Origin of the sequence: Knoellia tibetensis (assembly GCF_048606415.1) — a bacterium.
In the GTDB taxonomy this organism is placed as follows: Bacteria; Actinomycetota; Actinomycetes; order Actinomycetales; family Dermatophilaceae; genus Knoellia; species Knoellia tibetensis.
In genome coordinates, this window is sequence record NZ_JBMBWF010000003.1 from 280437 (window position 1) to 321902 (window position 41466).

Below are 41466 nucleotides of genomic sequence, written 5' to 3' on the forward strand. Positions count from 1 at the left end.
CTGCGCCATGAGGCCGAGCTCCTCGTGGAGCTCGCGGGTGTCGTCGGCGCCGCCGCGCCCCGGCTCCCACGTGACCTGGCGTGCGAGCAACCGTCCGCCGGCCCGGTCGGCCTTGAGGTCCACTCGCCCCACGAGGTCCTCGCCGAGAAGGAACGGCAGGACGTAGTAGCCGTGGACCCGCTTGGCCTCCGGCGTGTAGATCTCGAGCCGGTAGTCGAACCCGTAGAGGGCGCTCGTCCGGTCGCGCTGCCAGATGAGCGAGTCGAACGGCGAGAGGAGCGCTCGCGCCTCAATCCGTCGTGGTCGCCTCGCGGACGGGTCGAGGTATGCCGGCCGCCTCCACCCGTCGATCGTCACCGGGACGAGGTCGCCGGACTCGACGAGGGCCGCGATGGCGGGTCGGGCCTGCTCGGGCTTGAGCCGGAAGTAGTCGCGCAGGCACTGCTCGGTGCCGACGCCATGGGCCCGGACCGCGATCCGGACGAGCTCGACGAAGGCCGTCTCGTCGCTCGGGCGCAGCTCGGGGTGCTCGGCCACGTCGCGAAGGGTCGGCGGGAGGACGCGGGAGGGGACGGCATACCGGCGTTCGAACTGCGTGGTGCGTCCGGCCGAGCTCACCTGGCCGGACCAGAAGAGGTGCTCGAGGGCGGCCTTGACGAGCGACCAGTTCCAGCCCCACTGGTCGCGCTCGCGCGGGAGGTCGTGGGCCAGCGCCGCCTCGAGCTGCCGGCTCGTCATCGGTCCGCGCGCGACCACCTCGGCGAGGACGGCGTCGACGAGCTCGGGGTACTCGCGCTTGACACTCTGCATGCCGCCCCACGACTCGTCGTGGGCGCGGCGCATGCGGAAGTCGAGCAGCGGCCACGTCGACGGTGGGACCAGGGAGGCCTCGTGCGCCCAGTACTCGACGAGGCGGCGCGGTGCGCGGTCGCGGGCCCGGTCGACGAGCGCGCTGTCGTAGGGACCGAGCCGCGAGAAGAACGGCAGGTAGTGGCTGCGGGAGACGACGTTGACGCTGTCGATCTGGACGATGCCGACCGTGTCGATGACCCGTTGCACGTGCCGGTTCGTCGCCGACCACGGCTGCGGTCGGGGGACTCCGAACCCCTGTGCGGCGAGTGCGATGCGGCGGGCGGCGATCGTGCTCAGTCGCGTCGGCATGTCGCCATTCTGTCGGCGGTCACCGACATCCGCGCGACCGCCACACGCGGTGCCCCGTCAGGTGTAGCGGCTCAGGCCTCAGGTTCGATGAGGTTGCGGCGCATGGCGTAGAGGGCGGCTTCGACGCGGGAGTGGAGCTGGAGCTTCTCGAGGATGTTGCGCACGTGGTTCTTGACCGTGTTCTCGCTGATGAACAGCTGGGTCGCGATCTCCTTGTTGGCCTTGCCCTTGGCGACGAGCGAGAGGACCTCGAGCTCGCGCTCGGTGAGGCGTGGCCCGTTCGTGGCGTCCTTGGGCGGCTCGTTGCTCATGCGCGAGAACTCGGCGATGAGCTGGCTGGCCATGTGCGGAGGGATCATCGACTGGCCAGCGTGGGCCATGCGCACGGACTGGGCGATCTGCTCCGTCGGGAGGTCCTTGAGGAGGTAGCCGCTCGCCCCGGCCTTGATGGCCGAGAAGAGATCGGACTCGTCGTCGGACGCCGTGAGGATGAGGATCTTGGTCCGCGGCGCCTTCTCCTTGATGGCGGTGCAGGCCTCGATGCCGCTGTTGCCCGGCATGCGCACGTCGAGGAGGACGACGTCCGGGTCGAACTCGAAGACCTTCTCCACGGCTTCGACTCCGGACGCCGCCTCCGCGACGATCTCGAGGTCGGGCTCGAGGCCGATGACGGCCTGCATGCCACGACGGTAGAGGTCGTGGTCGTCGGCGATGACGATGCGGATTCGTTCGCTGGCCACCCCGTTCGTTGAGGCCAGCGAACCCGGCTCAAAGGGGGATACGCTCACGTGGTCATAGTGACACGGTGAGTAGGCCGTAGTGCGAACTTCGTCAACAAGCCCGGCCTCAGGGCCAGAGATCACGCACTGTGATCAGGATGCTGCAGCCCGTTCTGACTGGCCCGACGTAGCCACATCGGTGTCACTCGTGCTTGGCGCGCTCCCGTTGAGATCGAGGTGCAACACGCCGTACGACCAGCCCCGGCGGCGGTAGACGACGCTCGCCTTGTCGGTCTCGACGTCGTGGAAGAGGTAGAAGTCGTGGCCGACGAGCTCCATCTCCTGGAGGGCTTGGTCGAGCGTCATCGGCGCGGACGAGTGGACCTTCTCACGAACCTCGATCGGCGAGTCGCCGAACACGCCGTCGTCGTCCTGCGAGTCCGTCTCGCTCGCCGTCTCGGGCTCGGGCGGCACCACAGCGGCCGTGGCGAGCGACTCCTGGCTGTTGCGCCCTCGGCGGACCGACCTGTCGTGCTTGCGGCGCAGGCGCTCGAGCAGCTTCTCGAGGGCGCCGTCGAGCGCGGCGTAGCGGTCCTCCTGGCATGCCTCGGCTCGCACGACGGGTCCCTTGATGTGACAGGTGATCTCCACGCGGTCACAGGCCTTGGACTGTCGGCGGTTCGCTTCGTGACTGACGACCACCTCGATGCGGCGCGTTCGCGGGGCGAGCTGCTGGACCTTCTCGAGCTTGTCTGCGATGTGCTGCCGGAATCGGTCGGAAACGGTCGTGTGGCGTCCGGTGACGACGATGTCCACTTGTCCTCCTTGGGTCGGGGGGCGTGCCGGTGGTGCCTGTCGAGGGCTAGGGGCGGCGGCACCACCTCCGATGGAGGATCCGTCTCATGCACCGACGTTAGACCCCCGCCCAGACCCTTTCAAGGGCAGGGGTGGGGCAATGTCGGGCGGCCCCCGGAACGTCGCGTCGTCGCGCCGATCGCAGCTGCCAGGACGACACGCGCCCCTGCCTCCCGGAGCGCCCGGGCGGCCTCCGCGAGGGTCGCGCCGGTCGTCACGAGGTCGTCGACGACGACGCAGACGCCGTCCTCCACGGCCCGGCGATGACGCTCGCGGACCGCCGTCGCGCCGGCCTGGTTCGCCGCCCGCTCGGCCGCGTCGAGGGTGGACTGGTCGAGGGTCGTCCTCGTGGCCACGAGCACGTCGGCGACGCACGCGCGCCCCGCCAGCCCCTCCGCTGCGGCGGTAACGAGCGGCCGGAGCGGCACGTCACCGCGACGCCGCCTTGCACGCGGCGAGCCGGGCACCGGGACGACGAGCAGCCCTCTCCCGCGCAGGGATTCGCGCGCAGCACCGTCTGCGCCAACCGCTGCCCGAAGCGCTTGGCCAAACCAGGGAGCGAGCACCTCGGCGAGGTCGCGCCGCCCTTCGTCCTTGTATGCCGTGACGACCGCCCGGAGCGCACCGCTCGCCTCGCCGGAGACCCAGCAGGACGGCATACCGGGTGGTGGTGGCGAGGGGACGGTCGGGCGCGGGACGTCGTGGAGACACCGCTCGACCGCGTCCCGGCAGCCGGGGCACAGCGGCGCACCCGGCCGGTGGCAGAGGGCGCAGGTGGCAGGGAGGACGAGGTCGACGAGGTCGGCGAGCACCGTCCGAGCGTCGCCCCGCACCGCCTGCTCCTGCCAGCCGCGGGGCGCCGGTTGTGGACGAGGACGGCCGCCCCGACGACTTGTGGACGGAGCCGCTCGCGCGGGCTGTCAGCGTGCCGGGACGAGGACGTCCGTGCCCTGCCCGAGCGAGATCCACTGCTGGCCGGCGCGGCTGATGACGGTGCCGTCGGAGTTCGTCACGAGGATGTCGCGCTCGCCCCCGGCGGAGGTGATCGAGATGCCCTGGGGCGTCTCACCGAGCGCGCGCTCCTCGCCGTCGATGGAGAGGACGTAGGGACGTCGCTGCTCCTGCGCCCCGCCGCGCTGGCCGAGGGTCGCGACGGAGATGTTGGAGAGCCACACGAGCCCCGCCGGGTTGACGAGGGTCGCACCGAGGCGAAGGGGGCTGCCGAGGCCCACGGGCTGGCCGCCGGGACCGCGAACCACACCGGTGATGGTGATCTGCGGGTCGGAGCCGCTCTCGGTGGTGTGGAGCAGGGCCACCCGGTCGCCCGATGGCGAGGGCTTGGACTCGACGACGCGCCTACCCGCCAGCCAGTCGACCGGTAGGCCCACCGCCGGTGGCGGGTTCGCCGGGTCGCCCGCGACGGAGAAGGCCCACAGGTGCGTGCTCGAGTCCTCGTCGATGCCGAGGGCCCCTGCCCAGAGGAAGTTGCGGGTGTCGTAGGCAGGGTTGCCGACGCGCGTGCCGACGAACGACACCTCGTAGCGCGTCACTCCCCTGAACCGCGAGTGCCCGCCGTCCGGGTCGACGGTCGCGATCTCCGTGCCGTCGGCCGAGAGCGCGAGCGAGCGGTAGCCCTTCGGCACGTCGACGTTGCCCGACTTGCGCGGGTCACGGTCGACGAAGCTCGTGCTCGGCAGGAGATAGATCGTGTCACCGCGTCGGATGAGCGGACGCCCCAGCGGCACGACCGGCGGCGCCGGGAAGCCGACCTCCTCGATCGTCCGCACCGGCAGGTCGACGTCGGGCAGCTCGAGGGTGACGTCGCGGACCCGGATCGTCACGCCCTGCACGGTCGGGTCCTGCAGGAGGGTCGAGACGAGCTGGGCCCAGACGTTCTCGCGCTGGGTCTTGTCGGTCGGGACCGGTCCGGTGATGTCGACCCGCGCCACCCCGTCGGTGACCGAGACCGAGTCGGCGGTGAGCCGTGAACCCCGTGGGACGTCGTTGCGGACCGCGCCACCGAGGTATGCCGGTGGGTCGTCGAGCTGGGCCCGCGCGAGTCGCGTGGCGAGGTGGTCCGGCGGGAACCAGCGCCGGTCGGGCACGAGGGCGCGGCGGTCGGAGGCGAGGTAGTGGAGCGAGTAGGGCTGGAGCAGGCGGCCGAGGTCCGACGTAGTGATCCAGCGGCCGAAGTCCTTGGGGACGTTGCTGATCCGCCACTCGCCGTCGATCCGGGCGAACTGGAACTCGATGCGCCGCTTCGCGCCGACCGCCGCCTTCACGTAGCGACCGTCGACACCGATCGACGCCTCGACCGGGCCCGAGAGGACCGCGACGTCGGGCGTGCGGTTCGTGATCGAGAGCGGGGTCGTCGTCGAGTAGAGGACGACCTCTCCCTCGGGCACCCAGCCCTTGTCGGCGTCGGGCGTGAGGTAGCTGCGGGCCGTGTCGAAGTTGCCGTCGCTCGCTGCCCCCGCCCTGATGAAGCCGAGGACGATGTCGCGCTGGGTGGCGCCCTTGGCCGGCGGAGGGAAGAAGGCGCGGACCGGCTGGACCTCGGCGCCGCGGACCTCGAGCCCGGGGCTCACGGAGGTGTCCGCGCCGATGCCGCTGCACGACGAGGCCAGGGCGGCGACGACCGCGAGCACCACACCGGTCGCCAGGCGCCGAAGGCGTGGGCGGCGGCCGGAGCGGGAGCGGGGATGCCGGGCAGTCACCGCTGCTCCCCTGGCGAGAGCGCGAGCGGCGAGGACGTGAGCGAGGCACCCGAGCGCTGCGGCAGCGTGAGGCGGAACCGCGAGCCCTGACCGGGCTCGCCCCACGCCTGCAGCCAGCCGTTGTGCAGCCGGGCGTCCTCGAGCGCGATCGAGAGCCCCAGGCCGGTGCCGCCGGTGGTGCGCGCCCGGGCGGGGTCGGCGCGCCAGAAGCGGTTGAAGACCATGGAGGCCTCCCCCTGCCGCAGGCCGACACCGTGGTCCTCGACGACGACGGCGACGGCTCCATCGCCCTCGCGCAGGTGGATCGTCACCGGCTTGCCCTCACCGTGCTCGACCGCGTTGACGACGAGGTTGCGCAGGATCCGCTCGACCCGGCGGGCATCGACCTCGGCCTCGACCGGCCCGGACTCGACGACCTCGATCGTCGAGCCGCGCCGCTCGGCGAGCGGACCCGCGGCGTCGACGACCTCCTCGACGATGTCGCGCAGGTCGATGGGCTCCAGCTCGAGCGCCGCGGCACCCGCGTCGAAGCGGCTGATCTCGAGCAGGTCGGCGAGCAGCGACTCGAACCGGTCGAGCTCGCCCTGGAGCAGCTCGGCCGACCGTCCGACGACGGGGTCGAAGTCGGACCGGGAGTCGTAGAGCAGGTCCCCGGCCATGCGGATCGTCGTGAGCGGGGTACGCAGCTCGTGGGACACGTCGGAGACGAAGCGTTGCTGCACGCGGCTCAGGCCCTCGAGCTGGCGGATCTGGGACTGAAGGCTGTCGGCCATCGCGTTGAACGACGTGCCGAGGAGGGCGAGGTCGTCCTCGCCGCGGGACGGCATACGTTCGTTGAGCTTGCCCGAGGCGAGGCGCTCCGACACCTCGGCGGCGCGCCGGACCGGCGAGACGACCTGCTTGGTGACGACCCACGCGACCGCGCCGACGAGGGCGGTGAGGATGAGTCCGGCGATGCCGAAGGCCGTGGAGATCAGACTCATCGTCTGGAGCTCCTGGGTCATCGGATAGATGTAGAAGAGGTCGTATCGCCCAGCGCGCGGCACCTCGACGCCCGTCCCGACGAAGACCGCCGGCACCCGGCTGCCGTTGATGAGGACGTCGCTGACCATCGTGTGCTGACGGCTGGGGTCGTCGGCGACGGCCTGCCGGAGCGACTGCCTCACCGCCGAGAGCCTGACGCCACCGGACTCGAGCGAGTCGAGGACGATCGGGTTCGAGTTCTTGACCCCGCGGAGCATGATGACGTAGCGCGACGGCTCAGGTCCGACGGGCCTCAGGGTCGAGTTCATGATGTCGAGCGCGGCCTGGTTGAGGTCCTGCGCCGTGGTGCCGGTCGTGTTGTCCCACTGGGTCTGGACAGCCTGGGTCAGGGTGCGCGCCTCGTACTCGCTCGTCGCGACCCGGTCGTCGCGCAGCCCGCTCGCGATCTCGTTGTAGAGGTAGGAGCCGAGCAGCGAGACGACGACGATGCCGAGGACGACCGTCGTCGAGACGACGCGGAACTGGAGCGAGCGGCGCCACGTGCGCAGCAGCGCGGCGGCAAGCGCGACGATGCGCGCGCCGACGCCGCGCAGCACCGTCATGACGCGCCGGCCGATGGTGCGGACGTGCGCCGCCAGCGTGGGTGACGCCGTGCGATCCCCAGCCCCGGCGTCCGTGACTGGTGTGCCCGACATGGTCAGGCCGGCCCGGCCCGGTAGCCCACGCCACGCACGGTGACGACGATCTCGGGACGCTCCGGGTCCTTCTCGATCTTGGAGCGGAGGCGCTGGACGTGCACGTTGACGAGGCGGGTGTCACCGGCGTGGCGGTAGCCCCAGACCTGCTCGAGGAGCACCTCGCGGGTGAAGACCTGCCACGGCTTGCGGGCGAGCGCGACGAGGAGGTCGAACTCGAGCGGCGTGAGGCTCAACGACTCGCCGCCGCGCTTGACCGAGTGGCCGGCGACGTCGATCGTGAGGTCGCCGATGGTGAGGCGCTCGGGCTCGGCGTCGTTGTCGCGACGCAGCCGGGCGCGGACGCGCGCGATGAGCTCCTGCGGCTTGAACGGCTTGACGACGTAGTCGTCCGCGCCGGACTCGAGACCGACGACGACGTCGATCGTGTCGGTCCGCGCGGTGAGCATGACGATCGGGACACCGGACTCGGCGCGGATCCGCCGGCACACCTCGAGGCCGTCGATGCCGGGCAGCATGACGTCGAGGAGCACGAGGTCGGGCCGTGACTCGCGGAACGCGCCGAGCGCACCCGAGCCGTCGGCCACGTGGCTGACCTCGAGCCCTTCGTTGCGCAGCACGATGCCGAGCATCTCCGCGAGAGCGAGGTCGTCGTCGACGACGAGCACGCGACCCTTCACGGTCAGTCCTTCCGTCCCATGGCGCCACCTCGTGCCGGACACGACGTGGGCCGACGCGGTTCGGCGCGCCGGTGCTCCATGTTCGCACAGCGAACTGTGCTCGCCGGTCACCTTCGCGTCGTCGCGGCCGTTGTCTCGGGCGGGGTCGGGCGACGGGTCGCGTATGCCGTCCCACGGCCGTCGCTCACCCCGACCGCGTTTGGGGCGGGGCTCGGTGCCTGTCCATCGAGTCGAGGGCAGAGTCGTAGGAGCGGCGGGTGAGGTCCCAGGTGACGTGCTGTCGTCCGTGGTGGTCGGTGGTGACGTGTCCGTGGAGGCGTCTGCTGTGGACGATGGTGTGGTGGCGTGGGCAGAGCAGGGCTGCGTTGGCCAGGTCGGACGGTCCGCCGTCGGCCCAGTGGGTGAGGTGGTGGGCGTCGGTCCAGGCGGCGGGGGCGTCGCAGCCGGGGTAGGTGCAGTGTCGGTCGCGCAGCCAGAGCCGTTTGACCTGGGCGGGGGTGAACAGGCGTGTGGCGCGGCCGAGGTCGACGACCTCGCCGCACGTGTTCAGGACGGTGGGGATGATCGTGGCGTCGCAGGCCCACCGTCGGACGGTGTCGGGAGTGACGAGGTCGCCGCTGGTGAGCGCCCCGAGCAGTGTCCCGGCGCCGGGGACGCCGAGCCCACCGTCGGTGTGTTCTGATGCGGGGCGCGTCCGTCCCTGGCGCGTCTGCAGGTCGGCGAGGGCGATGCCGACGAAGACCTGCGTCTTGGTTGAGGACCAGGTGCTGTCGCCGGCGGTGAGGGCACGGCCGATCACGGCGATGAGGGCGTCAGCGCGGCGTTGCTCGACGGGTCGTTCGTCGGGTTCGCCGTCGGGGCCGGGCGTGGGCGCTGATTGTGGTCCGATGGCTGCTTCGAGCATGGCGCGGCCCTCGCGGGTGACGCGCAGGAGGTACTCGAACAGGCCGGGCGCGATCTCCTTACCCGCCGACAGGGACGCGCCGACGCGGGCCTTGTCCTCGGTGTCGTCGAACGCGTCGTCGACGCCATGGGCGGCCAGCAGCCGTTCGCGCAGCTGCCGCACGGTGCGGGCGTCGTGCCGCTCGCCCAATGTCATGAGCGCGTCCCAGACGGTGTCCACCGCGTCCGGGTTGAGATGAGGTGCGAGCAGGCGCATCTCCTTGAGGGCGACCTGCGCGGCATCGACGCTGACCCGACCGATGACCACGGCCTCGCGCAGAATGTGGTTCGAGGGCTGGCGGCAGGCCTGCGCGACGTCGACCAGGCGGGAGGCGCCGGCGACGGCATACCGGCGGTGGTGCGCGACCACCCACTCGCGCGGCGTCTGCGGCGGTGAGGAGCAGCCGGGTTCGCCGCGGTCGATCGCCTCGACGGTGACGGCGGCCTCGGCGCCCTCGCACGCGGCGGACAGCTCTCCGAGGGCCTCCAGCCCGGCGGCGAGGTCGGCGCCCGACGCCTGCCACAGCACCGACGACAGCGCGGCGGCTGCCTCGCGCGCGGCCTCGAACCGGCGCACGCACTCGGCGTACCCCAGGCTCGCTGCTGGTGTGGTCCCCTCCGTCATGACCCCAACCTAGAAGCGACCACCGACAGTCGCCGTCCGTCGAATACGGGTGCAGCGCAGGGTTATTCGCAGGTCTGCATGCTTCGAGCCACGCTCGTCACACACGTCGCGGGCGTTGCGCTTCAGGTGGGAAAGTCACGCCGAAAAATGGATGGTCATGCATCCGGGGCTCAGCCCTCCGCGGCCTCCGAGGCGACCACCGACCGGGCCGAGGGGGCCCCGGAACGGGAGTGGACGGCATACGGGGCAGGGGTGAGGACCGGTTTCTCGAGAAGGGTGAAGCTCAGCCACACGACCGGCCCCAGCGCCACCGTGGCGACGAGGACGCGAGCGCCCACGGACAGCCCGGGCAGCCCGTAGAACGCCGCCCACAGCAACGGCAGGTGCCAGAGGTAGAGGCTGTAGCTCGCCTGTCCGACGGCGACCATCGGCCGCGACTCGAGCAGCCGTCGGGCGACCCCGCCCGTCCCCGGCCGCTGGTCGATGAGCAGCAGCGCGACGACCACCGCGATGGGCACGTAGGTCACGCGGTAGAGCCAGGACCCGGACAGCCCCGTCGTCGGCACGAGCACGGCGACGACGAACCCGACGAAGGCGAGGTCGGCGATCCCCGCGTCACGCCCGGTCGTGCGCGCGGGCTCGCGGGCGTGAGCCAAAGCGAGGGCGGCGCCGACGAGCATCACCGCGAGGTTGCCGACGGGCAGGTAGTAGAAAGCATTGGGAGACAATGGCATCGACGCGAGATAGAGCCCGGCGGCCAGCGCCAGGGCCACCCGCATCGCGGCGCTCGTCGACAGCCCTCGGCGCCGCATCGCGACGACGACCAGCGGCCACAGGAGATAGAAGAGCCACTCGACCGTGAGGCTCCACGTCGGCAGCCACGCCTCGACGGGCATCGACCCGAGGACGTGCCAGAAGCCCGTGAGCTGCGCGAGCACGACGAGGCTCCCGGCCACGGCGTCACCCGCGTCGCCGGGACCGGCTACCGTGACGAGGACCCCCGACACGACGACGAGGCCGACGAGGGCCGGTGCGAGGCGGCGCACCCGCCGTTCGACGAACCTCCGGTATGTCGGCCCCTCACGACCGTCGGCTCGCCACAGCAGGCGGGTGATGAGGTAGCCGGAGAGGACGAAGAAGACGAGGACGCCGATGAGCCCGGCGCCGGGTTCGCCGTTGAGCCCCGAGAGGAGGAGGAAGTGGTAGTGGACGACGGCGATGGCAGCCACGCCGCGCAGCCCGTCGAGCATCCGGTCGCGCGCGTGCGAACCGTCGACGGACCGAGCCGCGCGACCGAGCACCGAGGTCATGTCAGCGGTTGATGAGCACGCGGTAGATGTTGATCGCGGCCGGGCCGAGGATGACGATGAAGATCACCGGGAAAATGCAGACGAGCACCGGGAAGATGACCTTGACCGCGACCTTCTGCGCCTTCTCCTCGGCGAGCTGGCGCCGGATGATGCGCATCTCCTTGGTCTGCTCGCGCAGCACGCCACCGATCGGCACACCGAGGCGGTCGGCCTGCACGAGGGCGGAGACGAAGTTCTTGACTTCGGGTGCCGTGTTGCGCTCCCCGAGTGCCTGGAACGCCTGGGCGCGGGTCTTGCCGATCTGGATCTCGGACAGGACGCGGGCGAACTCACCGCCGATCGGCCCGGTGACCGTGCGGGCCACCTGGGTGAGGGCGGAGTCGAAACCCTGACCTGCCTCGACACACACGGTGAGCATGTCGAGGGCGTCGGCGAAGCCCTTGCGCAGGCTTTCCTGGCGGCGCAGGCCGGTGTTGTAGACGAGGAGATCGGGCAGGAAGAAGAGGCCGGCCGCCGCGAAGGCGGAGACGAGGACCGCGGTGAGCGTGATCCCGTCGTAGAGCGGCCCGAGGATGCCTCCGACGACGAGGCCGATGCCCTTGACGGCGAAGATGCGCTCGACGGGCCACGCGGGTGGGTTGCCCGCCTTGTCGAGGTTGTTGGCCAGCCGCTCGGCCGTGCCCGAGGGCGAGAGCCGGCGGGCGACGCCCTTGAGCCCCTCCTCGAAGGGGACGACGAAGCGGTCCTTGGCGGCAAGCTCCGACTTGACCACGCTGCGGCTGTCGGGCCGGTAGTTGACGAGCTCGAGCGAGCGCGCGACACCGGTCGTCCCCACCCCCATCGTGCCGATGAGGACAGCGACGATGATGAGCGCCACCGCCACGAAACCCACTGCGACGAGAAGCATCAGACCTCGATCCTGACGACCTTGCGCATCCACAGCGCGCCCACGACCATGCCGAGGCAGCTTGCGACGAGCATGACGATGCCGGGGATGGTCGTCCACAGCAGCTGGATGTACTCGGGGTTGACCCAGAGCATGTAGAGGAAGATGCCGATCGGCAACGCGATGAGCACGTATGCCGTGAGCTTGCCCTCCGCGGACAGCGCGGCCACCTGACGCTTGAGCGACTCACGCTCGCGCAGCGTGTGGGCCGTGGTCCGCAGCGTCTCGGCGAGGTTGCCACCGACCTCGCGCTGGATCCGGATCGCCATCGTCGTCCAGGTGAGGCTGTCGCTGTCCATGCGGGTGGCGAGGTGGTCCAGCGCGTCGGAGATGTCGGTGCCGATGCGGTTCTCCGCCAGCGCTCGCGAGAACTCCTTGGAGGCGGGCTCGGCCGCGTCCCGGGCGACCGCGTCGAGCGCCTGCGAGAGGCTGAAGCCACTCGCCAGGGTCGTCGCGACGAGGAGCATGACGTCGGGGAGCTGCGCCTCGAACTTCTTGGCGCGCTTGCTCGCCATGGTTCGCAGCACGATGGCGGGCAGGAAGACCCCGAGGACGATGCCGAGGGGGACGGTGATCCACCAGACGAGCGGTACGAGGAACGGGACGACGAAGGCGCCGAGGACCACCGCGAGGAAGCGGAGGACGAACCACTCCCCTGCGCGCAGGGGCAGGTCGGCGCGCTGGATGAGCTGCATCGTCAGGCTCGTCGACTCGCGCTTGTCCATGACCTTCTCGCCGAAGCGGACGGCCGACTGGGCGACGGCAGACGGCGCCGCCGCGTCATCGTGGCGCGACGCCCGGGTGGCGCTGGCGAGGGTGTACATCTCCACCTCGGCCACGCGCTCGTGCCGCTTGGACTTGAACGGGTCGGCGACGGCGATGACGAGGGTGACGAGCCCCACGAAGATGGCGCCGAGGGCCGCGAGAAGGGGGCGGCTCACGCCCGTCTCGACCCGGACGAGCCTCGCCGGAGCGGCACCGAGGGCCGAGACCGGTTCCGTCGAGGCGGTGGGCGACGGTGCGGCCGCGGCGGGCGCGCCGAGGTCGATCGTCGAGCTGACCTGGAAGGGGCGCCCGGAAGCGGTGCCACGGAGGACGACGGGGACCTTGCCGGTCAGGCCGGCCGGCCTCGTGATGTCGAACTCGACCTGCGACTCGAGGACCTTGGCAGCGGCTTCGAACGCCTTGCGCACTGCTGCGGTGTCGGTCGCCTGGACGACCGACCCACCTCCTGCCTTCGCGAAGGCGGCGAGCGCCTCGGGGTCGTTCTCGCTCGTCGTGAAGCGGACGACCTCCACGCGCACCTGCGACGAGGTGAGCGCCTTGACCGACGACGCCAGACCGGGAGCGCGTTCGCCGACCGTGTTGGCGCCGTCGCTGAGCAGGACGATGCTGCGGTCTCCCGCTGCTCCGAGCATCTTGACGGCCTCGGTCATGCCGCTGAAGAGCGCGGTGTTCCCATCGGCGCGCAGCGCGTCGACGACACGCTGGACCGCGGCACGGTCGGTCGTCGGGGCGATCTCGGGTCCGGCCGTGTTGCCGAAGGACACGACGCCCACCTTGACGTCCTTGGGCGCCGAGGCGAGGAAGGTCTTGACGGCACTGCGGACGGTCACCATGCCGGACCGACCCATGGACCCGCTCGTGTCGATGAGCAGCACGGTGGAGCGCTTGGCCTGTGCGGCCGGCTCCACCGAGACCGACGCGGACTGGTTGCCGAGGGTCGCGGTGAGACCGGGGTCGATCGACACGGCCGCATCACCCGGGCGCAGGCTGAGCACGCCGGTGACATGGTCAGCGGTCACGCGGACCGTGCCCACCGTGGCGGGGATGGGGTCGGCGGCCGTCGCGGCGGACGACGGCCCGAGCACTGCGGCTCCCGTGACGAGGGCGAGGAGTGCGAGACGGACCCGTGCGGAGAGACTCATCGGAACGATGGCATGAAGAGGTGGAGCGGGAGCTCGATCCCGAGGTCGCTGAGGTCCTCGGTGAACTTCGGGCGGATACCGGTGCTCCGCAGCTCGCCGAGGAAGCGGCCCTCGGAGTCGCGACCGGCCGAGTAGTCGAAGGTGAAGAGGTCCTGGAGGGTGATGATGTCGCCCTCCATGCCGATCACCTCGGTGATCTGGGTGATGCGACGCGTGCCGTCCTTGAGCCTGGCCTGCTGGATGATGAGGTCGACGGCGCCCGCGACCTGCTCGCGGATGGCGCGGACCGGCAGCTCGACACCGGCCATGAGGACCATCGTCTCGAGTCGGGCGAGCGAGTCGCGCGCGCTGTTGGCGTGCACGGTCGTGATCGACCCGTCGTGACCGGTGTTCATGGCCTGCAGCATGTCGAGCGCCGCACCGTCACGGACCTCGCCGACGACGATGCGGTCGGGGCGCATCCGCAGCGAGTTGCGGACGAGGTCGCGGATCGTGATCGCGCCCGAACCCTCGATGTTGGGAGGGCGCGACTCCAGGCGCAGAACGTGCTTCTGGTGGAGCTGGAGCTCGGCGGCGTCCTCGATGGTGACGATGCGCTCGTCCTCCGGCAGGTAGGACGAGACGACGTTGAGCGTCGTCGTCTTCCCGGAGCCGGTGCCGCCCGAGATGATGATGTTGCGGCGGCCACGCACGCACGACCAGAGGAAGTCCCGCACCGGCTGCGTGAACGTGCCGAAGGAGATGAGGTCCTTGTCGGTGAAGGGGTCCGCGGAGAACTTGCGGATGGTGAGCATCGCGCCGTCGAGGGCGATCGGCGCGACGACCGCGTTGACACGGGAGCCGTCGGGGAGGCGGGCGTCGACGAGGGGGCTCGCCTCGTCGACGCGGCGCCCGATGCGTCCCACGATCCTGTCGATGATGCGGCGCAGGTGGGTCTCGTCGGTGAAGCGGGCGTCGGTCGGATAGATCTTGCCGGAGCGCTCGACGAAGATGCTGTCGGCCCCGTTGACCATGATCTCGCTGATGTCGGGGTCGCGCAGCAGCGGCTCGAGGGGCCCGTGGCCGAGGATCTCGTCGGAGACCTCCTGCGCGAGCCGGGTGCGGTCGGCCAGCGACAGCGGCTTCTGCTCCGCGTCGATGACCTCCTGGAGGGTCTGCCGCACCTGGTTGGCGAGCTCGGACTCCTTGAGGTGCGGGTCGTAGAGGCGCGGGCCGAGTGAGTCGATGAGGCCCTGGTGGACCCGGCTCTTGACCTCGGTGAACGGGTCGACCCGGCGCACGTCGGTCGCGGGAGCCCCCATCGGGCCACGGGCCGGGACGACGGGCTCCTGGGCCCGGCGAGCGGTGTCGAGGCGGTCGGCGAGGCTGCTCATCGTGATCTCCTGCTGAAGAGGCTGCGGCGCTGGGGCTCGTCCACCGGTCCACCGAACCGAGCACGGATGTGGGTGTCGCCGAGCTCGCGAAGGGCCACGCTCACCGGGTCGCGGGGCGACTCCAGGACGAGCGGGACTCCACGGTTGACCGAGGCCGGCACGCTCGTGCTCGCCGGCACGCTGACGGCGATGGGCACGCCGAGGGCCTGGACGACGTCCTCGGAGCGCAGGCCGACCTTGACGTCGGCCCGGTTGAGGACGATGACCCGGGAGTCCCGGGGGCTGCCGAGCGCGTCGAGCGTCTCGAGGGCGAGCTTGAGGTTCTTGACCGCGGGTATGTCGAGGGTCGCGATGAGGACGAGCAGGCTGCTCACGTCGCAGGCGGCAAGGACGTGCTCGGTGAAGGCCGGCGGCGTGTCGACGATGACGTAGTCGTAGTTCGCCGCGGCGACGCGCAGCAGCTCGGTGACGACCTGGGCGCTGACCCGGTCGGCGAGTGATGGGTCGGTGGGCGCTGCGATGACGTCGAGCCCACTCGCGCCGTGGTGGGTGATGAGCTGGGCGAGGCCCTCGCTGTCGAGGTGTCCGCTCATCCCGACCGCGTCGTGGACCGAGCTCGTCGGCAGGAGCTGCATGCTGATGCCGACGTCGCCGAAGGACAGGTCGAGGTCGACGAGCACCGTCCGGAGCCCGCTCATCGCGAGGTGCGTCGCAATATTTGTCGACAGGGTCGTCTTGCCGACACCCCCCTTGGCCGAGAAGACGGTGACGATCCGGCCCTGGGGAGCGGCGGCTCCGCCGTGGTGGCCTGCGATCTTGGCGGTGAGGTCGCGGCTCCGGCGAACGGCGTCGGACAGCGCGGTGGCGTCGTCGGCGCCGACGACCTCACGGAAGCCGCTGCGCAGCGCCTGGCCCATCGTCGTGACGTCGAGCCGGTGGCGCAGGAGGATGAAGCCGATCTCGGGCCGGTCCGCCCGGACCGACTCGACGAGCAGCGAGGCCTCGTCGATGTTGACGAGCGGACCGATGACGACGAGGTCGGCCTGCGGGTCGTCGTCGAGCGCGCGGTGCACGAGCGCCGCGGCGCCCAGCAGCTGGACGTTGCCGAGGGCGAAGTGGTACCTCTCGGCAGCACCTGGCTCGTTGTCCCAGAGGATGGTCATCACTGGGTCCCGTGGTAGCGGAAGTCGTCGGTCGTCAGGGTCGGGGGCACCGTGGTGTCGGAGCCCTCGAGGCCGAAGTAGATGTGCTTCGCCGGGTTGTTCTGGAGGTTCGCCGAGTGCTGGATCGCGTGGACGAGCTTGACGGAGTCGGCCGGCGACACCTCGACCGTGACGAGGAAGCTCTGGACGGGGGTCTCCGTGGTCGGAGCGACGGCGTCACCCTTCTTCTCCTCGTCGGAGGCCGGGCTGATCGAGGAGCCGGTGAGGCTCGTCGTGCCGACGCCGATGACGGGGACCTTGGTGAGCAGCACGCCCGTGCCCTTGACCCCCAGCTCGTTGTACTGCTGGGTCGCCTCGTCGGTGCCGAGCTTCTTGACGTCGTAGGTGTCGTAGATCGTGATGAGGCTGCCGGGCGTGACGAAGGCGCCCACGCGGTTGGGGTCCTCGAGGGTCACCGAGATGGCGACCTTGCCGGGCGAGACGCCGATGGCCTTCTGCCCCAGGCGTTCCGTGCCGAAGGCGGCGTTGAGGACGACCTGGCCGGGCGCGATGTCGGCGAGGGCCACGAGGCCGCTGTTCTCACCGTCGACGGCCTTGAGCGACCCCGCCGGGACGGCCTTGGCGGCCAGCTGGGTGCGCTTGATGAGACCACCGCGCTCGGCGTCCTTGAGGGACGTGCCGGAGCCGACGAGCTTCTCGGTGACGTAGACCGTGGTGGGTTGCTGACCCTCGAGGGCCCGGACGTCGGCGCTGCGGGCATAGAGAAGCACGAGGACCGCACCGACGAGGGCGAGGGCGACGGCGGCGACGAGGGCGATGATGCGACGACCCATGGTGGAGAGGCCTTTCGAGAGGGCGTGCGGCTCAGCCGGCCGGGAGGACGGCGGTGATGCCGAACCCGTTGCCGGGGGCGGGAGGGACGATGTTGGTCGTGGGGGCGTTGAGGACGCCCTGGACGAACCAGCCGGAGATGCATCGACGTGGGTTGCCGCACGGCACGACGCCCGAGACGCGGCTGGGCTTGGTGACGCTGCCACCGAGGCGGTAGCCGCTGAGGTAGAACTTCGCGATGCCCCTGACGTGGTAGTACGTGTTGGCACCGCCGGCATCGCCCGGGTCGCAGTCGACCGGCGGCGAGCCGACGGGGGTTCCGGTCGTGGACTTGACCATGCAGTCGAAGACCGGGAGGTCGATGACGGGTCCGCTGGTCCAGATGTTCGACATGGCCGTCTGGCAGCTGGTCGTGGCAGAGGAGCCGGTGTCGATGTTGGCCCAGATGTCGGTGCCGTTGACCGTCGTCAGGGTCGTGCTGCACGATCCGGTCGTGTCGAGGTAGCCGAAGCCACCCGCGGTGTCCTTGCCCTGGTAGGAGCAGCCCGGCTTGGCCGGGTCGTGGAGGTCGACGATGACCTCACGCCCCGCGGTGTTGGGGGTCGTCGCCGCCGGGGGGTAGGTCGGCTGTCCGGCCCCCCCGTAGCCCGGCCACGGGGCGACCGGCGGCTGGGCGACGTAGCTGAGACCGCCGTTGGTGTAGGTCTGCCACTCGCACACCGAGATCGTGATCGGCGAGGTGAAGGTCCCGCCACCGGGAACCCCCCAGGCCGCGCGGGAACACGAGATGACGCTGCTGTCGTCGGGGCCGGTGTTGTTGGCCCGGGTGAATGGGTTGGGGATGAGGCCGGGTGATGCCCCATTGGAACGCACCCGGACCTCGACGTAGGGGAGGCTCGACGACATGGTCGTCGGCACCGGCGGGCACTCACGCAGGTTGCCCACGCTCGGCGTCGAGGAGCACACGGGGAGGGTCCCAGCGGTGGTGTTCTTCTTGCACTGCCGCTCGATCGTGTGGGTGCGCGAAGCGTTGTTGACCGTGTTGGCGTTGACGAGAGCGGGCAGGCCGTCGGCGTCGACGACGCAGTTGTTCTTGGCGCAGCTCTGGGCGAGCGCCATGGCTGCGGCGTCGGCCGCGTTCTGGGTCTGGCGACGCTCCCAGAAGACCTGTCCGGCATCGGCCGACCAGGCGAGGAGCCCGGTGACGACGAAACCGCCGAAGAGGATGGCGACGAGCATCGTCGTCGCGCCCTTCTCGTTGCGGGCTCTGCGTGAAGGTGAGGGTCGGCGCGTCATCCCAGGCACCTCATCTCGGACGTCGCGGCCGGGGACGGGACGGGGATGCCCCCACCGGGAAAGAGGCCGGCGATGCCCCCCAGCGCGAGCCACTTGAAGCCCGTGACCGAGACGGTGACCCTGCCTCCCTGAGCCGGCGTGGGGGCAGCCGGGCACGCTGCCACGGTGTTCACCGAGTGCGTGCCGGTGGACAGGGCGTCGAGACCCGGCATGGAGGCGTTGGCGCGGGCCGTGACGTCGGCCGCCGGCTGGCGCAGCGCGACCATGCGGGCACCCTCACGGGCGCCGTTGGTGACCATGGCCTGGACGAGGAAGAGCCGCCCGAGGTCGATCATCCCGAAGATGCAGAGGAGCAGGAGGGGGGTGATGAGAGCGAACTCGATCATCGAGGCTCCGCGTTCGTTGCGACGCTTCAAGGCCCTACCCCCTCGTCCTGCGACTGGAGCTCCCCCGCTGTCCGGGGAGCGGCGGCGTGCAGCCGCGACTGGTGGTGCTGGTGGTGGTGCTGTGGCACCGGGTGATGCAGTGGGGCCGGCGGCCCGTCGAGCCGCCGGCCCCGCTGCGTCGTGGCTCAGATGGAGCCGGCGATACCCGCGAACATCGTCGAGATGGCGGTGCCGAGCGGGCCGACCGCGAGGACGACGACGACGGCGATGAGGGCGACCATGAGGCCGTACTCGACCATGGTCGCGCCCTTCTCGGAGGCGATGCGGTTGCGGAGGCGGAGGAGCGAAGAGGTCATGACTTTTCCTTTTGTGTGGTGGTGGTGTTGAGAGTCAGAGGGAGCTGGGCACGCCGGTGAAGAACGACGAGACCGCCTGGCCGAGAGGGCCGACAGCGGCCACGACGACCGTGGCGATGAGCATGACCATGAGGCCGTACTCGACCATCGTTGCGCCCCGGTCTTGGAGGAGCAGGCGATGGAGCTTGTTGAAAGCCTGGATCATCTGGCTTTCCCCCTGTTCGGTTGGAGCAGGTGCCGGTCTGCCCGGCCCGCGCCGAGTCTTCAGCAAACGTGAAGATTTCGGACATGGCCCGAACTAGTCAAAACTAGTTGATGTGGATGACTAGAAGAAATGGGTCAGATGACTCCGCCGATTGCGTGCATGGGGGTCGTTGGTGTGCTAGAGCTGCCCGGTGAGGGGGTTTGTGAGCACGAAATCGCCTGATCCAAGCGCAGTCCTACACTATCGACGCGCATTTTGTCCATAGCCACCGGTGACCATCCATGCAGGTTGGCTCTTCCCAGGGGTGACCAGAGCCTCTAGCCCTTTTCCGGCCGGAACCCGCAGCGAAGTTCCATCACGAACGACATACTCGGCTGCATGCAGCCACGTGACCGCCGGCCCGACGTGGGCCGACTCCTGCTCGTGCCGGTCTTCCTCGGGCTCGTGGTCTTCAACGTCTCGCACCTGCTCGACCGGGACGCCGACCGCAGCGCCCTCGAGGTCGGGGGCACGGTCGCGGCGCTGGCGTTCTACACCGTGCTCGTCGTGATGTACCTGCGACGCGGCGCCGCCTCGGGCACCGACCGCCGGCCGGCCGTCTGGCTCGCAGCCGGCGCGGCGACCTTCTCGCCCTTCCTCATCCCGCTCCTGGGCGCCGGTGGTGCCAGCACGACGGCAGCCGGTCTGGGTTCTGCTCTCGTCCTCGTGGGCGTGGCCCTGTCCACCTGGTCGCTGCTCAGCCTCCGGACCAACATCAGCGTCGTCCCTCAGGCGCGCGAGCTGTCGACGAGCGGGCCCTACCGCTGGTTCCGCCACCCCCTCTACGTCTTCGAGTACGTCGCCGCGATCGGGCTCGTCCTGCTCAGCGGCGGCGGCCTCGCGTGGCTCGTCCTGCTCGGCCTCGGCGTGCTCCAGGTGCTCCGCGCCCGCTGGGAGGAGAAGCTGCTGCGCGAGGAGCTGCCCGGCTACGCCGACTACGCAGCCCGCACTCGCGGCTTCTCGTGAGGTCCCGCTGGGACTGGGTGGTCCTCGGTGCTTGGGTCACCGCGCTCGTCACCTTCCGCGCAGCGCGGATGACCGAGCGCGACCCCTACTGGCAGGCGCGTGACGGCATCGAACGGCTCTCCGGGACCCCGCTGGTCCGTGCCGACTCGTGGAGCTGGGGCCCGAGCGAGGGCACCTTCCGCCCGACCTCCCCGCTGTGGAACACCCTGCTCGGGCTCGGCGACAGGGGCCTCGGTCTCGCCGGGATCGCGCTGGTGGGTGCCCTCGGCATGCTCGCCTACTTCGTCGCCGCGGCGGTCACAGCCCGACGGCTCGGCGCCCGCCCCCTCCCGATCCTCGCCGCCACGGTGCTCGTCTCGGTGCTGGCGCTGCCGATGGTCTCGCCACGCGCGACGATCGTCGTCCAGGCCTTCATGCTCGCGACCCTCGCACTCGGGCACTCCCTGGTCACCCGCGCGATCCCCCGTCGGGGGTCGACGTATGCCGGTGTGGCCCTCGCCGCTGCCGCGCTCGGCTGGCTCGGTGCCTGGCTCCACGTCTCGTGGGCGGTCACCGCGCTCGGTCTCGCCGGTGCGCTGCCGCTGCTCGCCGTGCTGTCCGGCGCAGCCCGGTGGCGGGCCGCCCTCGCAGCCGTCGCCGGCGCCGGGCTCGCGGTCGGCAGCCTGCTCGGACCCTACGGCTGGTCGGTGTGGCGCCTCCTCCTGGACGTCAGCGCAGCCTCCGGTGGCCAGATCATCGAGTGGCTGCCGCCCTTCACTGCCGGGCTCCGCGTCCGCTGGGTCCCGGTCGCCGTCGTCCTCCTCGTCCTCGCCGTCCTCTGCGCCAGCCGGCTCACCCGCCACCGCCCAGGCGCCCCCGGGTCCCGCGAGCGCTCGCGGTGGGCCCTCGAGGTCGTGCTCACCCTCATCGGGCTCCTCGCCGCCGTGGCCGGGCTCATGGCCATCCGCTTCCTCGGTGTGGCAGCCCTGACCCTTCTGCCCGTCCTCGCCTCGCGGCTGTCCGCCGCTACCCCGCGTTGGCGGGCGGACCCGGCGCGCAGCGAGGCCCTGCGCACGCGGCTCCGCGCGGCCTACTGGCGACCGATCGTCACGGCCGTCGCCGTCCTGCTGCTCCCCCTGGCCGTCGCACGCTCGGTCGACCCGGGCACCCCCACCGTCGAGGCCGACATCGCCCCGTCGCTCCCGCGAGACTGCCGCCTCTTCACCGACCCCGACACCGCCGGAGCCGTCCTTCTCCTGCGTCCCGACGTCGAGGTCTGGGTCGACATGCGCACGGAGGTGCACGGCGCGCAGGCCTTTGCCGACACCCGCCGCCGGCTGCAGTCACCCGGCGGCGTCGTGCTCCCGGCCGGCGCGACGTGCGCCCTGCTCCCGGCCTCGGTCCGGTCGGTCACCGAGGACGGGACGGACCGTCGCTGGGGGCTCCTGCGCTCGGGCTCGACCCTCAAGCTCTGGGTCCCGGCCTGAGCCCTCCGCTCAGCCCCTGGCCACGAGCCACGCCAAGGCCCCGCAGTTGAGCACCACCGTGAGCCAGAAGACCGAGCGGAAGGGCTGCTTGGTCGTCTTGTGCCGCAGGACGTGGCGGGCCACGAGGGCGCCGGGCCAGCCGCCGACGAGGGCGACCGCGTGGAGGGAGGCCTCGGGCGTCCGCCAGCTCCGGCGTCGCGCGGCGGCCTTGTCACCGCGGTACCTGAGGAACGCCAGCGCGCTGGTGAAGGCATAGATGCCGAGCACCCACCGCTCCACCCGACCGGTGAGGACGAGCCCGGCCACGATGGCGAGGAAGACCCCCGCCACGACCCAGGCCCGCACGACGTCGGGGCGCGGACCCCGCCCCGACCGACCTGCTGTTCCGTGGCGCACGCGCGGAGCCTATGCGAGCGCACCCAGGCGCCCGCCGTGGACGCACCCCGAGAACGCGGTGTGCCGCCCGCTCGGGTGAGCGGACGGCATACCGGGTCGTTCGTGGTGTCTGGGAAGCCTCAGTAGCGGTAGTGGTCCGCCTTGTAGGGGCCGGCCACGTCGACGCCGATGTACTCGGCCTGCTCCTTGGTGAGCTCGGTGAGCTCGACGCCGATGGCGGCGAGGTGGAGGCGGGCCACCTTCTCGTCGAGGTGCTTCGGGAGGACGTAGACCTGCTTGTCGTACTCGGACGTCTTCGTGAAGAGCTCGATCTGGGCGATCGTCTGGTTCGTGAACGAGTTCGACATGACGAACGACGGGTGACCGGTCGCGTTGCCGAGGTTGAAGAGGCGTCCCTCGGACAGCACGATGATGCTGTTGCCGCCCTCGAAGACCCACTCGTGGACCTGCGGCTTGATCTCGGTCTTCGTGACGCCGGCGACCTTGGCGAGGCCGGCGATGTCGATCTCGTTGTCGAAGTGACCGATGTTGGCGACGATCGCCTTGTTCTTCATCTTGGTCATGTGCTCGGCCGTGATGATGTTGAAGTTGCCGGTCGTCGTGATGTAGATGTCCGCGACGTCGAGGACGTCCTCGAGGCGGGCGACCTGGTAGCCCTCCATCGCCGCCTGGAGCGCGCAGATGGGGTCGATCTCGGTGACGATGACGCGGGCGCCCTGCCCGCGAAGGGCCTCGGCGCAGCCCTTGCCGACGTCGCCGTAGCCGCAGACGACCGCGACCTTGCCGGCGATGAGGACGTCGGTCGCACGGTTGAGGCCGTCGATGACCGAGTGGCGGCAGCCGTACTTGTTGTCGAACTTGGACTTGGTGACCGAGTCGTTGACGTTGATCGCCGGGAAGAGCAGGTCGCCGGTCTTGGCGAGGTCATAGAGGCGGAGGACACCGGTGGTGGTCTCCTCGGTGACTCCCTTGATCTCCTCGGAGACCTTGGTCCACTTCTGCGGGTCCTGCTCGAGGGTGCGGCGGACGAGCGCCTTGAAGACGCCGACCTCCTCGGAGTCCTTCTCGTCGGTGGGGGGCACCTGGCCGGCGGTCTCCCACGCGCGACCGTTGTGGACGAGCATCGTGGCGTCGCCACCGTCGTCGAGGATCATGTTGGCGCCCTCGCCCGGCCAGGTGAGGATCTGCTCGGTGCAGTCCCAGTACTCCTCGAGCGTCTCGCCCTTCCAGGCGAAGACCGGGACACCCTGCGGGTCGTCGACGGTGCCGTTCGGGCCGACGACGACGGCCGCGGCGGCCTCGTCCTGCGTCGAGTAGATGTTGCAGGAGGCCCAGCGGACCTCGGCCCCGAGCGCGGTGAGCGTCTCGATGAGGACGGCCGTCTGCACGGTCATGTGGAGCGAGCCGGCGATGCGGGCGCCCTTGAGCGGCTGCGAGGAGCCGAACTCCTCGCGCAGGCTCATGAGGCCGGGCATCTCGTGCTCGGCGAGGCGGATCTGGTGACGGCCGGCCTCTGCGAGGCCCAGGTCGGCAACCTTGTAGTCAATGGACATGCGACATCTCTTCCGTTGAGGACTGGTTTGCGACCCGGCGCAGCCCATCTGGGCGAACACGTGAGAGCGGGGTATCACCCGCGCCGGCGACCCCACTCTACCGACTGCACGCGGTAGACATGGAATGCCGCGGGGCGCCCCCGCGGGCAGGGACACCGCACGACGGACGGAGCAGGACGATGAGCGAGACCTTCGACGGGACGGGCACGGACGGCATACGGGAGGGCGGTTCCCGGGCCGGCGACGAGGTGAGTGACGAGGTCAAGGTGGAGCTCGACGAGAGCAAGCTCGACTCGTGGGAGGAGGTCCGCGGCGACTACGCCATCGACCCGGACGCCGAGATGACCCGCCCGGCCCTCACCGAGCAGGAGGCGGACGACGACGACGAGGACCCGTTGCGCGAGGACGACGAGGAGGACGACCTGGCCGAGGACGAGGACGCGGAGGCGCGCGACGAGGAGGAGTGAGGCGCGCGCTCTGTAGTCTGAGCGCGTGCTCGACCCCCACTCCCCCACCGACCCGAAGGCGGCCTGATGGCTGGCGGACTCTTCGCCCTGCTCGACGACATCGCGGTGCTCGCCAAGGCAGCGGCCGCCTCGGTCGACGACGTGGCCGCCGCAGCCGGACGCGCGAGCGTCAAGGCGAGCGGCGTCATCGTCGACGACACCGCGGTCACCCCGCAGTACGTCCAGGGCATCGAGCCCAAGCGCGAGCTGCCGATCATCAAGAAGATCGCCGTCGGCTCGCTGCGCAACAAGCTCCTCTTCATCCTCCCGGCGGCGCTGCTGCTCAGCCAGTTCCTGCCGGTGGCGCTCACGCCGCTGCTCATGGTGGGCGGCACCTACCTCTGCTTCGAGGGCGTCGAGAAGATCTGGGAGCGGGTCAGCGGTCACCACGACGACGCCGCGGACAAGGCCCACGACGAGGGCAAGATCGCCGACGAGTCGACGATCACGAGCGGGGCGATCCGCACCGACTTCATCCTCTCGGCCGAGATCATGGTCATCTCGCTCAACGAGGTGAAGGACGAGCCCTTCGTCACGCGCGCCGTCATCCTCGCCGTCGTCGCGGTGCTCATCACCGTGCTCGTCTACGGCGTCGTCGCGCTCATCGTCAAGATGGACGACGTCGGCCTGCACCTCGCCAAGGGCGACGGCGCCCGGGCCGGCCTCGGCCGCGGCCTCGTGGCCGCCATGCCCAAGCTCCTCGCGACCCTCTCCGTCGTCGGCATCGCCGCGATGATCTGGGTCGGCGGGCACATCCTCCTCGTCGGGCTCGACGAGCTGAGCGAGTACTGGTCGCCGCTGCACTACCCCTACGAGTGGGTCCACCACGCCGAGGAGGCGGTCCACGACGCCACCGGCGCGCTCGGCGGGGTGCTCGGCTGGGTCACCAACACCATCGGCTCGGCCATCCTCGGTCTCATCGTCGGAGCGATCGTCGTCGCGGTCATGCACGTCATCCCTCACAAGGGCGGCCACGACGACCACGCTCCCGAGCCGTCCGCGGACGACGCTGCGGCCGGCTCCACCGACGACGCTGACGACGCCGCGGGCGGCGTCACGCCGAAGAACTCCCACTGACCCGTATGCCGTCCGCCCGCGGAACGCTGTCCTGGTCGCCTGCCGCGGCCTCCCCTGAGCTCGTCGCGCCTCCCGTGGCCGCGGCCCTGTCGGCGCCGGGCGTGGCCGCCGGAGTCGCCGTCGCTGAGGTGGCGACCATCGACGCGACGCTCGCCGACACGGAGGCGTTCTGCACGGCATACGACGTCGCGCCGGAGGCCAGCGCCAACTGCGTCGTCGTCGCGGGCAAGCGCGCGGGTGAGGTCACCCATGCCGCCGTCATGGTGCTCGCCACCGACCGCGCCGACATCAACGGTGTGGTCCGGCGCCACCTCGGGGTCCGCAAGATCTCGTTCGCACCGCACGACGACGCCGTCTCGCTCACGGGCATGGAGTTCGGTGGCATCACGCCCGTCGGGCTTCCCGCGGACTGGCCTGTGCTCGTCGACGCGGCGGTCGTCGCGGCCGGGGCCGTCGTCATCGGCAGCGGGCTGCGGTCGAGCAAGCTGCTCCTCGACGGAGCGGCGCTCGCCGAGCTGCCCACGGCCGAGGTCGTCGACCTCGCCCAGCACTGACACGGCACTGACCCGGCACTGACCCGGCGGGCCCTCGCGGGCGGGACCGCGTGCGTCAGCTCGTGCGGTCGCGGAGCTCGGTGACGTGCCGGGAGATGGCCGGATCGAGGCCGAGCCCGAGCGCGAGGTAGGTCGAGACGTAGTCGGTGAGCGAGATGACCGATGCGAGCCGTTCGATGGGCTGACCGGCGAGCGCCTCGACCTCCCAGACTTTGACGCCGGCGTCGCGTGCGGAGTCGGCGACGGCGTCGGCGAGCTCGCGCGGGGGCACCGTCGCCGGGGTCACGGGTGACGTCGGCGTCGCGTCGGGGTGGTCGCGCAGGAGCACGAGCCCGAGCTGCGGCGAGGGCGGTCCGTCGAGGAACGGGTCGGCGAAGACGTCGCCCCCGCTCCCCCGTCCGGCGTCGCCCGAGCCGCTGAACGGGCCGTCGAAGCAGGCGACCACCTGTGAGGCCGCGTCGGGCAGCGCGCCGGAGGTGGCCGGCATACGCGCGGTGCGGGCGAGCATCGCGGCGGCGCGGCCGGCGGCGACACCGGTGAGCGCGCCGTCACCGAGGACGACCGGGACGGTCTCGGCGAGTCCGACGGCGATCGACTTCGCCGGGTTGACGAACGACTCCGACGACGGACGGCACTCCTCCGCGCGGGTGTCGAGGACGTCGGCGACGCGCTCGAGGACGGCCTCGGGGCACTCGATGAGACCGAGTCCGTCGGCGGCGAGGAGCACGGGGGTGAGCATCGACCACAGCGCGGCGCGCGACGTCGGCACATCGGGGGCGACGTCGACGTGCACGCCGCGGCCGCGGGCACAGACATCGGCGAGCGGCGAGTCCGGCGCCCCGACGGTGAGGAGCGAGGCGCCGCGGCGCGCAGCCTCGGCGGCGAGCGCAAGGGGCCCGACCGCTCGACCTGACTGGGAGACGGCGATGACGAGGTCGAGCGGTCCGATCCATCCCGGCAGCGGGGCCTCGCGGCGGGTCGTCAGCGGGACCGGCGACCCCGGCTCGGCGAGGACGTCGAGGACGTCGCAGACGACGGCCGAACCGCCGAGCGAGGCGACGAGGACCGAGCGGGGTCTGTCACCGCCGGCGACCCGGTCGATGCCCGCCTCACGGGCGGCGACGATGGACCGGCGCACCTGCGCGCCGGAGGTCGCGAGCGCGCGCAGCGACCCGCGGCTGTCGAGGCGCTCGAGCGCCTCGGCCGAGTCGAGGAAGGCCTCGTCCAGGTGGGGCACGGCGTGTGCGCGGCGCGGCCGGTCAGGCCGGCTTGCGGCCCTCGTCGACGAGGAGGACCGGGACGCCGTCGTCGATCCGGTAGACGAGGCCGCACTCGGCGGACGTGCAGGCGAGCTCGGGCCCGTCGGCGCCGACTTCGTCACGCAGCTCGGCCCGGCAGTTGGGGCAGCGCAGGATCTCGCGCAGCCAGGGCTCCATCGTTGACATCAGCTGTCCTCTCTCGTGTCGCCGCGGACGACGCTGAGGACATCGTCGCGTATCGCGGCCATCGTGTCCGCATCGGCTGCCTCGACGTTGAGCCGCAGCAGGGGTTCGGTGTTGGAGGCGCGCAGGTTGAGCCACCACATCGGGTCGCCCTCGCCGCCCGCGTGGGTGAGGGTGAGGCCGTCGAGCTCGTCGACCTCGACGTCCTTGTCGCTGGCCCACGCGCGCACCGCATCCGTGCTCGCGGCCTGGTCGTCCACGGTCGAGTTGATCTCCCCCGACGCGACGTATGCCGTGTAGTCCTCCATGAGCGCGCTGAGGGGTGCGTCCTGCTCACCGAGGGCGGCGAGCACGTGCATCGCGGCGAGCATGCCGGTGTCGGCGAACCAGAAGTCGCGGAAGTAGTAGTGGGCGCTGTGCTCGCCGCCGAAGACGGCGTCGGCACGGGCCATCTCGCCCTTGATGAAGGAGTGCCCGACGCGGGTGCGCACGGCCTTGGCGCCGAGGTCGGCGATGACCTCGGGGACCTGGGCAGAGGTGATGGCGTTGTGCACGATGGCGACGTCGGATGCTGGGGTGCCGGCGGCGACCTCCCGACCGACCTCGCGCGTCGCGATGAGGCCGGTGATGGCGCTCGGGCTCACTGGCTCGCCGCGCTCGTCGACGACGAAGCAGCGGTCGGCGTCGCCGTCGAAGGCGAGCCCGAGGTCGGCGCCGTGCTCGACGACGGCGGCCTGGAGGTCGCGCAGGTTCTCGGGCTCGAGCGGGTTGGCCTCGTGGTTGGGGAAGGTGCCATCGAGCTCGAAGTAGAGCGGGACGACCTCGAGCGGCAGCGCGGGCAGGCCGGCTGCTGTCTCGAGGACGGCGGGGACTGTGTGGCCGCCCATGCCGTTGCCTGCGTCGACGACGACCTTGAGCGGGCGGATGCCGGAGAGGTCGACAAGCCCGCGCAGGAAGGCGGCGTAGTCGGCGAGGACGTCGCGGTCGGTGCTCGTGCCCTCTTCCTCGTCGCGCATCTCGCCGGTGCCGTCGAGCAGCTCCTGGGCGAGGTCACGCACGTCAGCGAGACCGGTGTCCTGACCGACGGGCCGGGCGCCCGGGCGGCAGAGCTTGATGCCGTTGTAGGCCGCGGGGTTGTGGCTGGCGGTGAACATGGCACCGGCGAGGTCGAGGTGGCCGCTGGCGAAGTAGAGGCCGTCTGTGCTCGCGAGGCCGATGTGGGTGACGTCGATGCCGCGGCTCGCCACGCCGGCGCCGAACGCCCGCGAGAGCTCCGGCGAGGTCGCCCGCATGTCGTGGCCGATGACACAGCCGGTGCCGCCCTCGCGGGCGATGACGACCTCGGCGAACGCTGCGCCGATGGCCCAGGCCACGTCGACGTCGAGCTGCTCCGGGACGAGGCCTCGGACGTCGTAGGCCTTGACGAACTCGGCGAGGTTGTGGGGAGGCACGCAGGAACCCTACAAGGACGGCTCGGACCGCACCGGCCGTCGGGCGCCGAGGTCCGGTGGGCGTCACCGCCTGCCACTAGCGTGTGCCCGTGACCACGCAGCCGCATGCCGCCGACACCCACGACCTCATCCGCGTGCAGGGCGCGCGCGAGAACAACCTCAAGGACGTCAGCGTCGACCTGCCCAAGCGCCGGCTCACCGTCTTCACCGGCGTCTCCGGCTCGGGCAAGAGCTCGCTCGTCTTCGGCACGATCGCCGCCGAGTCGCAGCGGATGATTAACGAGACCTACAGCGCCTTCGTCCAGGGCTTCATGCCGACGCTCGCCCGGCCCGAGGTCGACCACCTCGACGGCCTCACGACGGCGATCATCGTGGACCAGGAGCGGATGGGCGCCAACCCGCGCTCGACGGTCGGCACGGCGACGGACGCCAATGCCATGCTCCGCATCCTCTACAGCCGCATCGGGGACCCCTACGTCGGTCCACCGACGGCATACAGCTTCAACGTCCCGACGCGGAAGGCGAGCGGGGTGATGACGACCGAGAAGGGCGGCCACACCGAGAAGCGCGTCGCCCAGCAGCAGGTCTACCTCGGCGGCATGTGCCCGCGGTGCGAGGGCATGGGACACGTGAGCGACATCGACCGGACGGCGCTCTACGACGCGTCGAAGAGCCTGAGCGAGGGGGCGCTCACGGTGCCGGGCTACTCGATGGACGGGTGGTACGGCCGGCTCTTCGAGGGCATGGGCCTGCCCATGGACAAGCCGATCGACGCGTTCACGGCCAAGCAGCTCGAGACGATGCTCTATGCGCCGCCGACCAAGATCAAGGTCGAGGGCATCAACCTCACCTTCGAGGGCATCATCCCCAAGATCCAGAAGTCGATGCTCTCCAAGGACCCCGAGGCGATGCAGCCGCACGTGCGCCGGTTCGTCGAGCGCGCCGTGACCTTCCAGCGGTGCCCCGAGTGCGAGGGCACCCGCCTCACCGCCGACGTGCTCACGTCGCGGATCGACGGCAAGTCGATCGCCGACGTCTGCACGATGCAGATCAGCGACCTCGCCGACTGGGTGCGCGGGCTCGACGAGCCCTCGGTGGCGCCGCTGCTTAAGGGGCTGCAGCACCTGCTCGACTCGTTCACCGAGATCGGCCTCGGCTACCTCTCGCTGGACCGGCCCGCCGGCACGCTCTCGGGTGGCGAGGCGCAGCGCACGAAGATGATCCGCCACCTCGGCTCGTCGCTCACCGACGTCACCTACGTCTTCGACGAGCCGACGATCGGCCTGCACCCGCACGACATCGCGCGGATGAACGACCTGCTCATCCGCCTGCGCGACAAGGGCAACACCGTCCTCGTCGTCGAGCACAAGCCCGAGACCATCGCCATCGCCGACCATGTCGTCGACCTCGGTCCGCACGCAGGCTCGGCCGGAGGCCAGATCGTCTTCGAGGGGTCCGTCGAGCAGCTGCGCTCCGCCGGCACCCTCACCGGGCGGCACCTCGACGACCGCGCCCGGCTCAAGCCCGAGGTGCGCACGCCCACCGGCACGCTCGAGGTGCGTGGCGCGTCGACCCACAACCTCCGCGATGTCGACGTCGACATCCCGCTCGGGGTGCTCGTCGCCGTGACCGGCGTGGCGGGGTCGGGCAAGAGCTCGCTCATCCACGGCTCGGTCGACGGGCGCGACGGTGTCGTCGTCGTCGACCAGGGCGCGATCAAGGGCTCCCGCCGCAGCAACCCGGCGACCTACACCGGCCTGCTCGAGCCGATCCGCAAGGCGTTCGCCAAGGCCAACGGCGTCAAGCCCGCCCTCTTCAGCTCGAACTCCGAGGGTGCCTGCCAGACGTGCAACGGCGCCGGGGTGATCTTCACCGAGCTCGGGGTCATGGCGACGGTCGAGTCACCGTGCGAGGAGTGCGAGGGGCGGCGCTTCCAGGCGGCCGTGCTCGACTACACCCTGGGTGGGCGCAACATCGCCGACGTCCTCGGGATGTCGATGGACGAGGCGCTCGCGTTCTTCGGTGAGGGCGAGGCGCGGATCCCGGCGGCGCACACGATCCTCTCCCGGCTCGTCGACGTCGGCCTCGGCTACCTCACGCTCGGCCAGCCGCTGACGACGCTCTCCGGTGGCGAGCGCCAGAGGCTCAAGCTCGCCGTGCAGATGGCCGACAAGGGCGAGGTCTACGTCCTCGACGAGCCCACGACGGGTCTGCACCTCGCCGACGTCGAGAACCTCCTCGCGCTGCTCGACCGGCTCGTCGACGGCGGCAAGTCGGTCATCGTCATCGAGCACCACCAGGCGGTCATGGCACACGCCGACTGGGTCATCGACCTCGGGCCGGGCGCCGGTCACGAGGGCGGCACCGTCGTCTTCGAGGGCACGCCCGCGGACCTCGTCGCGGAGGGGAAGACGCTCACCGGGACGCACTTGAAGGCCTACGTCGGCGGCTGACCCGCGGACCATCCGTTGAAGAGCTCGGACCGTTCAGGAGCTCGAGACGAGCAGAGGTTCGCGAGCGAGTCACTCATGGGTGGCTCGCTCGTCAGGTTCTGCTCGTCTCGCGGGGCCGAGCGACCGCGCCAGAGCACGGGCAGGGGGCGGGTCGGGGCAGGTCGGAGATGCGGGTGGGTCAGGCCTCGCCGCTGCCGGGAAGCACCCGGAGGTGACCCCGGCGCTGCTCGCCGACGACCGGCATGGCGCTGACGACGACGCTCGCCACGGTGGGGGCGCTCGCCGGGCGCTCACGCACGGCATCGACCACCGCGAGGAGGTCGTCGACCTCGGGAGCGGGTGCGTAGCCGTCGGACTCGAGGCGGAGGAACTCCCACCCCTGCGGCACCGTGAGGCGGGTTGCATGGTCGGCGCAGAGGTCGTAGGAGTGGGGCTCGGCATAGGTGGCGAGCGGCCCGAGGACGACGGCCCGGTCGGCATACGCGTAGGTCAGGGTGGCCACCGCAAGCTGGGAGCACGCGGTCTTGCTGCACTTCCTGGACGCGTTCACCCCACGACTCTAGGACACCGCTCCGACAGAGGTGAGGTGGCGCGCCGTAGGCTCGTCCCGTGCCTCCTCTCGACCCCCGCTTCCCGGCCCCGGGCCGTCGCCGGGACCGTCGCGGACGTGGCCCGCGGGGCCCCATGGCGTGGCCTCCGGTGCCGGCGATGCGGTCGCGCCGCGACACCTTCGACGACATCGTCATCGACGTCTCCGAGCGGGCTCGGGAGTACCTCGGCAACCGGTATGCGGCCGTGGAGTTCGCCGTCGAAGAGGTCCCACCGACCGACCCGGCGCCGTGGGAGGAGCAGGCCGCCCCCGTCGGTCGGCTCGTTCCCGTCGGCGGTGCCGTCGGGCACCGGATCGTCGTCTACCGTCGCCCGGTCGAGACCCGGGCCCGCGACGCGGCCGAGGTGTCGGTCATCGTGCGGGAGGTCGTCGCCGAGCAGGTGGCGGCGCTCCTCGGGGTGCCGACCTCCGAGATCGACCTCTGACGGTCCCTCTCGCGTCGATTCTTCGGGTCGTTCAGGGCGCGGGGTGCGCCCGGCTCACCTCGGAGGTCACCGCGCTCGGGGCGAGCGGTGACACGGACACGAACTGCTGGTCCTGACCGGCCCGCGTCCCGACCCCGGCGCGCACCTGGCCACTGCCCGCGGAGCGGCGCACCCACACCGACTCGGCCGCGCCGAGGTCCAGGGTCTCGGAGGTGTCCTGCGACAGGGTGAGGCTGCGCGTCGTCCACGTGCCGTCGGTGCGCCACGTCACCTCGGCGGTGGCGGGCCCTCCGGTCGAGACGACGGTGAGGAGACGGCGCCGCACGTCATCGGCGGCCGGGAAGGCGGCGCCGAGCAGACCCTCGGCAGCGTCGGTCGAGGGAGCCCAGACGAAGTCGCCGGCCGCCTCACCCCTGCGCCACGAGGCGAAGAGCGAGGCCACGACGGGCACGTCCGAGGTGAGCTCGACGGCATACGAGCCCTCCTTGAGTCCCCTGACGGCGAGCTCTCCGGTGGAGCGTGCGCCGACCTGGGCGACGCCGCCGCCCGGGAGCGGGGTCGCGCCGTCCTTGCCGATGACACGAGCGCTGACGACCGCCTGCTGGTCGCCGGGGACGGCGATCCGGATCGAGCCGGTGGACGCGACGAGCGCGGCGGGGATGACCTGCCGGGTCGAGGGCGCGGCGGTCGGCACGACCGTCTCGGCGCCCGCGGGTGTGGAGCCGTCGAGCCAGATGTCGCTCATGACGGCCCGGACCGACCCGCCGTTGGCGCGCACCCGGATCGCCGGGGACTGCTCGTCGCCGGTGACGGCGTCGACGAGGAGGGCGACGCGGCCGTGGGCGGGGACCACGGTGGTGCCGGTGGGCGACACGATGGGGCCCTTGAGCCCGAAAGCCTGGATGTCGACGGTGACCTCGTTGGCGCCCGGGTTGGTGAGCACGAGCCGCTCCTGGCGGCCGGCCGCCCCACCACCGGCGAGCAGCCAGAGGTCCGAGCCGGGGCCGCTGCAAGGCACGGTCGCGAGCCCACGGATCTCCTCGGTGGCCACGGCCCACTCCTGCACGGCGGCGAGACCCGGCGCCATGGCGCCGCTCCCGACGACATCGACGGCGCCGGTGCCCCTGAGGGTCGTCGTCGAGGTCGTGCCGCGGCTGGTGACCGGCGCGCCGGCCTGCGGACCCGAACCGACGGTGACGCGGCCGCCGCTGCCCGGCTCGAGGGGCGCGAGGGCGGACCCGGGCGCCGTGCCCACGCCCACCTTGGCGGTCACGGCGATGTCCTCGACCCCGTCGATGCCGGTGAGCTCGGAGCCGGGGCACGACAGCGCGGCAGACGAGACCGGCGCGAGGGTCACGGCCGACGGCGCGGCGCCGCCTGCCCCACCGACGCCACTGACGGGCGTCATCGTCGCGACGGTGACGAGGCCGGCCGCCGCGGCGCCCGTGAGGACGAGGCGGGTGGGGCCGATCCAGCGGGCGCGGTTCATCGACGGCTCCTGAAGGCGCGGGTGCCGAACGGGATGGCGAGGAAGCCGACGACGAAGAGGGCGAGCGCCTGCAGTGCGCGCCACCACGGGTGCTCGGTCGCGACCTCGACGACGAGGTCGTGCGTGCCGGCGGGAACGGCATACGTGGGTCGCTCGGCTCCTGCCTCGGCGGTGAGGGTCCGGCCGTCGAGGGTGACCTCGGCGTGCTCGGTCCAGGCCGGCGGCTCGGCGACGGTGAGGACGGCGTCCTGTCGGGCCGTCACCGTGGTCTCGGTGGCGCCGTGCTCGCCGAGGGTCGCGACGAGCGCGTGGTCCGAGCCGGTGACGAGCGAGAGGCGGGTGGGGGCGACGGGCCGGTCGACCGAACCACCGAGGGCGGCGATGCGCCACACGTCGTAGCCACCGCGGCTCGCGAGGCGAGAGAGACCCTGCGCGGAGTCGAGGCGGCGGGCGACGTCGTCACCGGCGGTGTCGGCGACGGCGAGGAAGCCGATGGCGTGCCCGGCGAGGCGCGGGCCGGCGTCGGGGCGCGTGCCGTCGAGCAGGCCGCTCACGTCGTCGGCGATGACGGCGTCCCCCTCGACGCTCTGGGGCAGTGACCGCGCGAGCGCGCCGCCCTCGCGACCGACGATCCGGTATGCCGCCCCGGCCGTTCCCGGGTCGACGAAGAGCGTGCGGTTGGCCAGGTCGTTGCCGGCCTGCTCGACCGCGACGGCCGGGCGCACGTCGGACCACGTCCGCAGCACGTCCCCGAACCCGAACCACCCGAGGGCACCGGCAGTCAAGAGGCCCGCCAGGGTGAGGACGACGGCCGCGCCCGTCCGCCAGCGGCCACGGAGGGTCTCGGCGCCGACGACGGCGGAGGCGAGGAGCGCGAGGGTGAGCGGGAGGATGAAGGTCCCGGCCCACGGGGTGACGAGGCCTTGCGCGACACCGGCACCCGTGGCGACGTCGGCTCCGGAGGCGAACTCGAGCCGTGGGGCGACGAGGACGGCGGCCAGCGAGACGAGACCGAGTAGCGCAGCTCCGGTCGCGACCGACCGGACGCGGCGGGGGGCGAGGAGGCCGGCGAGGCCGGCGGCCACGACGACGGCGCCGACCCACCACGGCGTGCTGCCCGCGCCACCGGGGTGAAGCAGGGCGAGGGCGAGCGGCTCGGTGGAGGTGGTCCCCCACTGGCTCAGGCCGGGGCCGGTGGCCGCGAGCGCCCAGTCGTCGGCGACGTCGAGGAGCCACGGGCCGAGCAGGAGCGGGCCGAGGACCGCGGGGACGAGTGCGCGCGCCCGCGCACGGTTGTCCCCGACGATCGCGACGCCGAGGCAGGCCAGCACGACGAGGGCGAGCAGCGGGGGCGCGAAGGCGCCGAGGGCGGCCGCTCCGAGCGACGTGGCGAAGGCGCCGGTGGCGGTACCGGTCGGGCGGGCCAGCATGACGACCCCGGCGAGGACGGCCGGCAGGAGGACGAGGGCGACGAGCGCACCGAGCCGGCCCTGGGCGACGGACGCCCCGGCGGCTCCTGTCGTCGCCCACAGCAGGGCGACCGCGCCGCGGATCGGGCGCGACCGGGAGGAGGTGATGACCCGCGACGAGATGTAGGCGGACACTGCCGCGAGGGGCAGGGCGAGGACGAGGAGGGCGCCGACGACCGCACCGGCCGACGACGTGAGGTCCCCCGCCCCGGGCAGCTGCTCGAGCACCCAGGTCGGGATCGCGAGGAGGGCGAGCGCCGGGCTCGCTGGGCCGTCACCACCGAGACCGGCACCGTGCCAGCCGTCGAAGGCAGCGTGCCAGAGGGTGCTCGACGTGGCGCGGGTCGTCACGAGCTCGCCGCCGGTGACGCCGGAGCCGAACCGGCTCACGAGCCCACCGCCGATGTCACGACCGGCGGCGACGACGACGGCGAGGGCGCCGAGCACGGCGAGGAGGGCCGGGTGGACGAGGAGGCGTCCGAGACCGGATGAGGCCTCGGGGTCGCGGACGTTCTCGTCGGGCAGGCGCGACGGGGCGATGACCGCCTCGTGCGCGCGGTCGAGGGACCGGCGCACGATGGCCGACGCGGGGACGAAGAGCGAGCCGATATCGCGGTGCTGGAGCTGGCGCCCACCGCGGGTGCGGTGCCGCGCGGCGATGACGCGGAACGGGTCGAGCGAGCCCACGTCGCCGAACGCCGCGACTGCGGCGCGGGGCCGCTTGAGGAGCAGCAGGCCCAGACCCGCTGTGACGGAGCTGAGGAGGACCCACAGGGCGAGGAAGGGAACCTGCCACCACGGCGCGCGGGCGAGGGCGACCCGGCGGGCGGCACGGCGTCGGGCTCCGGTGGTCGCCGTGGCGAGGCCGAGTGCGGCGACCGAGCGCATCCGCGCGTCGGGCGCGACGACGACGCGGTGGCCGGCGAGGTGGGCCCGCCAGCCGAGGTCGAGGTCGGCGCCGAGGTCGCCGAAGGAGCGCTCCCAGCCACGCAGGGAGCGCAGCGCGCCGGCGGTCGCGAGCGTCCCGGCGAGCGGGACGGCGATGACGTCGCGGCGCAGGTCGTACTGGCCCTGGTCGGGCTCGCCGAGGGGCGGGTCCTCGACGACCCGGCCCGAGCGCGTCGTCGTGATGCCGACCGAGCGCAGGGTGCCGGGCTGGGTCGCGTCGACGTGCTTGGGCCCGACGAGGCCGACGGACGGGCTGCGACGGTGGGCTGCGAGAAGCCGGCCGAGGGTGCCCGGCTCGGGGACGCACCCGACGGGCAGCAGCCACACGAGGTCGTCGTCGGCCACGTCGCCGCTGGTGAGCCAGTGGGTGACCGCCGCGCGATCCGGCATACGGGAGTCGAGCGAGACGTGCTCGACCGAGAAGGTGCGGGACGACGCAGCGGCGACCACCTCGGCGGCGCCGTCGTCGGAGGAGGAGTCGAGGACGACGACCGAGTCGGGTCTCGAGGCCGAAGCCGCGAGTGCGTCGAGCAGGGCGCGCAGGCCCGGGCGTGCTCCGGAGGTGAGGACGACGGCCCGGACCGCCTGCCTCGCTGGTGAGGCGGCAGGGGGGAGCACGGTGGCAGTCGTCAGCGTCATGAGGTGGGCGCGCGCCCGGTCAGACGGCGCGCTTCTTCAGCTTGCGGCGCTCACGCTCGGACAGCCCGCCCCAGATGCCGAAGCGCTCGTCGTTGGCCAGCGCGTACTCGAGGCACTCGGACCGGACGTCACACCCGACGCAGACCTTCTTGGCCTCGCGGGTGGAGCCGCCCTTCTCCGGGAAGAACGCCTCGGGGTCCGTCTGTGCGCACAGACTGCGCTCCTGCCAGGAGAGAACCGTCTCCTCCTCGACCATGGCGTCGATCAACATCAACTCGTGCATGGCTGCCTCCTCGACCCTCTGCGACCCAACACTGCTCCCGACCTTCCCCCTGACCGAGAGAACGGTTTCGCCGGGAACACAATGAAGAAATTACACGCGTGTCATCCCCATCCGTCAAGCCGGTTTCTGCTATCGGGGGAACTTTTTCTGGACGGACCGGCGTGTCGGGGCGACTCGCCCGTGGTCCACACTGGCCCCCATGCGAATCACGGCCCTCGCGGGCGGCGTCGGCGGAGCCCGCTTCTTGAGGGGCCTGAGGGCTCATCTCGACGTCGTGGCACCGGAATCCGAGATCACCGTCATCGCCAACACCGGTGACGACATCAGCCTCTTCGGACTCCGGGTCTGCCCCGACATCGACACCCTCCTCTACACCCTCGGCGGCGGGATCGACGAGTCGCAGGGGTGGGGGCGTGCGGACGAGTCGACCCGGGTGCAGGGCGAGCTCGCGGCCTACGGGGCGGTGCCGCAGTGGTTCACCCTCGGCGACCTCGACCTGGGGACCCACATCGTCCGCTCGCAGTGGCTGGCTCAGGGGCTGACGGCGTCCGAGGTGACGGCTCGGCTGGCTGCGCGGTGGGGCCTGCCCGACCGCGGGATCCGGCTGCTGCCGATGACGGACGTACCGGTCGAGACGCACGTCGTGCTCGACGAGGGCGACGGTGCCGGCGAGAAGGCGGTCCACTTCCAGGAGTGGTGGGTGCGCCTGCGGGCCGAGGTGCCGGCGTCGCGGTTCGTCGTCGCCGGGCTCGACAAGGCGGCCGCCGCGCCCGGGGTGCTCGAGGCGTTGCGCTCGGCCGACATCGTCGTCCTGCCACCGTCCAACCCGGTCGTCTCGATCGGGATCATCCTCGGCGTGCCGGGCGTGCGCGATGCGCTTCGCGGGTCGCAGGCACCGGTGGTCGGGGTCTCGCCGCTCATCTCGGGCCGGCCGGTGCGGGGGCACGCGGACGCCTGCCTCTCGGCGATCGGGGTCTCGTCCACGGCAGCGGCGGTGGCGGCGCTCTATGCAGACTTCCTCGACGGCTGGCTCGTCGACCCGGCCGACGCCGACGTCCGAGTGCGCGGTGTCGAGACGGCGGTGCACCCGGAGGCGCTGCTGATGACCGACGTCGACGCGGCGGCGCGGATGGCGGAGAGCCTTCTCGCGCTTGCGGATCGGGTTCGTGGGTGAGGACGGCGTGACGGGTCCGGTGATGCCGGTGACGGTGCTGCCGGTGCTGGGGCTGCCGGAGGTGGTAGCCGGGGACGACGTGGCCGGGCTGGTCCTGGAAGCGTTGGGGCCGAGCGGCTTGGAGGTCGGCGACGTCGTCGTCGTGTCGAGCAAGCTCGTGTCGAAGGCGTTGGGGCTCAGGGCTTCCGGGGGTTCCAAGGACGCGCTCGTGCTCGAGGAGTCGGTGCGCGTCGTCGCCGAGCGCCGGACGGCTGACGGCATGACGCGGGTCGTCGAGGCGGCGGCCGGACCGGTCATGGCCGCGGCGGGGATCGACGGCTCCAACACCGGTCCCGGGGAGGACCTCCTCCTCCTGCCGCACGACCCGGATTCCTGCGCGCGAGAACTGCGCTCGTCTCTTCGTGACCGATTCGGTATGCCGTCCACCGCACCTCTCGCGGTCGTCCTCAGCGACACCGCCGGACGGCCGTGGCGGGCAGGTCTCACCGACTTCGCCCTCGGGTCCGCCGGGCTGCGCGTGCTGCTCGACCACCGGGGTGAGTCCGACGTCGACGGGCGGCGGTTGGCGGTCACGGCGCGGGCGGTCGCCGACGAGATCGCGGCCGCTGCGGACCTCGTCAAGGGCAAGGCTGACGGGGTGGGTGCGGCTGTCGTACGGGGCCTGCCGTCGTCGTGGTTCGAGGACGAGATTGGCTCTGCAGCAACGGTTTCAGACGCTGCGGTTGCCGACCCTGCGGTTGTCGACCATACGGTTTTCGACGCGGCGGTTTCGGGCGCGGAGCCGTCGGGCTCCGGCGCGGCGCAGCTCGTGCGGACGGGGCCCGGCGACTGGTTCGCCATGGGGCACGTCGAGGCGGTCCGCGCGGCGCTCGGGGTGCAGCCGGGATCGCCGGAGTCGGAGCAGGTCGGGATCCGTGCGGTCGGGCTCGAGACGTTCGGCGAGGTCGTCTCGCGCGTCGTGGCCGTCACCCTGCTGCACGACGAGGACGCAAGCGTCGACCTCCAGGTCATCGAGGGCGGAGAGTCGTCGACGCAGGGCACTGCCTCAGCAGAGGTGACGATGGGCGCCGGCGACGACTTCGCCCTGGGACGGTTGGCCCAACGACTCGAGGTCGCTGCGGCGGGCGAGGGTCTGTCGGTCTCGCTCGGTGCAGGTCCGACCGCCGGGCACACGGTCTCCGCCCGCCTCGTGCCGGGCGGTTGACGGCCCCGCGTTCGAATGGGCTGGCGCCTCTGTTCCCGAATGGGCTGGCGCCTCGGTTCCCGAATGGGCTGGCGCCTCGGTTCCCGACTTGGCATCGTCGAGGGCATGGACACCCTCGATGAACCCGTCACCTGGGTACTCGTCGAGGGTCCGAGCGACGTTGCCGCGCTGCGAGTCCTACGCGCGGCGCGTGGGATCGCGCCGGATGGTGAGCCGTGTGTCCTCGTCGACATGGGGGGAGCGACCAACATCCGGCGCGAGCTCGGCCGTGCCCTTGCTCGTCGACCTCGACCGCGCGTCCTCGGACTGTGCGACGAGCGCGAGGCGCACTACTTCGTGAGGGCTCTCGAGGCCCATCGCGACGACCTGGGCACGCACGTCGTGCCGACTCTCGAGAACCTGTCCCACCTCGGCTTCTTCGTCTGCCGGCGCGACCTCGAGGACGAGCTCATGCGGGCGTTGGGAACCCACGGCACCCGAGCCGTCATCGACGACCTCGGCCTCGGCCCGGCTTTCGAGGCCTTTACGCGCCAGCTGGCGTGGCAGGGGCGGCCGCTGCTCGACCAGCTGAGACGGTTCGGCACGACGACATCCGGGCGGAAGGAGCTGCTCGCGGGCGCGCTCGCCGCGGCGGTCGAGCTCGACGCGACCCCTCCCCCGCTGGCTGCCCTGCTTGACGCGATGCCGACGACGGCGGACGAGTCGCGGCCGTCCGCCTGACCCACATCGAGCCGTCAGGGCCCCATGGGCAGAGGTGCCAGTCCGCATGTCGCACAGTGGAATTGGTGTGGACAACTCGTTCTTATCGAACTCCTGTTCGAGTACTATGAGAGCATGAACCTCGGGGCGGTGACGACGGCGGTGGCGGACCTGTATGCCGCGTTGACCGCCCCTGTCGCCGCGTCCTCCGGGGCGTCGGTCCCCGGGCTGTCCGAGCCGGCAGGACTGCTCGACGCGGACTCGCTGCTGGCGACGATCGAGCAGGCGCAGCAAATCGTCAACATCTGCGGTGGGATCCAGGCCCACGCCATGGCGCATCTGGCTGCGCACGAGGAGGTCCGCGACGCCGAGGACGCCTCGGGCTGGGCGTGGAAGCGGCACGGGCTCGGGTTCGTCGCCGACGACACAGCCTCCCTCGTCGCCGACCGGCTCGGGGTCTCGGTCCCGGTCGCCGCGAACCGGGTCGAGGACGCCGTGCACCAGGTCACCGTCACCCCACGGCTGGTGGACGCGATGGGGTCCGGCGCCCTTGACCAGTTCCGCGCCCACCTCGTCACCCGCGAGGTCAGGGACTGCGACGACCTTACCGCCTCCACGATCGTCGAGCGTCTCGTAAGCCGCGCCGCCGAACCAGCCCCGTGGAAGGCCACCGAAGACACCACTGCCGGCGAACCGGCGTGCCCGACGCGGGGGTGGGACGAGACCGCAGGACCACTGGCGTCGCGCGCCCGCCGGCTCGTGACCCGCCACGCCCCCGAGGTCGCCGCGGCACGCAAGAAGCAGGCCGTGAAGGACCGGTGCCTGACCCGGCGCGCGATCTCCGAGGCCGCGGACCAGTGGCATGGGCTCGTCCCGGTCGAGCAGTCCCTGGTCATGTGGCAGGCCGTCGACCACCTCGCCCGCACCCTCCAGAACGCCGACCCCGGCCTCACCCTCGACCAGGCCCGCGTCGACGCCCTGCAGCAGCTCGTCCTCCAGCAGGCCGACGTCACCATCCACCTCCACGCCACCCACCCCGCCGTCCCGAGCGCCACCACCACGACCGACGCAGCCACCGCACCAGAGACGGCAGCCACCACCTCGTCCCCGGCACGCACAGCTCCCGTGACCCGCACCGCCCGCGCGTCCACCGCCACCGTGATGCCCCAAGCGACTACCGCGCTCCGAGACGGCACGACTGCCGCGCCTGCAGACAGTCGCCCCGCCGCTGCGCCGGCCTCGGCCTCGACGGAGGCGCCCGCTGCGCAGGACCGTGGGGTGGGACTGGCGGATCGGGCCGACCGTGGGGTGGTCGAGCTCGGCGGGCTCAACCGCCCAGGCACCACCATCGTCGACCTCGACCGCCTGCCCGCCAGCGTGCGCCTGAGCGACTCGACCACCCTGACCTGCCACCCCGACACCGGCGCCCTCCTGACAGGCCACGTACCGAC

38 protein-coding genes (1 of these 38 cut by a window edge) are annotated in these 41466 nt (G+C 71.7%); 11 read left to right on the top strand and 27 right to left on the bottom strand.

Going from position 1 to position 41466, the window contains the following annotated elements:
• The 18 genes from ACOJV7_RS15085 to ACOJV7_RS15170 form a co-directional block, all read right to left on the bottom strand.
• Positions 1–1161, bottom strand: the 5' portion of a protein-coding gene (locus ACOJV7_RS15085) for a winged helix-turn-helix domain-containing protein (RefSeq protein WP_420191040.1). Its footprint begins 42 nt before the window's first position; the window shows 1161 of its 1203 coding nt (coding positions 1–1161); it begins with the start codon at positions 1159–1161; its stop codon lies off the left edge, out of view.
• A 71-nt stretch (positions 1162–1232) separates the two neighbouring features.
• A complete protein-coding gene (locus ACOJV7_RS15090) occupies positions 1233–1901 on the bottom strand; it encodes a response regulator (RefSeq protein WP_420191041.1) in 669 nt (222 codons plus the stop codon).
• 132 nt (positions 1902–2033) lie between these two features.
• Positions 2034–2696 (bottom strand): ribosome hibernation-promoting factor, HPF/YfiA family, encoded by a 663-nt coding sequence (gene hpf / locus ACOJV7_RS15095; RefSeq protein ID WP_420191042.1) that lies wholly within the window; start codon positions 2694–2696, stop codon positions 2034–2036.
• A gap of 119 nt (positions 2697–2815) precedes the next feature.
• Positions 2816–3568 carry a ComF family protein gene (locus ACOJV7_RS15100; protein ID WP_420191043.1) on the bottom strand — a complete coding sequence of 251 codons (753 nt, stop codon included), beginning with the start codon at positions 3566–3568 and terminating at the stop codon, positions 2816–2818.
• An 87-nt stretch (positions 3569–3655) separates the two neighbouring features.
• Positions 3656–5452 (bottom strand): LpqB family beta-propeller domain-containing protein, encoded by a 1797-nt coding sequence (locus ACOJV7_RS15105; protein WP_420191044.1) that lies wholly within the window; start codon positions 5450–5452, stop codon positions 3656–3658.
• Positions 5449–7038, bottom strand: coding sequence for an MtrAB system histidine kinase MtrB (gene mtrB / locus ACOJV7_RS15110; protein WP_420191045.1), 1590 nt, complete (start codon positions 7036–7038; stop codon positions 5449–5451). Before mtrB ends, ACOJV7_RS15105 begins: the two co-directional genes overlap by 4 nt.
• A 95-nt stretch (positions 7039–7133) precedes the next feature.
• On the bottom strand, positions 7134–7811 hold the full coding sequence (gene mtrA / locus ACOJV7_RS15115; RefSeq protein ID WP_420191046.1) for an MtrAB system response regulator MtrA: 678 nt from the start codon (positions 7809–7811) through the stop codon (positions 7134–7136).
• A gap of 184 nt (positions 7812–7995) precedes the next feature.
• Positions 7996–9378: an HNH endonuclease signature motif containing protein gene (locus tag ACOJV7_RS15120; RefSeq protein WP_420191047.1), complete on the bottom strand. Its 1383-nt coding sequence runs from the start codon at positions 9376–9378 to the stop codon at positions 7996–7998.
• 170 nt (positions 9379–9548) lie between these two features.
• Positions 9549–10688 carry an acyltransferase family protein gene (locus ACOJV7_RS15125; protein WP_420191048.1) on the bottom strand — a complete coding sequence of 380 codons (1140 nt, stop codon included), beginning with the start codon at positions 10686–10688 and terminating at the stop codon, positions 9549–9551.
• Position 10689: 1 nt separating this feature from the next.
• Complete coding sequence (locus tag ACOJV7_RS15130; RefSeq protein ID WP_420191049.1) at positions 10690–11595, bottom strand: type II secretion system F family protein; 906 nt, start codon at positions 11593–11595, stop codon at positions 10690–10692.
• On the bottom strand, positions 11595–13562 hold the full coding sequence (locus tag ACOJV7_RS15135; protein ID WP_420191050.1) for a type II secretion system F family protein: 1968 nt from the start codon (positions 13560–13562) through the stop codon (positions 11595–11597). The genes ACOJV7_RS15130 and ACOJV7_RS15135 overlap by 1 nt, the downstream gene beginning before the upstream one ends.
• Positions 13559–14935 (bottom strand): TadA family conjugal transfer-associated ATPase, encoded by a 1377-nt coding sequence (locus ACOJV7_RS15140; RefSeq protein ID WP_420191051.1) that lies wholly within the window; start codon positions 14933–14935, stop codon positions 13559–13561. Before ACOJV7_RS15140 ends, ACOJV7_RS15135 begins: the two co-directional genes overlap by 4 nt.
• Positions 14932–16098, bottom strand: a complete 1167-nt coding sequence (locus ACOJV7_RS15145) for a CpaE/TadZ family protein (protein ID WP_420191052.1) — start codon at positions 16096–16098, stop codon at positions 14932–14934. Before ACOJV7_RS15145 ends, ACOJV7_RS15140 begins: the two co-directional genes overlap by 4 nt.
• Entirely contained in the window at positions 16098–16931 is an 834-nt protein-coding gene (locus ACOJV7_RS15150; protein WP_420191053.1) for an RcpC/CpaB family pilus assembly protein, read from the bottom strand. The genes ACOJV7_RS15145 and ACOJV7_RS15150 overlap by 1 nt, the downstream gene beginning before the upstream one ends.
• A 31-nt stretch (positions 16932–16962) precedes the next feature.
• Positions 16963–18225, bottom strand: a complete 1263-nt coding sequence (locus ACOJV7_RS15155; protein WP_420191054.1) for a pilus assembly protein TadG-related protein — start codon at positions 18223–18225, stop codon at positions 16963–16965.
• Complete coding sequence (locus ACOJV7_RS15160; protein ID WP_420191055.1) at positions 18222–18611, bottom strand: TadE/TadG family type IV pilus assembly protein; 390 nt, start codon at positions 18609–18611, stop codon at positions 18222–18224. The genes ACOJV7_RS15155 and ACOJV7_RS15160 overlap by 4 nt, the downstream gene beginning before the upstream one ends.
• Before the next feature lie 185 nt (positions 18612–18796).
• Entirely contained in the window at positions 18797–18967 is a 171-nt protein-coding gene (locus ACOJV7_RS15165; protein ID WP_420191056.1) for a Flp family type IVb pilin, read from the bottom strand.
• Positions 18968–19001: 34 nt separating this feature from the next.
• Positions 19002–19172 carry a Flp family type IVb pilin gene (locus tag ACOJV7_RS15170; protein WP_420191057.1) on the bottom strand — a complete coding sequence of 57 codons (171 nt, stop codon included), beginning with the start codon at positions 19170–19172 and terminating at the stop codon, positions 19002–19004.
• A 378-nt stretch (positions 19173–19550) separates the two neighbouring features.
• Here ACOJV7_RS15170 and ACOJV7_RS15175 point away from each other — a divergent pair, with 378 nt between their 5' ends.
• Both ACOJV7_RS15175 and ACOJV7_RS15180 read left to right on the top strand, forming a co-directional pair.
• Positions 19551–20177 carry a methyltransferase family protein gene (locus ACOJV7_RS15175; RefSeq protein WP_420191058.1) on the top strand — a complete coding sequence of 209 codons (627 nt, stop codon included), beginning with the start codon at positions 19551–19553 and terminating at the stop codon, positions 20175–20177.
• Positions 20174–21643 (top strand): hypothetical protein, encoded by a 1470-nt coding sequence (locus ACOJV7_RS15180; RefSeq protein WP_420191059.1) that lies wholly within the window; start codon positions 20174–20176, stop codon positions 21641–21643. Before ACOJV7_RS15175 ends, ACOJV7_RS15180 begins: the two co-directional genes overlap by 4 nt.
• A 9-nt stretch (positions 21644–21652) precedes the next feature.
• Here the strand turns inward: ACOJV7_RS15180 and ACOJV7_RS15185 are convergent, their stop codons facing one another.
• Together ACOJV7_RS15185 and ahcY are read right to left on the bottom strand one after the other, a co-directional pair.
• On the bottom strand, positions 21653–22039 hold the full coding sequence (locus ACOJV7_RS15185) for a DUF1294 domain-containing protein (RefSeq protein ID WP_420191060.1): 387 nt from the start codon (positions 22037–22039) through the stop codon (positions 21653–21655).
• A 119-nt stretch (positions 22040–22158) separates the two neighbouring features.
• Positions 22159–23592: an adenosylhomocysteinase gene (ahcY, locus tag ACOJV7_RS15190; protein ID WP_420191061.1), complete on the bottom strand. Its 1434-nt coding sequence runs from the start codon at positions 23590–23592 to the stop codon at positions 22159–22161.
• Between the two features lie 179 nt (positions 23593–23771).
• Between ahcY and ACOJV7_RS15195 the strand changes: the two genes are divergently transcribed.
• The 3 genes from ACOJV7_RS15195 (at position 23772) to ACOJV7_RS15205 (ending at position 25729) form a co-directional block, all read left to right on the top strand.
• Positions 23772–24059, top strand: a complete 288-nt coding sequence (locus ACOJV7_RS15195; RefSeq protein WP_420191062.1) for a hypothetical protein — start codon at positions 23772–23774, stop codon at positions 24057–24059.
• Between the two features lie 66 nt (positions 24060–24125).
• On the top strand, positions 24126–25175 hold the full coding sequence (locus ACOJV7_RS15200; RefSeq protein WP_420191063.1) for a DUF808 domain-containing protein: 1050 nt from the start codon (positions 24126–24128) through the stop codon (positions 25173–25175).
• Positions 25176–25180: 5 nt separating this feature from the next.
• Positions 25181–25729, top strand: coding sequence for a YbaK/EbsC family protein (locus tag ACOJV7_RS15205; protein WP_420191064.1), 549 nt, complete (start codon positions 25181–25183; stop codon positions 25727–25729).
• A gap of 55 nt (positions 25730–25784) precedes the next feature.
• On the opposite strand, the gene ACOJV7_RS15210 is transcribed toward ACOJV7_RS15205, so the two are convergent.
• The 3 genes from ACOJV7_RS15210 to ACOJV7_RS15220 are packed head-to-tail and all read right to left on the bottom strand — an operon-like array spanning position 25785 to position 28622.
• Complete coding sequence (locus ACOJV7_RS15210) at positions 25785–26966, bottom strand: SIS domain-containing protein (RefSeq protein WP_420191065.1); 1182 nt, start codon at positions 26964–26966, stop codon at positions 25785–25787.
• Between the two features lie 22 nt (positions 26967–26988).
• Complete coding sequence (locus ACOJV7_RS15215; RefSeq protein ID WP_420191066.1) at positions 26989–27174, bottom strand: Trm112 family protein; 186 nt, start codon at positions 27172–27174, stop codon at positions 26989–26991.
• Complete coding sequence (locus ACOJV7_RS15220) at positions 27174–28622, bottom strand: phosphomannomutase/phosphoglucomutase (RefSeq protein ID WP_420191067.1); 1449 nt, start codon at positions 28620–28622, stop codon at positions 27174–27176. The genes ACOJV7_RS15215 and ACOJV7_RS15220 overlap by 1 nt, the downstream gene beginning before the upstream one ends.
• Before the next feature lie 89 nt (positions 28623–28711).
• On the opposite strand from ACOJV7_RS15220, the gene ACOJV7_RS15225 reads away from it, so the two are divergent.
• On the top strand, positions 28712–31075 hold the full coding sequence (locus ACOJV7_RS15225; RefSeq protein WP_420191068.1) for an ATP-binding cassette domain-containing protein: 2364 nt from the start codon (positions 28712–28714) through the stop codon (positions 31073–31075).
• Positions 31076–31253: 178 nt separating this feature from the next.
• On the opposite strand, the gene ACOJV7_RS15230 is transcribed toward ACOJV7_RS15225, so the two are convergent.
• Complete coding sequence (locus tag ACOJV7_RS15230) at positions 31254–31625, bottom strand: DUF3499 domain-containing protein (RefSeq protein WP_420191069.1); 372 nt, start codon at positions 31623–31625, stop codon at positions 31254–31256.
• Positions 31626–31684: 59 nt separating this feature from the next.
• On the opposite strand from ACOJV7_RS15230, the gene ACOJV7_RS15235 reads away from it, so the two are divergent.
• Positions 31685–32110, top strand: coding sequence for a metallopeptidase family protein (locus ACOJV7_RS15235; protein ID WP_420191070.1), 426 nt, complete (start codon positions 31685–31687; stop codon positions 32108–32110).
• Positions 32111–32141: 31 nt separating this feature from the next.
• On the opposite strand, the gene ACOJV7_RS15240 is transcribed toward ACOJV7_RS15235, so the two are convergent.
• The 3 genes from ACOJV7_RS15240 to ACOJV7_RS15250 are packed head-to-tail and all read right to left on the bottom strand — an operon-like array spanning position 32142 to position 36938.
• The gene (locus ACOJV7_RS15240) at positions 32142–33599 is read right to left on the bottom strand and encodes a DUF5719 family protein (protein ID WP_420191071.1); all 1458 of its coding nucleotides are present in this window, start codon (positions 33597–33599) and stop codon (positions 32142–32144) included.
• Entirely contained in the window at positions 33596–36634 is a 3039-nt protein-coding gene (locus ACOJV7_RS15245) for a glycosyltransferase (RefSeq protein WP_420191072.1), read from the bottom strand. Before ACOJV7_RS15245 ends, ACOJV7_RS15240 begins: the two co-directional genes overlap by 4 nt.
• Positions 36635–36674: 40 nt before the next feature.
• The gene (locus ACOJV7_RS15250) at positions 36675–36938 is read right to left on the bottom strand and encodes a WhiB family transcriptional regulator (protein ID WP_420191073.1); all 264 of its coding nucleotides are present in this window, start codon (positions 36936–36938) and stop codon (positions 36675–36677) included.
• 199 nt (positions 36939–37137) lie between these two features.
• Here ACOJV7_RS15250 and cofD point away from each other — a divergent pair, with 199 nt between their 5' ends.
• The 4 genes from cofD to ACOJV7_RS15270 form a co-directional block, all read left to right on the top strand.
• Entirely contained in the window at positions 37138–38112 is a 975-nt protein-coding gene (gene cofD / locus ACOJV7_RS15255; RefSeq protein WP_420191074.1) for a 2-phospho-L-lactate transferase, read from the top strand.
• The gene (locus ACOJV7_RS15260; RefSeq protein WP_420191075.1) at positions 38105–39316 is read left to right on the top strand and encodes a coenzyme F420-0:L-glutamate ligase; all 1212 of its coding nucleotides are present in this window, start codon (positions 38105–38107) and stop codon (positions 39314–39316) included. The genes cofD and ACOJV7_RS15260 overlap by 8 nt, the downstream gene beginning before the upstream one ends.
• A 105-nt stretch (positions 39317–39421) precedes the next feature.
• Entirely contained in the window at positions 39422–40036 is a 615-nt protein-coding gene (locus tag ACOJV7_RS15265) for a hypothetical protein (RefSeq protein ID WP_420191076.1), read from the top strand.
• Between the two features lie 114 nt (positions 40037–40150).
• Positions 40151–41466 (top strand): 13E12 repeat family protein (locus ACOJV7_RS15270; protein ID WP_474543068.1); only part of this gene is annotated, 1316 nt, incomplete at its 3' end.

What these genes read in the sequence shown, in the direction of transcription:
- mtrB (WP_420191045.1), bottom strand. Translation starts at nt 7,038, where the DNA reads ATGACGGTGCTGCGCGGCGTCGGCGCGCGCATCGTCGCGCTTGCCGCC.
- ACOJV7_RS15120 (WP_420191047.1), bottom strand. Translation starts at nt 9,378, where the DNA reads ATGACGGAGGGGACCACACCAGCAGCGAGCCTGGGGTACGCCGAGTGC.
- ACOJV7_RS15125 (WP_420191048.1), bottom strand. Translation starts at nt 10,688, where the DNA reads ATGACCTCGGTGCTCGGTCGCGCGGCTCGGTCCGTCGACGGTTCGCAC.
- ACOJV7_RS15130 (WP_420191049.1), bottom strand. Translation starts at nt 11,595, where the DNA reads ATGCTTCTCGTCGCAGTGGGTTTCGTGGCGGTGGCGCTCATCATCGTC.
- ACOJV7_RS15135 (WP_420191050.1), bottom strand. Translation starts at nt 13,562, where the DNA reads ATGAGTCTCTCCGCACGGGTCCGTCTCGCACTCCTCGCCCTCGTCACG.
- ACOJV7_RS15140 (WP_420191051.1), bottom strand. Translation starts at nt 14,935, where the DNA reads ATGAGCAGCCTCGCCGACCGCCTCGACACCGCTCGCCGGGCCCAGGAG.
- ACOJV7_RS15145 (WP_420191052.1), bottom strand. Translation starts at nt 16,098, where the DNA reads ATGACCATCCTCTGGGACAACGAGCCAGGTGCTGCCGAGAGGTACCAC.
- ACOJV7_RS15150 (WP_420191053.1), bottom strand. Translation starts at nt 16,931, where the DNA reads ATGGGTCGTCGCATCATCGCCCTCGTCGCCGCCGTCGCCCTCGCCCTC.
- ACOJV7_RS15155 (WP_420191054.1), bottom strand. Translation starts at nt 18,225, where the DNA reads ATGACGCGCCGACCCTCACCTTCACGCAGAGCCCGCAACGAGAAGGGC.
- ACOJV7_RS15160 (WP_420191055.1), bottom strand. Translation starts at nt 18,611, where the DNA reads ATGATCGAGTTCGCTCTCATCACCCCCCTCCTGCTCCTCTGCATCTTC.
- ACOJV7_RS15165 (WP_420191056.1), bottom strand. Translation starts at nt 18,967, where the DNA reads ATGACCTCTTCGCTCCTCCGCCTCCGCAACCGCATCGCCTCCGAGAAG.
- ACOJV7_RS15170 (WP_420191057.1), bottom strand. Translation starts at nt 19,172, where the DNA reads ATGATCCAGGCTTTCAACAAGCTCCATCGCCTGCTCCTCCAAGACCGG.
- ACOJV7_RS15175 (WP_420191058.1), top strand. Translation starts at nt 19,551, where the DNA reads ATGCAGCCACGTGACCGCCGGCCCGACGTGGGCCGACTCCTGCTCGTG.
- ahcY (WP_420191061.1), bottom strand. Translation starts at nt 23,592, where the DNA reads ATGTCCATTGACTACAAGGTTGCCGACCTGGGCCTCGCAGAGGCCGGC.
- ACOJV7_RS15195 (WP_420191062.1), top strand. Translation starts at nt 23,772, where the DNA reads ATGAGCGAGACCTTCGACGGGACGGGCACGGACGGCATACGGGAGGGC.
- ACOJV7_RS15200 (WP_420191063.1), top strand. Translation starts at nt 24,126, where the DNA reads ATGGCTGGCGGACTCTTCGCCCTGCTCGACGACATCGCGGTGCTCGCC.
- ACOJV7_RS15205 (WP_420191064.1), top strand. Translation starts at nt 25,181, where the DNA reads ATGCCGTCCGCCCGCGGAACGCTGTCCTGGTCGCCTGCCGCGGCCTCC.
- ACOJV7_RS15215 (WP_420191066.1), bottom strand. Translation starts at nt 27,174, where the DNA reads ATGTCAACGATGGAGCCCTGGCTGCGCGAGATCCTGCGCTGCCCCAAC.
- ACOJV7_RS15240 (WP_420191071.1), bottom strand. Translation starts at nt 33,599, where the DNA reads ATGAACCGCGCCCGCTGGATCGGCCCCACCCGCCTCGTCCTCACGGGC.
- ACOJV7_RS15250 (WP_420191073.1), bottom strand. Translation starts at nt 36,938, where the DNA reads ATGCACGAGTTGATGTTGATCGACGCCATGGTCGAGGAGGAGACGGTT.
- cofD (WP_420191074.1), top strand. Translation starts at nt 37,138, where the DNA reads ATGCGAATCACGGCCCTCGCGGGCGGCGTCGGCGGAGCCCGCTTCTTG.
- ACOJV7_RS15265 (WP_420191076.1), top strand. Translation starts at nt 39,422, where the DNA reads ATGGACACCCTCGATGAACCCGTCACCTGGGTACTCGTCGAGGGTCCG.